This window comes from Flavobacterium micromati, assembly GCF_900129585.1.
In the GTDB taxonomy this organism is placed as follows: domain Bacteria; phylum Bacteroidota; class Bacteroidia; order Flavobacteriales; family Flavobacteriaceae; genus Flavobacterium; species Flavobacterium micromati.
This window is the reverse complement of record NZ_FQWF01000004.1, coordinates 57672-115342: the sequence shown is the minus strand read 5'-3', so window position 1 is coordinate 115342 and position 57671 is coordinate 57672. Positions and strand designations below refer to the sequence as shown.

Sequence of the window (57671 nt, the reverse complement as noted above, 5' to 3'; positions counted from 1 at the left end):
TTTTACTAGGGCTTGCGCCAAAAGCGATTATTTTCATAAAAGTTTGTTTTTCCTTAAATGTAATAAAAAATAAAATAGTAGTGATTTCTTTTTTACCCCAGATTGAAGTGGAAAGCATTTTTATAGAAGGCTTCCTTTTTTCTTGACCAAAAAGAGCGACTGGAAGAAGCTCCTTTATGGTCTTAGAAAAAAAAGCGTTCTAGGAAAATCTTGAAATGGAAAGCTGGATTTAGGTACAAAGAAAGTGTTCAGTGTTCAGTATTCAATGCGCAGTGTTCAATTTGTAAGTCACAAAAAAACCGCAACGAAACATTTGCGGTTTGATAGTAGAAACTTTTGTTTAAAATTATTTCAATAAAATTGTGCCATAAAGACCTAAAATCATAATCACTAATGTTATAAAAAATGCAAAAAACCACTTTATCATATCTGTTTTTACTTCCTTAACTTCTAATCTAATATCATTTACATCTTGTTTAGTGGCTAAAAATTTATCGGCGTTGAGTCGTTTCTCTTCACTTCTAGAATCAATAAACGCTAACAATTCTTTGGCTTCTATTTCTCCAAGTTTTACTTTTAATTTATTGTATAGATTAATTTCTAGAGTGCTCATCTTTTGGATTTTATTAATTTCTGCTAATCAAAGATATGATTATATTTTAAAATTTATTAAAATCTTTTTAAGTGAATAAATTACTTTTAAAAATCGCATTTTGAATCGTTAAGCGATACCTAAACGTTAAAACGGAAGTGCATTACATCACCGTCTTTAACTATATATTCTTTTCCTTCAACTTTGAATTTTCCCGCTTCTTTACATTTAGCTTCTGAACCATACTGTACATAATCCTCGTAAGCAATTACCTCCGCGCGGATAAATCCCTTTTCAAAATCAGTATGAATTACTCCTGCAGCTTGAGGCGCAGTTGCTCCAATATTGATTGTCCAAGCACGAACTTCCTTTACACCTGCAGTAAAATACGTTTGTTGTTTTAGTAATTTATAAGCGGCACGAATAAGAACTGATGCGCCTGGCTCTTTTAAGCCCATATCCTCTAGAAAAACTTGGCGTTCTTCATAACTTTCTAATTCGGTAATATCAGCTTCAGCACCAACAGAAAGAATAATAACTTCTGCGTCTTCGTCCTTAACCAACTCCCGAATTTGATCTACGTATTTATTTCCGCTTACAGCTGAATCTTCATCAACATTACAAACATACAGTACAGGTTTTGCTGTAATTAGTTGGAACGATTCCATCAAAAGTTCTTCATCATTACCTTTCGGGGTAATTGTTCTAGCTGATTTTGCTTGTAACAATGTTTCTCTGATTCGGTCTAAAAGCGCTTTTTCGGTTTGCGCTTCTTTGTTTCCTGTTTTTGCAGCCCGATTTACTTTTTCCAAACGCTTTTCAACATTCTCTAAATCTTTCAATTGCAATTCGATATCAATTGTTTCTTTATCGCGAATAGGATTTACGTTTCCGTCAACGTGAACTATATTATCATTATCAAAACAACGCAAAACGTGAATAATGGCATTACATTCTCTAATATTTCCAAGAAATTGATTTCCTAAACCTTCGCCTTTACTAGCTCCTTTTACTAATCCAGCAATATCTACAATATCTACTGTAGCCATTTGCACACGCTCCGGTTTTACAAGTTCCTCTAATTTTTCAATTCTAGAATCTGGTACATTGACAACTCCTATATTTGGTTCGATGGTACAAAACGGAAAATTAGCACTTTGCGCCTTTGCATTTGACAAACAATTAAATAATGTTGATTTTCCCACATTTGGTAACCCTACAATTCCTGCTTTCATACTATTTTAGATTACAAATAGCAGCTGCCTGCTAAAGGTTTTTAATAATTACTTTTAAAAGTTTGCAAAGGTAAGATTTTATAAATATTAACAGTAAATAAACTTTAAGATTGTGATTATTTAAATCATCACTAAATTATATTTATTGCTAATTTTATGTTAAAAAAAATATATCTTGCGAACTATTATGAACCAAACCCGATTAAAAAATTAATTTATTATGAAAAAGAATGTATTATTAGTACTATTTTTATTGGTCACTTCATTTGCGTTTGCACAAAATGAAGTATCAGGAATAGTGGAAGACAAAACAGGAAATGCCTTGCCAGGGGTAAATATTGTTGAAAAAGGGACACAAAATGGTGTCTCAACTGACATGAATGGATTGTACAAAATTAAAGTAAAAGAAGGCTCAACTTTAATTTTTAGTTATGTTGGATACTCCAAGTTAGAGAGAGTAGCTAATGGATCAGTGGTAAACGTTGTCTTATCAGAAGAAGGTGGCGAAAACCTAAGTGAGGTTGTGGTTACTGGATCGAGAACACAGCCACGAAGTAATACCACATCAGCCCTTCCAATAGATGTTATTTCGGCAAAAGACCTAACATCGACTGGACAAATTTCATTTGACAAGGCTTTACAGTACAAGATTCCGTCTTTTAATACGGTTCAAACTCCGGTAAATGATGCTACATCATTATTAGATCCGTACGAAATTAGAAATATGGGACCAAGTAGAACTTTGATATTGATCAATGGAAAGCGTAAAAACTTAAGTTCATTGGTTTATGTGCAAACATCTCCAGGACGAGGAGAAACAGGATCTGACATATCAGCTATTCCGACAGATGCCATAGAAAGAGTAGAAATACTGCGTGATGGAGCATCGGCACAATATGGTTCGGATGCTATTGCAGGAGTAATGAACATTATCCTAAAAAAGAGCACTAATGGCGGATCGGTAACTGCAAGAAGCGGCGTAACTTCAGAAGGTGATGGCGAAATGATTGGGGTAAGCTTAAATAATGGAAGTACTGTAGGAGATAAAGGATTTGTTAATTATACTATCGATTTTTCAAAAGTGAACTTGGCTAATAGACCAGGTAGAGTTGATGCATTTGGCGATGCTAAAGACTTTTTAGCTAATCCACCAACTAGACCAAATCCTACACCAGCAGAAGTTGCATTAGTTCAGTCATTCTTGGATCAAAAACCAGATGCAGGGAACATCAACGGTTCTCCTGAAACTTTGGCGGCTAAGTTTTTAGTAAATGGTGGATTAGAACTATCTGAAAACACTGAACTATATTACAATGCAGCGTATGTTTATAAAAAAGTAAACTCTTTTGCAAACTATAGAACCCCTTACTGGAGATCGTTAGATCCAGCTAATCCATATCTTGCTGATTTTTTTGGAGATGGAACTGCAGCTTCTTACAAAGGTTATGTGCCAACATTTACAGGAGATTTGAACGACTACAACGCCACTTTGGGCTATAAATTTGTTAAGAATGGATGGAATACCGATGCAAGTATTACTACTGGAGGAAATAAACAAGAGTACTCTGTAACAAATTCGGTGAATAGATCTGACCTTCAAGACGCTAATGGAGAAAATGTTTATTTAGAAAACAGCCCAATATCTTTTAAACCAGGAGGAACTTCTTTCAATCACATTGTTGGAAATTTAGATATGTCCAAAACATTATCTAATAAAATAAGTATTGGTTTTGGTTCTGAATTTAGAACTGAAAATTTCGAGGTAATTGAAGGAGATAAGGCATCTTGGGATGGAATTGGTGCAGATTCATTTGCAGGAAATAGACCAGAAAATTCAGGTAAATGGAATCGTTACAATTTAGGAGCTTATTTTGATATTGCGTATGATGTAACAGAAGATTTCTTGATAAATGGAACATTGCGTCATGAGGAGTACAGTGATTTTGGCGGAGCTACGATTTGGAAATTAAGCTCAAGATATAAATTTTTAGATGATAAAGTTACATTAAGAGGATCTATTTCTACAGGATTTAGAGCACCAACATTACACCAAATTTATACTCAAAAAGCACAATATTCATTTGTAGCTGGCCAAGGAATTCAAGTAAGTGGAATTATAAATAATGTTTCTCCACAAGCTCGTGTTTTAGGAATTCCTGAGCTAGACGCTGAAAAATCAACAAATGTTACAATAGGTTTTGGAGCGAAACCATCTAAAAACTTTAATTTTACGGTCGATTATTACAACATTAAGGTTGAGGATAGAATTGTCCTTGGAGATAGACAAGACACTCAGTTTGGTAACGTTGCATGGTTTTCAAATTCATTTGACTCCAGAACAGCGGGATTAGACTTTGTAGCGAATTACAATAATATTTTATTGGGAGAAGGAAAATTAGGATTTAATTTATCTGGAAATATTACATTACAAAATGAGAGAATCTCTCCTGTAACTAACAATTCATTTGGTCCTATTCTTGATGCATTAACGTTTACTTCAAGACCAGAAACAAAATGGATTTTAGGTGGTAATTATGAGATTGCAAAATTCGATTTTTCAATTAATAACACTTATTTTGGAAAAACAATTTTCAAACAAGATGGTCTAAATAACAATTTAAGAACAGAATTTACTCCTAAAATTGTTACTGATCTTGGAGTTACTTATTCAGCAACTGAAAAATTAACAATTGCTTTAAACGTGAATAATTTATTAAACGTTTTACCAGAATGGAAATTCAAAGCAGAAAATGCTGCAGGAACAGCTATTTTAAATGATCCTGCTCAAGTAAAAACACAGTCAAACTTAATTACTTTCAACCAACGTTATTCTCAAATGACTTATGATGGTTACCACTTTAGCCAATTAGGAACTATGTTTAATTTATCATTGAACTATAAATTTTAATTCTTTTTTTAAAAGTTTAAATAGGGCTGTCGCAATGACAGCCCTATTTTTTTATATCTATGTCTAAACTTTAATTCTTCACACTTATTATTAAAGACAAGCCCTATTGCGGCAAAATTGAGATAAACAAACCTTCACAATACTTTATACTGTTTAGGCAGACTGTTACTTTATCTTTAAAAAAAATGGAGTCGGTGATAGTGATACTCCACACCTTTATCCCTCGCGATCAATTATTCACCTATTAATACTTTAGAAATTATACGTTTTGCATTTTGAAAACTCTTCATTAACGCACCATCATAATTAAAGTAAAAACAATTAAAGATAATACCAGTCAATATTTAGCCATAATTATGTAACCTTTAAGTATAATTGCATAACAATAACTCTTACAAACCATTGTAGATTTGCTACTTATTAATTAGATAATTAGATATTATGAAAACGATAACCTTAAGCTTAATTGCTATTTTATTTTCAATGAGTACGCAAGCTCAAATCAAAAATACTAAATCCGAAGTAAAAAAAACAGTGACAACTGTAACAAACGCTGAGGGTGAAAAAAAATCGGTAAAAACAGAAGAAGTAAAAGAAAATCAAAAAATTGAGCTAAAAAACGCAGATTCAAACGATTTAAACAAAGAAATAAAAACATCTCCAGTAGAAGTGACTTCAACCACAACGGTTTCAGCAAATGGAGTAACCAACAGTGTGGACGTGGATCGGTCCTCTTACTATGATTTAAATGGTGAGAGATACCAAGTAAAATTATCAGAGAGTGGGTACAACATATACCAGCCCAACGCAAAAAAAGCAGCTGTCTTGAGAAAAACTTCCAATAACAATTATATCTATAGCGCTAAAAACAAAACTTCTTTTGGTTACTTCAATGCGGATGGTAATCTAATTCTAGAATCTTATGATCCCGTTACAGATAAAGTAACTGTTGAAACTTTTATGATTATCCAAAAATAAAAACAAAAAAAACAAAAAAATCCTGATAATTCAGGATTTTTTTTTGACTAAAAATTTAATTTTTAGCTCTATTCATTATGCAAGAAAGCTTGTCTGTTTAGCAAGGTTTCTTCACTTTCAACGTGATCATCATCTGGCACACAACAATCTACCGGACATACTGCAGCACATTGTGGTTCGTCATGAAACCCTTTACACTCTGTGCATTTGCTTGGAACAATATAATACACTTCATCAGAAATAGGTGTTTGAGCTTCGTCAGAATCAACTTCGGTACCATCTGGCAAAATTACTTTCCCTTTTAGCTTAGTTCCGTCCTTATATCTCCAGTCGTCTGCTCCTTCGTATATTGCTGTATTTGGGCACTCCGGTTCACAAGCGCCGCAATTTATACATTCATCTGTTATAATAATTGCCATTGTTCTTTTTTTTAAAGTAGAAAAAATAAGTTCTTGGGTTTGCTTTAAAACATCTGTTTTTATACTAAACGCTAATTACTTTATCCTTATTTTTGTGCAAAATTACAATCAAAACTATTCATAAGCAAACATTATGACATTAGAAACAAAAAAAAGTGTTTTTGTTGAATTAGGAAAATTTCTAGGTCAGTTTTCCGAAAAAAATACTTTAAAAGATCCCGCTGTTTTGCAAAATGATACATTCTTTGAAGCGTTCATAGATTTAATTAAATTGTCGCAATCTCATAACGGCTGGTACACTCCCGAACAAGTATATTTTTCTATTCAATCATGGGCAGAAGCTCTTACAGAAGAAAATTTAAATCAGTGGCTTTCCGCTTATGATTTAGAACAAAACAAAACTAAAAACGTTGCCTTGATCCTTGCAGGAAATATTCCGCTAGTAGGATTTCATGATTTTTTATCTGTTTTGATTACTGGCAATACTGTCTTAATCAAAACATCCTCAAGCGACCAGCATTTATTACCTTTTTTATCAAAATATATAATCGCTATTGAACCTAAATTTACGGATAAAATTAAGTTTATAGAAGGAAAATTAGAAAATTTTGATGCAGTTATTGCTACTGGAAGCAACAATACAGCACGTTATTTTGAATATTATTTTAAAGATAAACCATCTATTATTAGAAAAAGTAGAAATTCAATAGCAGTCTTAAATGGTAGTGAAACTAAGGAACAACTTGCCGCTTTAGGGGAAGATATATTTAGATATTTTGGTTTGGGATGCCGAAATGTCTCTAAACTTTTTGTGCCAAAAGATTATTCTTTCGTTCCTTTTTTTGAAGCTATTTTTGAGTACCAAGATGTTATACATTATGAAAAATATGCTAACAATTACGATTACAACAAAGCCGTTTTTTTAATGAGTAATTTTAAATTACTTGATAACGGATTTTTGACTTTGAAAGAGGATAAAAGTCATGCTTCTCCTATCTCTAGTGTTTTTTATGAGAACTATCAAAACATTAGCAAAGTCAAACTGCGATTACAAACTGAAGTTGACCAAATACAATGTGTAGTTAGTGCAAATTTGATTGAAGGAAGTATTGATTTTGGACAAACTCAAAAACCTGCATTATGGGATTATGCAGATAACGTGGACACTATTTCGTTTTTGTTAACAACATAGTGATAATATGTTTAATAATTACGAAATAATTACCGCTTTTTAAAGTCCTATTTCCGAAATTTGCCTCTTAATTTTTTGGACATAAACTACACCATGAAAAAACACAACTACAGCGCAGGACCTTGTATTTTACCGCAAGAAGTTTTTGACAAATCAGCACAAGCCATTTTAAATTTTAATGATTCGGGCTTATCCCTTTTAGAAATATCGCACAGAAGTAAAGATTTTGTCGCTGTTATGGATGAAGCAAGATCACTCGCACTGGAATTATTAGGACTAGAAGGAAAGGGCTATCAAGCACTTTTTTTATCTGGCGGAGCAAGTTTAGAATTCTTGATGGTTCCTTACAATTTGATGAAGGAAAACGGCAAAGCAGCTTACCTCGACACGGGAACATGGGCAAGTGGAGCCATAAAAGAAGCGAAACTTTTTGGAGAAACTGTGGTTGTTGCGTCGTCAAAAGAACAAAATTACAATCATATTCCAAAAGGATATACAGTGCCAACGGACGCTGATTATTTTCATTGCACTAGCAACAATACCATTTTTGGTACGCAAATGAAGGATTTTCCATCACTAGAAATGCCAATTGTTTGCGATATGAGTTCTGATATATTTTCCAGAGTTATAGACTTTTCAAAATTTGATATTATTTATGCTGGAGCACAAAAAAATATGGGTCCTGCAGGAACAACTTTAGTTGTTATCAAAGAAGAAATTTTGGGTAAAACCGCCAGAGTAATTCCTAGTATGTTGGATTATGCTAAACATATAAAAGCGGAAAGTATGTATAATACGCCACCTGTATTTCCTGTTTATGCCTCGTTATTAACCTTACAATGGTTAAAAAATCTTGGTGGAATTGCTGCAATTGAAAAAATAAATAATGCAAAGGCTGCTTTAATTTATGCTGAAATAGATAGAAATCCTTTGTTTAAAGGAGCATCCGCTATAGAGGATCGTTCAATAATGAATGCTACTTTCTTACTAAATGACGAAGCTCATGCCGCAACATTTGATGCCTTGTGGAAAGCTGCAGGGATTTCTGGATTACCAGGTCATCGTTCTGTAGGCGGATATAGAGCTTCAATGTACAATGCACTTCCATTGGAAAGCGTTCAGGTTTTAGTAGATATTATGAAAGAACTAGAATCTAAAGTATAAGCGCCCTAAACGTTGAACGGAACAAAGAGTGTTCAAAAATTAATATATTTCCGGGATTCCTAGCCCCGATAGCAGTGAAAATCCTTTTTATTCGCCTCAGCGAATAAAAAGATTGAAACGAATAGCGGGAAATAGCTCCTAAAAAATTGAAAAAAACAAGAGGATCACACGTTTTTATCCTCGAAATAATATAAATATGAAAATATTAGCCAATGACGGAATTTCAAAAAGTGGAATTCTAGCTTTAGAAAAAGGTGGATTTGAAGTAATAACAACAAAAGTAGCGCAGGAACAAGTAGCTAATTTTGTGAATGAGAACAATATAGCTGTAGTTTTAGTACGAAGCGCAACTAAAGTTCGCAAAGACATTATAGATGCTTGTCCAGGACTAAAAATTATAGGACGTGGTGGTGTAGGAATGGACAATATTGATGTAGATTATGCTAAAAGCAAAGGGATTCATGTTATTAATACGCCCGCTTCGTCATCAGAATCAGTGGCAGAACTAGTTTTTGCTCACTTATTTTCTGGTGTTCGTTTTTTACATGATTCAAATAGAAATATGCCTTTAGAAGGTGACACCAATTTTGATGGCTTGAAAAAAGCCTATGCAAACGGAATTGAATTAAGAGGGAAAACACTCGGAATTGTCGGAATTGGACGCATTGGTCAAGCTACTGCTAAGATGGCACTGGCTTTGGGAATGAAAGTTATTGCGGCGGATAGTTTTATCCCACAAGTAGATGTGAAAGTTGAGTTTTTTGACGGTCAATCTATAACAACTAATATCGTTTCACAATCATTAGAATCTTTATTTAAGGACGCTGACTTTATAACGTTGCACGTTCCTGCACAAGATGGTTATATCATCGGTGAAAAGGAATTAGCAATTATGAAAGATGGTGTAGGTATTGTAAACTGTGCTCGAGGTGGTGTGATTGATGAAGTGGCATTAGTGAAAGCACTTGATAGCGGAAAAGTACTTTTTGCAGGATTAGACGTTTTTGAAAACGAACCAACTCCCGAAATGGCTATCTTAATGAATCATAAAATTTCGTTGACACCGCATATTGGTGCGGCAACTGCAGAAGCACAAGATAGAATAGGTACAGAACTTGCATCTCAAATAATCAGCATATTGACTTAAAATTTTATACAATCAATTCAAAAGGGATTTATTAACAATTTGTAATAAATCCCTTTTTTATTAGTTTTGAAACCTAATCTAAAACTAAAATTCTATTTTTGAACAATCACCACAATTGGTGCAACAATTGGGAATTGAATCTATTGTAAGAAATAACACCATTCCAGTTAAGCAAAATGAACCAGTTATTAACGAGGTTAGCAATTCTGCTTAGTCTGGATTACAAAAAATGGTTGAAGAAGGTGGATTTGATCATCTTGCAGGATTGTTTCAAGGAAACAATACATCAAATCATACAAATCCGCTAGTTAAAAAAATTACCAACGAACTTACTGGGTAAATGCAAAATTTGGTGTCAACAATGAAACTGCATCAGGTTTAGCAGCAAGTCTAATTCCACAAAGTTTACACTTCTTTGTAAACAAAGCCAAATATTTTAATGATAGTAGTTTTCAAGTTTCATATTTAAATATGTGCTATTTCTGGAAATGGTATTTAAATTTGCATTCTATATATGCAATTTCGAAATATAAAGGTCTTTTACAATTTGGTAAACCACTTTTTTTTATAAATAGGCTGTATGCCAGCGTTTTAATTTTGTAAATTTATGCAATCAAAACCATCATTATGAAAAATAGTATTTATGTAGTCATTGTAATTATTGCTGTTATAGTTGGCTGCTCTACAACAAATTCAAAGCTTAATGCTAAAAAACAGCCAGTAGTCTCACAAAGTGACACAGTTAGAATTGCAAATGAAGAACTAGAATATGAAGTAATTATTATTGATATTGGTTTTAATCCTTGGTTAAATTCTATTGCGTTACCACGAAATTATTATACTCAAACTTTTCTGGAGAATAAAAATCAATTCTACATTACCGAATGGAATATAAGAGCAGCTCAACCCACACTATATAATCCTCTTTTATATGAAATGATAATCAATTATGATCGATCTATAAATTATGGTTACGAGGTAAACTACTTAATTTACAATTATATGATTTTTTTCCAAAATACATATAAACAAAATCTTTTTGGAATTGTGCCTATTAGATAATGTAACTACCTTTGCAGCTATTATATAAAAAAATGAAAAAGCTCAAAGAGCGTTGGAAAATTAAAAGCAATTATCAACTTACAATAATTTTTATTGTATTTGCAATAACCGGTTCGTCATCCGCTTGGCTCTCAAAGCCATTTTGTATATGGTTAGGAATTACAAAAGAAGATTTAGGTTTTTGGTTTACACTTATTCGACTTATTTTAATTTTTCCAATATACCAAATTCTTCTAGTGGTAATTGGATCATTGTTTGGCCAGTTTAAATTCTTCTGGAATTTCGAAAAAAAAATGCTTCGAGCAATGGGATTAGGATTTCTTTTTAAATCATAAAAAACGCCTCAGTTAAGAAGCGTTTTGTTTTTTTATCAGATACTTGTAAATCCATGTTAATGTAAAAGTAGGTATAAAATCAGAGAATGGTAAAATCTCTTCAATAAAAGTAATCACCCCTCCAACTTTACCTATTGTTCCTTTATACATCCAAGTCATTAAAAATCCAGCTAACGGAGCCCAAATAACATCTGAAAATTCGCCAAGAAATGGAATTGTAAAAGACAACATTCCTATGGCATCAAAAAGAATTCCTAAAAATAAATTCCTCGTTTTATTCCGTTCGATGCTAACTATTTGAATAATTTCTGCCATAGCGTTTTAGGTATTTTTTTCAAACTAAGACAAATTTAATGCCAATTAATTTTTAAGCTTCATTTGGTATAACTTTTTCAGTTTATCAATTTTGGGCGTAATCACATAACTGCAATATCCTTGCGATTTATTTTGATTGTAATAGTTTTGATGGTATTCCTCAGCTACATAAAATTTAGGTGCTTCAGAAATTTTTGTCACAATAGCTTTTCCAAAAGTATTTTCGCTTGTCATCAAAGCTATATAATCCTGTGACATCTGTTTTTGAGTTGGATTATGATAAAAAATTTCACTGCGATATTGTGTGCCTATATCAGCTCCTTGACGATTCAACGTTGTTGGATCATGCGTTGCAAAAAATATCTCTAATAATTCTCCAAAACTAATGACAGCAGGATCGAAAGTGATTTCAATTGCTTCAGCGTGTCCAGTTTCTCCTGTTCCAATTTCGCTGTAAGTTGGATTAATGGTTTTACCACCAATATATCCCGAAACCACGGTTTTCACTCCTTTTAATTCTAAAAAAACTGCTTCTGTACACCAAAAACATCCTCCAGCGAATGTCGCTTTTTCTACTCCATTTTCTACTTCCATATTTTTTGTTTCTACGCCTTTTGGTACCACAATATTCTTTTCCTTTGCACAAAATGAAAAAGGCAATAATGCTAAAAAAAGTCCGATTATTCGTTTCATGATTTTATTTTAACGACCAAAGTTATTCATTTAAGGATACCAAAAAAATTGCGTTAACTAAAGTTTATACTTTGTGAAAGTAAAATAAAAAGGTTTGCAATTCAAACTAATTAAAATCTTTGTTTCTTTGTAAAAATACTCAAAGGATGATATCTATCAAAAATTTACATAAATATTACGATCAATTACATGTCTTGAAAGGAGTTGATTTATATATTGAAAAAGGAGAAATTGTCTCTATAGTTGGTGCATCTGGCGCTGGAAAAACAACACTTTTACAAATATTAGGAACACTAGACCACCCTAGCCCGTTACCTCAGAATGGAGGAACAGAAAATCAAAAAACAGAAACTTCTTTATTGATAAATAATCAAGATGTTATGAAAATGAATGATAAAACTTTATCTAAATTTAGAAATTTGAATCTAGGTTTTATATTTCAATTTCATCAATTATTACCAGAATTTAGCGCTTTAGAAAATGTATGTATCCCTGCGTTCATAGCAAATAAATCCAAACAAGAAACAGAAATCGAAGCCAAAAAGTTATTGGATTACCTTGGACTTTCGCATCGAATCAATCATAAACCAAACGAACTTTCGGGAGGCGAACAACAACGTGTGGCTGTTGCAAGAGCATTAATCAACAAACCAGCAATTATATTTGCCGATGAGCCTTCTGGGAATTTAGACACGGCTTCTGCTGAAAATTTGCACCAGCTTTTTTTTAAATTAAGAGATGAATTAGGTCAGACTTTTGTAATTGTAACTCATAATGAAGATTTGGCCAATATGGCAGATCGAAAATTAATTATGATCGATGGACAAATTAGCAATTAAAAATTATATCAATTTTGCTAGTGGCAAACCTTCAGCAATTATCATAAATGGGCCGCGAATTTTTAAATTGTAATGCTACCATTTAAAATTTGTTCGCTCAAACATTTCTAAATTAAATTTACCAAACAAACTGTTTTCGACTATGACCAACTCAGAATTAAAAGATTTTCTGGACGAAAAAGTTCTTCAATACAACACACTCGAATTTATAGAAAGTGACCCAGTTCAGATTCCACATTTATTTACTCAGAAGGAAGATATTGAAATTGCAGGTTTTTTAAGCGCGACAATTGCTTGGGGAAATCGCAAAATGATAATCAAAAATTCTCATAATATGATGGAACTAATGGGAAATGCGCCTTATGATTTTGTGATGTCGCATTCTGAAAAAGATTTAGAAGCATTAGAATCCTTTGTTCATCGAACTTTTAATGGAACAGATTTTTCTAGTTTTATCCAAAGTTTGAAAAATATCTATCAAAATCACGGTGGATTAGAAGCTGTTTTCAGTAAAAATCAACAAGCTGATTCCATGCAAAAAAGTATTCATGAATTCAAAAAATTATTTTTTGAGATTCCGCATTTAAATAGAACCCAAAAACACGTTTCAGATCCATTGAACAACTCGGCAGCAAAGCGCATTAACATGTATTTGCGGTGGATGATTCGTCAAGATAACAAAGGTGTTGATTTAGGGATTTGGAAAAGTATTTCACCAGCTGCATTATCTTGCCCTCTTGATGTACATTCTGGAAATGTAGCCAGAAAACTGAGTTTATTAACTCGGAAACAAAATGATGGAAAAGCGGTTGCTGAACTAGATCTTCAACTCCGAAAATTAGATAGTAAAGATCCTGTAAAATACGATTTTGCTTTGTTTGGATTAGGCGTTTTTGAAGGATTTTAAAATTTTGGTATAGACTTAAAAACCACAAAATACTAAAATACTTTTTTTTAACGTACATTTGCACAAAATAGCAATTTATGAGCACTTTTGAGCAATTCAACCTTCCTAAATCAGTACAAAAATCAATTGATGATTTAGGATTTACAACACCAACACCCATTCAACAAAAAACTTTTTCGGTAATTATGTCGGGAAGAGATATGATGGGTATTGCTCAAACTGGTACTGGAAAAACATTTGCTTACTTACTACCATTATTAAAACTTTATAAATTTACTCCTGGGCACACTCCTAAAATAGTAATTCTAGTTCCTACTCGTGAATTAGTTGTTCAAGTAGTTGAAGAAGTTGAAAAATTGACAAAATACATGTCGGTTCGTACCGTTGGAATTTTCGGTGGGGTGAATATCAATACCCAAAAAACCATCGTTTATACAGGTTGTGATATACTTGTAGGAACTCCAGGTCGAATCATGGACTTAACACTAGATAATGTAATTCGATTTGAAGAAATGCAAAAACTGGTGATCGACGAATTTGACGAAATGTTAAACTTAGGTTTCCGAACGCAGTTAACCGCTATTCTGGCGATGATGCCTAAAAAACGTCAAAACATACTTTTCTCTGCTACGATGACTGATGAAGTAGATGCTATTTTGAATGATTATTTTGATTATCCTGAAGAAGTTACGCTTTCGGCATCAGGAACGCCATTGGAAAACATCAAACAAATTACATATCAAGCGCCTAACTTTAATACTAAAATAAATTTATTAAAACACTTGTTGCAAAATAACGAGGACATGAGTCGTGTTTTAGTGTTTGTCAATAATAAAAAAATAGCCGACTTAGTTCAAGAACGAATTGAGGAAGATTTTGAAGATCAATTTGGAGTTATTCACTCTAACAAATCGCAAAATTATCGATTGAGTACGATGGCTTCATTCCAAGAAGGCAATTTACGCGGGTTGATCACTACAGATATTATGGCTAGAGGTTTAGATATCTCGAATATTACTCATGTTGTAAATTTTGAAATGCCAGAATTACCTGAATTGTATATGCACAGAATAGGTAGAACGGGTCGTGCTGATGCCAAAGGAACTGCTATCAGTTTAATTGCACCGCGAGAAGAAGAGTACAAAGTTGAAATTGAAGTGCTGATGAATATGGAATTATCAATCGAAGAGTTCCCTGAAACAGTAGAAATTTCATCAAAACTAATCGAACCTGAAAAAGACAGACAACCAATAAAATTTTTGATGAAAAAACAAAAATTAGATGGTGATGGCGCATTTCAAGAAAAAAGCAAAAAGAATAAAAAAGTCAACTTAGGTGGTCCAGGCGTAACTAAGAAAAAAACGCACGGATCAGTTAACAGAAACATGTTAAAAACAAGAAATAAAAAACGAAAAGATAAGAATAAATAGTGGTCAGTGTTCAGTTTCTAGCGTTTAGTAATTAGTTGACAGTGCTTCTGTGCTCAGCGAGTAAACTGTTCACCGCTAATTCAATCTTTTACAAAAACCAAACAAACTGGTGAACATAAATTGATTTTCTTACCAGTATCAGTTAGTTTTCCAGTTTTTTTATTCCTTTTCAAAACCACAATTTCATTCGAATTTTGATTGGCAATTAATAAAAAATTACCGCTTGGATCGATTGCAAAATTTCTTGGTGTTTTTCCCAAAGTACTAGTTTGTCCTACAGATTCTAATTTTCCGCTTTTAAGAATTTTAAAAATCGAAATATCATTTGCCGTTCCGCGATTTGTTGCGTACAAAAATTTTCCATCGGGAGAAATATGAATATCAGCAGCGCCAATTGTTCCTATAAAATCTTTTGAAATAATTGTAGCCTCATAAATTTTATTAAGAGTACCGTCTAAATAACTGTAAATAGTTATATTGCCATCTAATTCTTGCAATAGATAAACAAATTTCCCGTCTTTACTGAAGGTTAAATGTCTTGGTCCGCCGCCAGCTTTTACAGAAATAGTATCTTTAATTTTTAAGATTTCGTTAGCTGCTTCTGCATTATACGTATATGAATACAAATTGTCATTTCCCAAATCAGTCACTAAAACGTATTTTTTATCGGGAGAGAAATAAACCATGTGTGCATGCGGACTTTTTTGTCGTTGCGCATTTATTCCTTTTCCAAAATGCTGCACTAACTGTTTTACTTCGGTTATGCTGCCATCATTATTTTTACCAAAAACGGAGATATTTCCACTCGAATAATTAGCAGTAATAATATTTTTGTCATCATTAATAATGTGACAAGGATCAGCTCCTCCAGCCTCTTGTTTGTTTAACAAATTCAGCTTAGCGTTAGTTACATCATATTTAAATGAACTTACTGTACTTTTGCCACCATATTCATTTACGGCATAAACTACTTTACTATCCTTTGAAAATGATAAATAGCTTGGATTAATCACATTTTCTGTTGCGTTTTTAAAGTTGAAATCCCCTGTTTTTATATCAAATTCGTAAACATAAATTCCTTTGCTATCACATTTGTTGCTATATGTCCCAATCAATAAATTAAATTTATTATTTTGCGACTGCACATTAATAAAAGTAAAGAGAGAAAAAATAAGTAAATGAGAATTTTTCATATTTTTAAATTTGTTACGAAGCTAAAATACACTTTATATTGTTAAACAAATTAAAAAAGTAGTTGCTTTCAGTCCGTTCGCTATTAAAAAAGATTAGACGTGGATTATAGAAATTTACAGGAGTAAAAATTTATTTTAATTACACAAATTCTAAATAATCGAGAATTTATGCACTCAAATTATAAAAGATTACAATTTGTGATAATTCAGGAAATTCGTGTCGAAAAACTTTAAACAAATTTGTATTTTTGACCAATAAAATTCAATGAACCTTATTAAAATTAAAAACCAACGAAGTAAATCTAATTGAGAATGCACTTTAGAAATCCCGAAATTTTATACTTTTTATTTGCATTAGTAGTTCCGATTTTGGTTCATTTATTCCAATTGCGACGTTTTAAAAAAGAATATTTTACGAACGTGCAGTTCTTAAAAGCAATTACAATTCAAACTAGAAAAAGTTCTAAAATTAAGAAATGGTTACTGCTGGCTTGTCGCATGTTATTGCTAAGTTGCATAATTATCGCTTTTGCGCAACCGTTTTTTGAATTACGGGACAATAAAAACGCAAATAACGAACTGTATATAATTCTTGACAATTCTTTTAGCATGCAAGCCAAAGGAAACAAAGGCGAATTGCTAAAACGAGCAGTTCAAGATTTGCTGCAAGAAACGCCAGAAAACGTAAATTTCTCATTGTTAACCAATACAGAAAATTACTGGAATACGGATATTAAAAGCATTCGTAGTGAGCTTCAAAATCTAAAATACAGTGCAACTTCTTTTAGGTTAGATAATATTATTTCCAAATTAAAAGTGCATAAAACCCCATTTAAAAAGGATATTGTAATTATTACAGATGGACTTGGAATTGATGAAAAGCAGCTTAAAAATCTTGATAAAGAAGAGTCTCCAATTTTTATAATCCCAAAAGCAGTACAAAAAAACAATGTTTCAATAGACAGCGTTTTTATTGAGAAAACATTAGATCAATTTTATGAAATAAATGTTCAATTATCAGGTTATGGGCAAAATTTTGATTCCACTCCAATATCACTTTATAACGATAAAAAACTCATTGCGAAAACTTCAGTAACATTGAATACCCTAAAAAAGAGTATTAATTTTACCATTCCAAAACAAGCTTTTCACGGATACGTATCTGTTGTTGACAAGGGTTTGAGTTATGATAATACTTTATATTTCAGCATTTCAAAAGTTCAAAAAACAAACGTAATTAGTATTGGTGACAATGCAAAAAACAATTTCCTTTCTCGAATTTACACTGCCGAAGAATTTAATTTCAATTCGTACACTTTAAACGAACTAGATTTTAATAAACTAGAAGATCAAGATGCAATTGTACTGAATGAATTAGATGAATTTCCACAAGCATTAAGCACTACTTTAAAATCTTTTGTAAACAAAGGCGGGAATTTGATAGTAATTCCATCAGCACTTGGTTCCATTTCAAATTTAAATTCTTTGGTTTCTAATTTTGGAAATATAAAATTCAGTTCACTTGAGGATAAAGAAAAATTGATTACTAAAATCAATTTTAACCATCCCATTTACAACAGCGTTTTTGAAAAAAAAATAATTAATTTTCAATTTCCAAAAGTTAAAAAATCATTCGCTTTATCGAGCTCGTATCCTGCTGTTTTGTCTTACGAAGATCAAACTTCTTTTTTGACATCTACTAATAATCCAATAGGTAAAGTGGCGGTTTTTGCAGCTCCTATTTCGGTAGAAAATTCTAATTTTCAGCAATCGCCGCTTATAGTTCCTACTTTTTATAAAATGGCAAAATACAATCAAAAAAATGGCGTCAACGCTCTCGTTATTGGTAAAAATGATACTTATTTTACCGAAGTGTCTCTGAATAAAGATGCCATTTTAACATTGAAAAATACCGATGAGCAATTCATTCCTTTACAACAAATTTTAAATAATAAAGTGAAAATGACTTTTGGTGATTATCCAAAACAAGCGGGTAACTTCACTATTTTCAATAAAAAAGAAGCTATAGAAAATATCAGTTTTAACTACGAAAGAACCGAAAGTGATTTGGCTATAGCCAATGAAAGTGTGCGCTCCAACTACAAAACAGTTGAATCGATAAAATCGCTTTTTGATAAACTACAAACTGAACGAACTGATAATCAAATCTGGAAATGGTTTGTTATCTTTGCGCTGTTATTTTTATTTACTGAAATGGCAATTATACGATATGTCAAGTAAATAACTAAGGCTAAATAATCAATAAAAATATGAAATTAATCATCAGAGAAGCCAAAATTATCGACGCTCAAAGTCCTTTTCACAATAAGACTGTAGATATTTTAATTGTTGATGGTTTGATAAAAGAAATAGGAAAATCACTTTCTAATACTGAAAATTTTGACGAATTAAAACTTGAGAATTTGCATGTTTCTCAAGGTTGGTTTGACAGTAGCGTATCGCTAGGTGAACCAGGTTTTGAAGACCGGGAAACTATTTCAAATGGTCTTAAAGTCGCATCTAAAAGTGGATTTACGGCTATCGCTTTGCAACCCAACTCCAACCCTATTATTGACAATCAATCACAAGTGAATTTTGTTTTAAATAAATCAACTGGATCTGCGACTGAATTATTTCCAATTGGTGCATTGAGTAAAGAAAGCGCTGGAAAAGATATGGCTGAGATGTTTGACATGAAAAAAGCGGGCGCAATCGCTTTTGGAGATTATAATAAAAGCTTAGCTAATGCTAATGTGCTAAAGATTGCATTGCAATATGTACAGGATTTTGATGGTCTCATTATTGCATTTTGCCAAGACGAAAATATAAAAGGAAACGGAGTGGCTAATGAAGGGATTGTTTCCACTAGATTAGGATTAAAAGGAAATCCCAATCTCGCCGAAGAATTACAAATAGCCAGAAATCTATTTTTATTGGAATATACAGGTGGAAAATTACATATCCCGACTATCTCGACCGCAAAATCAGTTGAATTAATCGCACAAGCCAAAGCCAGTGGACTAGATGTGAGTTGTAGCGTTGCCGTGCATCACTTAGTTTTAACTGATGAAAAACTAGAACAATTCGACACCAGATATAAAGTTTTACCACCGCTACGAACAGAAACCGATAGACAAGCTTTACTAAACGGCATAAAAAACGGAATTATCGATATGATTACCTCAGATCATAATCCAATTGATATTGAGCACAAAAAAATGGAATTTGACGGCGCAAAAGATGGGACAATTGGATTAGAAAGTGCTTTTGGAGCTTTGATGACTGTTCTACCATTAGAGACTATAATCGACAAATTGACAACTGGAAAAATGAGATTCGGTTTAGAAATGCAAGGTATTGATGCAGGTAAAAAAGCAAACTTGACGTTATTTAATCCCGAACCAAAAAGTGTTTTTACAAAAGCATCAATTTTGTCAAAATCAAAAAATTCAGCATTTATAGGAATAGAAATGCAAGGAAAAGTTCACGGAATTGTGAATAAAGGACAATTAATTTTATCATAGAATAATGAACAACAATATTGAATCAGGAAAAACGGCAGCAATAACTAGTTATATTTTAGGAATTGGTGTTTTTATAGCTATGTCTATGAACTCCGAGGACAAAAATGCGTTTGCTTCGTTCCACATCAGGCAGGGTTTAGGAATTACTTTAACTTTCATTTCGCTGGGATTAATAATTAGTCATTTTGATAGCTTGATGATTTCAGCTCCCATGTGGATTTTTATTTTAGTACTATGGTCTTACGGGATCACAAGCGCTATAAAAGGCGAAACAAAACCGGTTCCTTTGTTAGGAGCTTTCTATCAAAAATGGCTATCAGGTATCTCCTAATTTGTAATTTAAAGTCCAATACCCTTATTTCGAAATTTAAAAATTAATAAGCCGCACAAATCACGACATCAAAATGAATTTATCATTAGAATATAAAATAAGAGAGCCAAAAGTAAAGGCAGATAAAAACCCTCTTTTGCTTTTATTGCATGGTTACGGTAGCAATGAAGCGGATTTATTTTCGTTTGCGGAGGAGCTTCCAGAAGATTATTACATCATTTCGGCTCGTGCTCCTTATGACATGCAATACGGAAGTTATGCTTGGTACGCTATCAATTTTGATGCGGATCAAAACAAGTTTTCAGATAACGAACAAGCCAGAAGTTCAAGAGATTTAATAGCTAAATTTATAGATGAATTAGTTCAAAATTATGCTATTGATGCTGAGAATGTTTCCTTAATTGGCTTTAGCCAAGGATCTATTTTGAGTTATGCAGTTGCACTTTCTTATCCAGAAAAAGTCCAAAAAGTAGTAGCAATGAGTGGTTATTTGAATTTAGATATAGTTGCTGATGATTATCTTAAAAATTCCCTTTCCACTTTAAAAATATTTGCATCACATGGAACAGTAGATCAAGTAATTCCTGTAGCTTGGGCTAGAAAAACTCCCGCAATACTAGAAAATTTGGGAATAGCAGTAACCTACAAGGAATACCCAATAGGTCACGGTGTGGCTCCACAAAATTTCTATGATTTTAAGAATTGGTTATTAGACAATAATAAATAATTTGAATTGCAGTTTGATAAAACCAATTTTAGCAAACTGCAGTTCAAAGTAAGATCATGTACAACTATTTTTATTTTTGGTATAATAAAGATTGATTAACTTCAAAAGAGATGCTTTCATCGTCATTGACAAAGTATTTCAACAACACTTCGCCCCAATATTCGCCATCGCTAAAATCAGCAATAATCCATCTGTGGTTTAGAATTTTTACTTTGTTGATGATAAATTTATTAGCTCCTATTTGATCTTGTCCGGTGTAAGGATTCCCTTTAGGATTAGCATTCAAATCTAATAACTTCTCAGTTACCACAGGAATTAGTTTTTCGTATTGGATCGTTTTTTCAGCGCTTCCGCCATCAAAATAGTTTTGGGCATTTTCATTATTTTCCAGAGAAAAATAGTTAGCATCGACTAATTTAGTTTTTACAAGACTAATACTATCGCGCAACTTCGTAGTTGTTTTTTTGTATCTATCTTGTTCGTATTTTACCTGTTTACTTAAAAACATATAGGTAAAAACAGTAAAAAGAAAAGCAAGAACGAATAAAAGGAGTAAGAATGATTTTTTCATTTTTGAATGTAATTATAGTTCAATTTCTAGATTGTCGTACGCCAAAAAAACATTAGGAGGTAGCTTTTTTTGAACCTCTTCATGAAATCCCATTACATGACTAATATGTGTGAGATATGCTTTTTCGGGCTGCACCAAAGTTATAAAATCTAGCGCTTCTTTCAAATTGAAATGTGTATTATGAGCCTCTTCTCGTAACGCATTTATTACCAGAACTTTTAGATTTTTTAGCTTTGAAATTTCACCTTCGTCAATGGTTTTTACATCCGTTAAATAAGCAAAGTCATCTATTCGATAACCAAAAACTTGAAGATTTCCATGCATTACATTTACTGGAGTTACTGTTTTATCTCCTATGATAAAAGATTGACCAGCAATTACTTCATTTGTTTGAATAGATGGCGCTCCTGGATATTTATTTACCGTTTCAAATACATATTCAAATCGTTTAATAAGATTACTTATAACTCGCTCATGTGCATAAACTGGAATATCGCCTTGTTTAAAATTAAAAGGCCTTATATCATCAATTCCGGCGGTATGATCGGAGTGTTCATGAGTAAATAGTATTGCATCTACGCATTGACAATTAGACGCAAGCATTTGCTGTCTAAAATCAGGTCCGCAGTCAATGACAAAAGAGAAATTGTCCCAATGAATCCATACAGCGACCCGCAGTCTTTTGTCTTTAAAATCAGTGCTTTTGCATACGGGATGATTACTGCCAATGACAGGAATACCTTGTGACGTACCAGTTCCTAAAAAATATACCTTCAATTTTGTTGTTTTTATTTACAAAAATAGGGTTAATTATCTTTCATGAGAAACCTATTTCATTAACTTTGCGACAAATTAGCCATATTAAAAGAAAATGGATACAGAAATAAAATTAAAAGGTGATAGAATCATCGAACAAATCCCTTCAGTAAAAGATAAAGCACTACGTATCAACTTAAATGAAAACATATACGGTACTTTTGCAGAAATTGGAGCAGGACAAGAAACTGTAAGACATTTTTTTAGAGCTGGTGGCTCTTCAGGAACAATTGCAAAAGCAATGTCGGCATACGATAAAGATTTCAGTGATGCTGTTTATGGTATTGAAGAAGACGGAAGATATGTGACGGAAAGCCGACTCAAAAAAATGCTTTCCCATGAAGTAAATTTGATTGAACAACGATTAAGTCGGGAAAAACACCCCAACAAAATGTTTTTTAGTTATGCAAATACAGTCGCAACTATCGATTTTGCTAAGCAATTTAAAGGACACGGTTGGGTTGGAATTAGTTATCAAATTGAACCAGATGAAGATTACAATGAAATAATTCTTCATATTCGTTTTAAAGAAACTGATGTTCGTTTACAACAAGAAACGCTGGGAACTTTAGGTGTAAACTTAATTTACGGAGCATATTACAAATACAATGATCCTAAAAGGCTACTTCGCTATTTATACGACCATTTAGACAAAGATCAGCTAGAAATAGATACCATAAATTTTTCAGGACCTCGTTTTGCCGATGTAGATAATCGTTTAATGAGTTTACAACTTGTAAAAAACGGAATGACAGATGCAGTAATGTTTAATCCCGACGGAAAAAATATTTTGCCTGCATCCATCTTGTATAAGAAAAACATTCTAGCTTTTAGAGGAAGTTTTCGCCCTGTTACAAAGGTGAATATGGACATGTATGAGAAATCATTAAAAATGTTTTTGAATGAGAATAAAGTAGAAAAGGAAAATACACTTGTAGTTTTTGAAATTACTTTATCAAACCTTCGTTCTGATGGAGAAATTGACGAACGTGATTTCATGGATCGCGCTGAATTACTTTGTTCACTTGGGCAAACAGTTATGATTTCGAATTTCCAGGAATATTATAAAGTGGTTGAATATTTCTCTAATTATACTAAAGCACGCATGGGACTTGGAATGGGTGTCAATAATTTAGTAGATATTTTTGACGAGAAGTACTATCGCCATTTAAGTGGAGGAATATTAGAGGCTTTTGGAAAATTATTTTACCGCGATATGAAAGTTTTCTTATATCCAATGGTGGGGGAAAATGGAGAAATAATTACTTCTGATACTCTAAAAGTGCATCCTAGAATGAAAGAATTGTATAAATTCTTTAAATTCAATGGGAAAGTGGTCGATATAAATAATTTTGACCCTACGATCTTAGAAGTATTTTCAAGAGAGGTTTTAAATATGATTAATCACGGAAAACCAGGCTGGGAAACGATGCTTCCTTCTGGTATTGCAGAGATCATAAAAGAACATCAGCTTTTTGGTTTTGAACCAAATAAGGTTTTAAAAGAAACGATTTAAGCTTTACAAATTTTTTGATATAAAATCCTTGATTGTGAATACAGTCAGGGATTTTTTTTAGGTTGAATTAATGAAAGTTTTTCATAAAAAAAATATTGTAGTTAATATAATTGTCGCACTATAAGGGTCTCATCATTTGAGAGCAACATTATCGGGACGCTTCCAGCGTGACAAACTGCATCAAAAGGAATGGGAAAATTATTTAGTTAATCTGAATACAATTTATGTGGCGCTATTTCTAATGGTATTTTACCTAATCCAATTGTCACGCTGGAAGCGTCGCATTACGCGAGAGCAACCTTATTGGTAATCCTCCAGCGTGACAAACTGCATCACAAGAAATGGAAAAATTTTTTAGTTAATCTGAATACAATTTATGTTACGCTATTTCTAATGGTATTTTACCCAATCCAATTGTCACGCTGGAAGCGTTGCATTACGCGAGAGCAACATTATCGGGACGCTTCCAGCGTGACAAACTGCATCAAAAGGAATGGGAAAATTATTTAGTTAATCTGAATACAATTTATGTTACGCTATTTTTAATGGTATTTTACCTAATCCAATTGTCACGCTGGAAGCGTCTCACCGCGCGCGCGTAACATTATTAATACGCCTCCAGCGTGACAAACTGCATCAAAAGGAATAGTAAACTTTGTAGCTAAATACTAGAAATTCTTTTTAAGCTATTTGGAAGGGTATTTTACCTAGTCCAATTTTTACGCTGGAAGCGTCATTACGCGAGAGCAACATTATTGGGACGCTTCCAGCGTGACAAACTGCATCAAAAGGAATGGGAAAATTATTTAGTTAATCTGAATACAATTTAGGTAGCGCTATTTATAAAGGTATTTTAAGAAGTACAATTGTCACGCTGGAAGCGTCGCATTACGCGAGAGCAACATTATTAGGACGCCTCCAGCGTGATAAACTGCATCAAAAGGAATGGGAAAATTATTTAGTTAATCTGAATACAATTTATGTGCCGCTATTTGGAAGGGTATTTTACCCAATCAACTTGTCACACTGGAAGCGTCGCATTACGAGAGAGCAACCTTATTGGTAATCCTCCAGCGTGACAAACTGTATCAAAAGGAATGGGAAAATTATTTAGTTAATCTGAATACAATTTATGTTACGCTATTTCTAATGGTATTTTACCCAATCCAATTGTCACGCTGGAAGCGTCTCACCGCGCGCGAGTAACATTATTAATAAGCCTCCAGCGTGACAAACTGCATCAAAAGGAATGGAAAAATTTCTTAGTTAATCCCAATACGATTTAGGTGGCGCTATTTCTAAAGGTATTTTAAGAAGTCCAATTGTCACGCTGGAAGCGTCTCACCACTCGACAGCAACATTTGGGACTCCTCCAGCGTGACAAACTACATCAAAAGGAATGGAAAAATTATTTAGTTAATCTGAATACAATTTATGTGCCGCTATTTGGAAGGGTATTTTACCCAATCAACTTGTCACACTGGAAGCGTCGCATTACGAGAGAGCAACCTTATTGGTAATCCTCCAGCGTGACAAACTGCATCAAAAGGAATGGGAAAATTATTTAGTTAATCTGAATACAATTTATGTTACGCTATTTCTAATGGTATTTTACCCAATCCAATTGTCACGCTGGAAGCGTCTCACCGCGCGCGAGTAACATTATTAATAAGCCTCCAGCGTGACAAACTGCATCAAAAGGAATGGGAAAATTATTTAGTTAATCTGAATATGATTTAGGTAGCGCTATTTCTAAAGGTATTTTAAGAAGTCCAATTGTCACGCTGGAAGCGTCTCACCACGCGAGAGCAACATTATCGGGACGCCTCCAGCGTGACAAACTGCATCAAAAGGAATGGAAAATTTTAGTTAATCCCAATACAATTTAAGTTACGCTATTTCTAATGGTATTTTACCTAATCCAATTGTCACGCTGGAAGCGTCTCACCGCGCGCGCGTAACATTATTAATACGCCTCCAGCGTGACAAACTGCATCAAAAGGAATAGTAAACTTTGTAGCTAAATACTAGAAATTCTTTTTAAGCTATTTGGAAGGGTATTTTACCTAGTCCAATTTTTACGCTGGAAGCGTCATTACGCGAGAGCAACCTTATTGGGACGCTTCCAGCGTGACAAACTGCATCAAAAGGAATGGGAAAATTATTTAGTTAATCTGAATACAATTTATGTAGCGCTATTTGTAAAGGTAAAATTCTTTTTAATCTATTTCTAACGGTGTTCTACTTAATCCAATTGTCACGCTGGAAGCGTCGCATTACGCGAGAGCAACCTTATTGGTACGCCTCCAGCGTGACAAACTGCATCAAAAGGAATGGAAAATTTTAGTTAATCCCAATACAATTTAAGTAGCGCTATTTGTAAGGGTATTTTATACAGTCCAATTGTCACGCTGGAAGCGTCTCACTACGCGCGAGCAACATTATTGGGACGCCTCCAGCGTGACAAACTGCATCAAAAGGAATGGAAAACTTTAGTTAATCCCAATACAATTTAAGTAGCGCTATTTATAAAGGTATTTTAAGAAGTCCAATTGTCACGCTGGAAGCGTCACACCGCGCGAGAGCAACATTATTGGGACGCCCTCAGCGTGAAAAACTGCATCAAAAGGAAATTGGGACGCTTCCAGCGTGACAAACTGCTTGAAAAGGAATGGAAAAGTTTTTTAGTTAATCTGAATACAATTTAAGTCGCGCTATTTGTTAGGTTATTTTACATATTAAAATTGTCACGCTGGAAGCGTCTCACCACGCGAGAGCAACATTATTGGGACGCCCTCAGCGTGACAAACTGCATCAAAAGGAATGGAAAAACTTGATAGCGTTTAAAACTCTAAATAATTAACGCTACTACTATTTTAAAATCTGTGCAGCATGTTCTTTAGTTTTTACTTTATCGATTACCTCATCTATGATTCCGTTTTCGTCTATTATAAAAGTAGTTCTGTGGATTCCATCGTATTCTTTTCCCATAAATTTTTTAGGTCCCCAAACTCCGAAAGCTTGAATTACTGATTTATCTTCGTCTGCCAATAGCGGAAAAGGAAATTCATATTTTTCTTTGAATTTGGCTTGGGCTTTTGCTGAATCAGCACTTACGCCCAGCAATTCATAATTATTAGCTTGGAAACGCGCAAAGTTGTCTCGCAAATCGCAGGCTTCGGCGGTACATCCTGGCGTGCTTGCTTTTGGGTAGAAAAAAACAACTAGTTTTTTACCAGCATAATCAGCTAATTGATGTGATTTACCGTCTTGATCGACACCTGAAAAACTGGGTGCTTTATCGCCTTTTTTTAATGTTGTCATGTATTTATTATTTGATTAATTAGATAACTTTGAATGATAGCTCGGATTTATGCCCCAGATGGAAATGAAAAGCCCGGACTGAAAAAAAATATTTTTTCTTGTTTATAAAGAGCGACCGACAGGAAGCTCCTTTATGAACTTAGAAAAAAAGTTTTATGAAGGAGGACTTGCAATGAACAGCTGGATTAGGCACATAATGAAAATTAAACTATTTTTACAATTATAAAAATACAAAAATGAATAAGCAGGAACGGGTAACTTTTGTTATAAATACGTTAAAAGAATTGTATCCTACTATCCCAATTCCACTAGATCACAAAGATCCTTATACTTTGTTAATTGCGGTTTTATTATCAGCTCAGTGTACTGATGTTCGCGTAAATCAAATTACACCACTGCTTTTTGCGCGTGCTGACAACCCGTATGATATGATAAAGATGACAGTGGAGGAAATAAAAGATATTATTCGGCCTTGTGGCTTATCGCCTATGAAGTCAAAAGGAATTCATGGTTTATCGCATATTTTGATTAATAAACACGGCGGAAAAGTTCCTCAAAGTTTTGAATTTCTTGAAGAATTACCAGCTGTAGGGCACAAAACGGCAAGTGTTGTAATGTCGCAATCTTTTGGTGTGCCAGCTTTTCCGGTGGATACGCACATTCATAGATTGATGTATCGATGGAATTTGACTAATGGAAAAAATGTTGTTCAAACGGAAAAAGATGCAAAAAGAATTTTTCCTGAGGAAACTTGGAATGATTTACACTTGCAAATTATTTGGTACGGAAGGGAATATTCGCCCGCTCGCGCTTGGGATTTGGAGAAAGATATTATAACAAAAACTATAGGTCGGAAAACGGTTATTACCACCTATTTAAAAAATAAAAAAATCTGAATATTTTCAGCCGAAAACATTCAGATTTTTTTGTTTTTTTCTATTGAAAAATCACTTTTTCAATGCGGAGTTCTTAGTTCGAGATAATTTCAAAATTAACATTATTTATTTTTATAATGCTTAAAGCTTTTGAGTAGCTTATTAAAAAAGAAATTGTCTCAGCAGCTGGTTTCATTGAAGAGGACACCAGTTGTTTTTTTGAGTAAATTTTTGCCATGTAGTACTATAGTTTAGTTTTATATTACAACGCAGCTAATTTTAGTATATTGTTAATTGGTTAAAACAATTTGGTGTTTATCAATTACTTTTCTTAAATTCATCAATGCATAACGCATTCTTCCTAAAGCGGTATTGATACTGACACCCGTTGATTCAGAGATTTCTTTAAAACTCATATCTTGGTACATACGCATTACCAAAACCTCCTTTTGATCAGCAGGAAGTTCTTCAATTAGTCTTTTTAAATCCATTTCAACTTGATCTGCTATTATTTTATTTTCAATAGTCAAAGAGTCATCAGACATTATTGAGAAAATAGAGAACTCTTCTGTTTCTCTATACAATGGCATTTTCTTGGTTTTGCGATAATGATCGACAACTAAATTATGCGAAATACGCATGACCCAAGGCAAAAATTTGCCTTCTTCATTATAGGAATTTGATTTCAAAGTTTTGATTACCTTAATAAAAGTATCTTGAAAAACATCGTTAGTAATATCTTTATCTGGAATTTTAGAATAGATGAAGCCGTAAATTTTTGATTGATGTCTTTTTATTAAAGCAGACAATGCTTCTTCGTTACCTGCGACATATTCCTTAACTAATAACGCGTCTGGGAGGTTTGTAATAGCCATAATTTTACTTTTTAGTTATTAATTATAATGTATAGATTGCTCTAAAAAGTAGTTTTCAATTATAGGCTTAAATTGTTTAAGATTGTTACGGGGTCAAATTTAACAAAATTTTTTTGTTCTTTGCAAATAAACAAAATAAAATAACGTTTCAGGAATAAAAAAAAATAATATTTAAGATGTCAGTTCGTTTCCTTGTCGAAAGGTGTTTCGTCGATTTCTAATTTTTTATTTTATTTGAAAGGAAAAATATCTTTGGACTTTTTTTATATTGAATTAGCTCGTTTTTGCTTTTTGTAAAGCAGGTTTTATATTGTAAAGTGTTTTGCGTTTTTATAATGCAGTATTTGCGATTATTTATATGGGAGCTGCATTACAGAGATTTTTTTCTCATTGTTACGACTTTGAAGGCAGAGTAAATAAGAGCAAACTGTATTTTTAAAAACGTCAATTTTTTGAAAAACACTTCGAGGAGCTCAGGGTTGCAACAGAATTTTTTAGTTAAATAAAAAACAAAACATTGAAAAAATGGTGTTTTTATTTAAAAAAAAGTTAATTTTTTAGCAAAAATACAAACTATTTTCCTGGCTCGTAAATGATTTTAACGTATTTTTAAACTTTAGAATTATTTTCACAATGGCAAATATATTTACGCAACCTTACCCGCTCCCTAATAATAAGAAAACTGCTTTTTTGATCTGTTCTTTTGCAGGAATTATTATTTTTTCTATTTTTTATTTCTTTCAACCTTTTGGATTAAATAATGAAAATTCAAACTTAATACTCAAAATTGGTCTTTTATATGGATTAATAACTTTTATTACATCGTTGTTGATAGCAGTTGGTTTACCCGTTCTATTTCCTAAAACTTTTGATGAAAAAAAATGGACCGTAATTAAGGAAATTGTTTTTCTATTATTTATTGTCGGCTCTATTGCAATAGTCAATTTATTGGCCACGCAATTTTTTTATAAGTTGTCTTTTTCATTCAGTGGATTCTTTTCAATACTAAAATATACTTTTGGTTTTGCCCTTTTTCCAGTGCTGTTTTCAGTACTTTTTAAACAACAATTATTGGTTCAAAAATATAAGAGTGAAGCTAAGAATATTAATGAAAACAGAATAAAAAAAGATATTATTTCAGAAGAAATGACTCCTAGAATAGAAATTGTTCGATTCATTGGAGATAATATTTCCGAAGAATTAGAAATAGAAGCGGGTGATTTTTTATGCGCTGAAGCGGAAGAAAATTACATCACGATTTACTATTTAAATAATCATAATTTAAAAAAGGTAATATTTAGAATGAGCTTAAAAAAATTAGAAAATCAAAACAATCTACCTCATTATTTTTTTCGTTGCCACAAATCTTTTTATGTTAACTTAAATAATGTATCACAACTTTCTGGTAATGCGCAGGGTTATAAATTAAATATTAATCTTCTACCATTTTTAGTGCCGGTAAGTCGAAGTTTAAATGCGACTATTAAGCAAAAAATAACAATTTAATAGGTACTTCGGCGGTTAGTGGCTTCCCGTTTGTCCCTAAAAGACCCTCCTTTTTAACCCAAAACTTCCCATTTGTAACATATTAGCGCTTTTTGTTGTCACACAGCCCTAATTTATTTCTTGCACCTTTTTTTCTCGCAATTTTGTCTTGTTCAAATTCAACGAAACAATTTAAAACAGAAAGTTATGTATGCAACAATTTATACTTTAGTATTAATCATTCACATCATAAGCGGTTTCGCAGGTTTAGCATCAGGAACTGTCGCAATATCAAAAACCAATTCGATCAAAACACATAAAATTGCTGGAAAAGTATTTTTTTATGCTATGTTATTTATTTTCATCACAAGTACATTAATGTGTTTGATGAAAACGAATCATTTTTTATTGCTAATAGGTTTCTTTAGTTTTTATTTGACTTGTACGGGACTACGAATCCTGCAACTAAAAAGCATTACTAAAAATAAGTTAGAACCAACATTTGTTGATTATGTAATTTCAATAACCGGCATCTCAGTTGGGATATCGATACTTATTCTCGCCTTTTTTTTATTTCAATCTAATAATAATTTTGGTGTAGTATGCCTGTTTTTTGGTTCTATATCAATCTTTTTAGGCGTTTCAGATGGTAGAAAATTCAATAAAGCTTTCACTAATAAATTCTATTGGATTAATACACACGCAATGCGAATGGCAGGAGCTTATGTTGCAACAGTAACTGCTTTTATTGTGGTGAATGTGCAAATAAATCAAGGATGGATTCTATGGATTCTGCCCAGCTTAATTATCATTCCGATTGCAAAAAAATTAGTAAAAAACAAAGTAAATCAATTTCAAACTAAGATATAAATCAATTTTAAATTTAAAAACAAAACAAAATGAAGACACAATTCCACAAAATCGCATTAATTTTAGGCGCATTCTTAATGACATCTTGCGCGTTCAACAAAAACTTTTTAAACCCTACAAAATTTCAAGACAATTTAGAAAAATTAGTAGTAAACAAAACAGCTACTGATTCTATGATCATAACTTTTGCTGGGAAAAACCACCAACCAAGCTTTTTCGATAAAAATAACCAATCAGTAACATTAGTTTATACGATAGAAAGTATCAACTTTCCTTCTACAAATGGATATTTGTTACATGGCTGGATGTTAAAACCAAAAGACCTTAACCCGAAAGCAACTTTAATCCATTTTCACGGTAACGGGAGTAATTTGCTTTATCAAATGAAATTTATTTTGCCATTAGTGAAAAAGGGTTATCAGGTGTTTATTTTTGACTACAGCGGATTTGGCTTTTCAAAAGGAAAAGCGACTAGAAAGCAATTGTTAAAGGATGGAGAAGACGCCATAAATTATGTGAAAACAAGAAACGACATTTCCAGTTTACCGCTATTTATTCACGGCGTGTCTTACGGGGGAAACTTGGCCATTTGTGTAGCTGCAAAAATGCAAGATAAAGTGGATGGAATTGTTACGGAAGGTGCCTTTTCCAATCACAAAGATTTAGCAAGTGATGGAAATAGAAAAAAGATAATGACTCGCCTTTTTGTTAAAGAAATATATGCGTCTGAAAACTATGTTTCACAAATAAAAAAACCATTATTAATTGTCCACAGTGCAGACGATACTGTAATCCCGTTTATCAACGCTGAACGCATTTACACTAATGCGATTTCACCCAACAAACAATTTCTAAAAATTAACGGGAAACATTTAGAGGCTAATGCTTCAGATTTAGATAAAATAGATGGTACAATTATGGGTATGAAATAAATATTATTAATCAAAATGTGAAGACAGTGTGTGGGTGAGGTGTCGGGAATATTTGCACAACTTTTAACGCCGGTCATTATATTTACTATGTAAAGAACAATTCAGAGAGCTGGATAATAATACTGTGTGATTATCTAAAAGTATCAAATAATCGAAATAACGAATAAATAAAGCCTGATTATTTCTGAAATAATCAGGCTTTAATTTTTATTATAAAATTTAAAATTATTGATAAACTTTAATGTAATCAATAATAAAATCCTGAGGAAGAATTGTATCGTTAACTTCTGGACCGCCAAAGTTTCCTCCAATTGCCATATTAACAATCAAATAAAATGATTGATCGAAAGGCCAAACCGCCTCCGTTTTATTCTCAGGTTGGAACGTATATACTAATTGTTCATCTACAAAGAAATCCATTTTATCTTTTGTCCATTCCACAGCATAGATATGAAAACCTTGTTCTATAATATCAAATCTAGTTTTCTTGGTATTAATTGTATTTCCGTGACTGTCTTGTGTGTGCAATGAGGTAAAAACCATATTAGGCTCTTTACCAATATATTCTAAAATATCAATTTCACCACATTTAGGCCAGCCAACTTCTTTAATATTGGAACCTAACATCCAAAATGCCGGCCAAACTCCTTGACCAACAGGTAGTTTTGCTCTCGCTTCAAACCGGCCGTATTTAAACTCTTTTTTGCCTTTGGTAGTCAACCGAGTCGAAGTATATTTGTCGCCTTCTTTTTTTGCCGTAATAACTAGTTTATTTTCTGCTACTTTGTGATTTTCGTTGGTGTACAATTGCCTTTCGTTGTTTCCCCAACCACAATTAGGACAGCCATCGCCAAGCTCGAAGTTCCAACTTTTTTCATTTAAAAATTTACCGTCAAAATTCTCCTCCCAAACTAGTTTGCGCGTACTCTGTTGTGCAAAAGAAAATTGGACAACAAGTAATAGTACTATGATTTTTTTCATTTTAGTTTAATTAGAATATTGAAAATCACCTTCCAGTTTTGTTACTGAACTTCCTCCAATGTACACTTTAAAATCTCCGTTCTCAGCTTCCCATTTTCTATTGGCAGTAAAATATTCAATAGTTTTTTCATTGATTATAAATACTACTTTTTTGGTTTCGTTGGGTTGCAATTCAATCATTTCAAATCCTTTCAACTCTTTTACAGGACGCGTGGTACTTCCTATTAAATCTCTAATATACAATTGAACTACTTCTTTTCCTTTAACTTTTCCAGTATTTTTTACAGTTACAGAAACCTCTATTTTGCCATTTTTAGTAAATGAAGGAGATGATAATTGCAAATTAGCGTATTCAACTTTAGAATAACTGAGTCCGTGACCAAAGGCATAAAGAGGCGTATTTTTTTCATCGATATAATGCGACCAAAACACACTTTCTGGCTCATTCATAACTGGTCTTCCAGTATTTTTAAAATTGTAATAAATAGGAACCTGCCCCACATTTCGCGGAAATGTCATTGGCAATTTTCCACTTGGGTTATAATCTCCATATAGCACCTCAGCAATTGCATTTCCGCTTTGTGTTCCTAGCTGCCACGCTTCAACAATTGCAGGAATATTTTCATCTGCCCAAGGAATTGCTAACGGCCGACCATTATTTAAAACCAAAACTATATTAGCATTTACTTTATAAATAGCTTCTAGCAATTCTTGCTGAACTCCAGGCAGTCCAATGTCAGTTCTACTTCTTCCCTCACCTGATTGTAAACCGTGTTCTCCTAAAACCATAATAACAATATCGGCTTGTTTTGCAACCGCTAAGGCTTCGGTAAATCCACTTTTGTCAATCATGTTAATTTTAGTTTCCCAAATAAATTGTGTTCTTCCCTCTGTTACGTCAGCTCCTTTTGCGTAGGTCAACTGATTGCCAGTATACTTTTGTAAACCTTCCAAAACTGATACTGCCGAATTATCATCAGCAGCGATTCTCCAACTTCCCAACGGACTCGTTTTATCATTTGCCAAAGCGCCAATAACGGCAATTTTCTGACCTGATTTTTTTAAGGGTAATAATTCTTTGTCATTTTTTAAAAGCACGATTGACTTTCTAGCCATATCCAAAACCCCTTCTTGAAACTCTTGTTTTCCAACAGTCGTCAATTCTCTATTTTCATCACAGTATTTATAGGGATCCTCAAATAATCCCAACTCAAACTTTACTTTCAAGATTCGTCTTGCAGCATCATTAATTACACTTTCTTTTACTTTACCTTCTTTGACTAATTCTACTAAATGAGTAACATAAGCACTGGATTCCATATCCATGTCAGAACCTGCATTAATAGCTATCTCCGCAGCATGTTTGCTGTCTTTAGCATAACCATGCGCGATCATCTCGTTGATTGATCCCCAATCAGAGACCATTAATCCATCAAATTTCCATTCGCCCTTGAGTATTTCTCTTTGTAAATACGAACTTCCTGTTGCAGGAATTCCGTTTAACTCGTTGAAAGAGTTCATAAAAGTTCGCACACCTGCATCAACAGCCGCTTTGAAGGGAGGAAAAATAGTGTTCTGCAACACTGTTTCACTTATATCAACTGTGTTATAATCTCTTCCTGCTTCTGCAAATCCGTAGCCTGCAAAATGTTTGGCGCAAGCCAAAATAGTGTTGGTAGCCGATAAATCTTCCCCCTGAAAACCTTGAACTCTTGCTACTGCAATTTTACTTCCCAAAAACGGATCTTCACCCGCGCCCTCCATTACCCGACCCCAGCGTGCGTCTCTGGAAATATCAACCATGGGTGCAAAAGTCCAGTTTAGTCCCACAGCAGCCGCTTCTTCTGCAGCAATTGCAGCTGATTTTTTTATAGCTTCTAGATCCCAACTAGCTGCCTCTGCTAGCGGAATTGGACTAATAGTTTTATAGCCATGAATAACATCAAATCCAAATAGTAGTGGAATCCCTAACCGAGTTTGCTCGACCGCAATTTTTTGTAATGCTCGTACATCCTTCACTCCTCTTACGTTAAGCATTGATCCTACCAACCCTTTTTTTAAATCATCGTATTTCTTTGCGGCCTGACCTTCTTTTGGTGTTGGCCCCGTAATTTCCCAGAACCCATTGTATTGATTGAGCTGTCCTACTTTTTCTTCTAAAGTCATTAGTTGAAGCACCGAATCTACTTTGGTATCCAAAATACTTTCTTTAGAATAAGGAACTGGAGATTTTAAAATTTTGTTGCTGCAGCCTGTTGTTATTAGAACCGTTACGACTAATACCGCTATGATGGATCTATTTTTCATATTGATTCTTTTACAAAATAAAAGGTAGGTAAAAGAACCAACCTTTTGATAATTTACACTTATTAAAAATTTTATTGATAAACCCTTACATAATCAATTTCCATTGCTGATTGTGAGAAAGCTGGATCAATTGCCCCGCCAAATGAGCCACCCATTGCGACATTCAAAATCAAAAAGAAATCACTGTTAAAGGGCACTGTAGCACTATTTGTAAAAGAGTGAAAAAGTACATCGTCTACATAAAACTGGATCAAAGCCGGACTCCACACTGTTTTATAAATATGAAATTCAGATGATGCATTTGCAATTGTTGTTTTAGCGGTATTAGCGTTTCCGCCAAAATTTCCAGGATAATGCAGAGAACCATGAATTACATTAGGATCATTACCTCGATGTTCCATGAAATCAATTTCACCACATTTTGGCCAAGTATTAGTTGCATAATCTTGCCCGAGCGACCATATTGCTGGCCAAGTTCCTGCACCTGCAGGTAGTTTAGCTCTTACTTCTATTCGACCATAGGTAAATTCATATTTATTCTCAGTTTTTAGTCGGGCAGATGTATATCCTGTTCCTACTTTTTTAGCTGTGATTTTTAGATTTCCACCTTGAACAATTACATTATCAGCAGCACTTGTATAAGTTTGAGATTCATTATTTCCCCAACCTCCTGCTCCTAAGTCATAACCCCATTTTGCAGGATCGGGAGCACCGTCAGTATTAAATTCATCAGAAAATTTTAAAACAGTATAATTTGCTGTTAGTGGCGGCGTTACTGCAGCTCCGGGCGGCGATGTTGTAAAAGTGTGGTACCAAGCTAAAAATGGATTACCTGATTGAATTACTCGAACAACCATACGGTTATCAGTAATTGACAAAATTTCATAAGAACTGGTTCCCACAAAATAACCCATAAAACCGCCGTCAGCTATGTTTACTATGGTCCCTCTCGTTTGAGTGGCACTGTCAGGATTTTTAGTGATAAATGATTCCGATTTACTTAAAGTAACGATTTTAGAACCACTAGTATTTAGATCATAACAAGCATCATCGCCACCACCTTTAAATGCACCATTGTAAAAAGTTTGGCCTTTATTGTCTAGTTCAAATCGCATTTGCTGCGCAACTAAAGAGAACGTCATCACGCTGTTGTATAAACAAGTGGCCGATTTTTCATTGGCAACAGCCGCATAAAAATCTGGAAAATAATTTTTTGTTCCAAAAGTAGGATCAGACCATGCAACATTTGGCCCAACACCTAAATGTCCAGGTTCTCTTTGTGCCCAATACCATTTTCTGCTTGAACCACCGGTTAAAAATTGCACAGCACCTTCATCTTTAAAATCACTAAACACTGTAATTTCTAAAGTGACATTAGTAGCAATACCGCCAGCACCAGATGCAATAACAGTAACCGTATAAGTATTTACCCCAGGCGTTGCAAAAGAATTTTCTAAAACGCCACTTGGAGCATTTTTTGTAATGCCGTCGCTAAAAACATATTTAAAGGAGATAGCATTTTTTGCGGTACTTGAAAACCTGACTTTACCAGAACCATCGCCATTAGGCAAAGCAGCAGACTTGCCAATTATTTCAGCAGTAACTTTTAAATCAGTGGGAGTATCCAGTGATCCAAAAACTAGATTTTCATCCTGGCAATTGACCATCAAGAGAAGGACAAGTACAGATACGATATTTATAATTATTTTTTTCATTTTAATTGTTTTTGTATGTTGTTAGTGTTAACATGATTAAAACTATGATCTACTGAGATAGTTGCTTTTTAATTATGGAAATAAACATTATCGACATAGACAGTATTATTGCCCGAAGGAGCACCAACGTAAATTAATTGTGCAATGTGAGCACGAGTAGTCAGCCCTGTAAATGAACTTAATGGTATGTCTAAACTTACCCATGTCCCTTTGGCAGGCGCAGTGATAGTTATTTCATGTTCTTTGTCATCGCCTCCGCCAAATGCGCCGTTAGGTCCAAAATCTACCAACTTGATCTTAAATTCTGTAAAATCAGATGACCAAACATCAGTATGAAAATGAGTCATTGCGGTCGCGTTTATTGGTGTTGTAGTAGCTTCAATACCCACAAAGTCTAATGCACTATATTTTTTAGTTGCATTTCCACTGATAGTTAAGTCAGTTAAAGTAGCATTTGACCATGAAGTTCTCCAAGTATCAACTGCTACATTTGTATAGCTATCACTAAACATCGATATTACTTTAGCAGCTGCAAGGGTGGGAACTGGAGCTGCAGTAACAGATCCTACTGTGTTGTAAAAGAAAACATTATCTACATAAACTGTAGTATTTCCTGATGGCGAACCTACAAAAATTAGTTGCGCAATATGAGAACGAGTTGTTAACCCAGTAAAATCGCTCAAAGGAATATCCAAACTTACCCATTTTTCCTTTGCAGGATTAGCGATCGTGATTTCGTGTTCCCGATCATCACCTCCGCCAAAAGCGCCATTAGGTCCAAAATCGACCAATTTAATTTTAAATTCAGTAAAATCCGAAGACCAAATATCAACGTGAAAAAATGTCATTGCAGCTGCATTTATAGGTGTTGTAGTTGCTTCGATTCCAACGAAATTCAAAGCACTGTACTTTTTTGTTTTGTTGCCACTAATGTCAATATCTTCCAAATTTGCCTGAGACCAAGAAGTGCGCCAAGTATCAATAGCAACATTTGTGTAACTGTCGCTGAACATCGAAATAACATTTGCAGCTGGAATGGTAGGAATCGGGGCAGCAAATAAATTAGTTATTGTTACACTTTGGATTTTTTGAATAGTTGCAGCACCTCCGCTCAACGCAACAACTCGTACTTGAAATGTTCCAGGATTTTTATAGGTATGAGTGATTACTTCATCTTGCATAAAATTTACTGGAACTTCATTAGCGACATCGCCAAAATAAACCTGGAAGAAGGTCTCTAATTCCGCTTTGGCTGTTACGCTGATCGAAAGGTTACTTCCAATAGTTATAGTTGGTTCAAAATTTGTTGGTGCTAAAAAAGAAACAGTCACCTCTTGAATCGCTTCCGTTTTTTTTCCATTTATTGTAACACCAACAATTTTTGCTTGAAATTTTCCCTCTTTATATTTGTGTGTTGTAGTTCCACCTGGAGCAACAAAAATGGGAGTCGTTGTTGTATCGCCAAAATAAATTTCAAATTGCGTTACTCCTTCCCCTTTAGGCAAAAAGGTCACATTTACAGAATTATCTTGCGTAATTGTAGTAAGCGCGGAAATATTTGATGGTGCTAGAACGCCCTCTAAATCCACGAGACTATTTTCGTCTGTACAACCTAAAAAGAGTGCGACAGCAAAAAGACTTAGTGTTAATTTTAATTTTTTCATGTCTAAATAATATTAGTTTTTAATAGCCAGGATTTTGTTGCCAATTACCATTTGCAAATTGAATTTCTTCAATAGGTATTGGAAATAATTCATTTTTATTCGCTGTAAATCCGGGGATTTCTTGTGCCGCTTTTCCGGTGCGAACTAAATCAAAGAAACGGTGTCCTTCTCCAACTAACTCTAACCTTCTTTCTAAAAGAATAAAATCAGTCAAAGCAGCTCCAGAGGATGAAATATCATGGTTTAAATCTCCAAAAGCACGTCGGCGCACTTGATTTAAATACCCTCTTGCTTTCGTATCGTCAATACCGCCGCGACTATAAGCTTCAGCAGCCATTAATAAAACATCGGCATATCTAATTGCTCTATAATTATTTGGATTGGTAAGATTTAAATCTCCTTGTGATTCCGCTCTTCTTGTTCTAGGAATATATTTTCTATTAAAAAAACCAGTGTGCTCATATCCTTTTCCAAACGTCGCTCCTGTTGCAGTTGCCCAAGCTTCGATGTCTAAAATTGCCACTGCTTTTCTTAAATCACCGGCTTCAAATGCATTTACAACTTTTTGGGTTGGAACATTAAAGCTAAAACCCGAAGTAAAGAGAGTACCTGTGTAATTTCTGGGTCCATTGAAACCTACAGCTACATTTCCTTCGCTACATTGGAGACATCCAAAACCTGCTCCTTCGACATCAGTATACTGCACTTCAAATACCGATTCCAAACCATTTTCACCTGCATTTTCAAAAATAGTATTATAGTTTACTATCAATGCGTATGGCGAAGTGCTAATCAAACTCTCTAGCGTTGAAGCAGCTTGGGCAAATTTATTCTGGTATAGATAAGCCTTTCCTAATAAAGCTAATGCCGCGCCTCTGGTAACTCGTCCTTTTTGAACAGCCGTTGCTGATAAATTTGCTGAGGCAAAAATCAAATCAGATTCTATTGTTGCATAAACTGCTGAGGCTGGGGAACGAGGAATTAATTTCTCATCGCCTGGACTAAACCTTGCATCGCCTTTCATAGGAATTGCGCCAAACCATTTTACTAATTCGAAATGATAATATGCTCTAAGAAATCGAGCTTCAGCAATTACTTGCTTTTTTTCTGGAAAATCAGTTTTGTCTTTGAATTCCAAAATATAATTTGCACGTTGAACTCCAGCAAACATCCAATCCCACAAATTCTTTAAATTGCTATTGACTGGCGTATGAATCATATCATCAATTTGCTGAAATCCTGGCGTATCAGATTGGCTTTCACCTCCTGCTAAGGTATTATCTGAGGCTATCTCACCTAAAATTGAATTGAGATAAGTTGTTTGAAGCAAATCATAAGCTGCAATTAAAGCATTGTCATAATCAGATTTAGAATTAAAATAATTCTCAGAATCGATTGAATATTGTACGGGGCGATCCACAAAATCATCACTACAAGAAACGGTAATAGTAAAGAATATTGCGATCGATATGAGGCTAATAAATAGATATTTTTTCATTTTTGTACGAATTAAAAATTAATATTTAAACCTAGCAAATAGGTTCTTGGTATTGGATAAAAACCATAGTCAATTCCGCCGCCAATTGGAGCGCCATTCGAAGCACCAGGATCAAAACCTTTGTATTTGGTAAATGTGTATAAATTATTTACACCAGCATACAATCTTACTTTTGTAATCCCTGCTTTTTCGGAATATTTAGGATTTAACGAATATCCCAATTGCATGTTTTGAATTCTCAAATAGGAAGCATCTTCAACAAAATAACTTGAAAAAGTAGAATTTCCAGTTGCACTTGTAGTTACTCTGGGATTTGCATTCGTGCTACCTTCGCCTGTCCATCTATCCAAAACATAATTCAAGCGGTTTACATCGGTAAGATTTCTTTCGTAATTACGTACCATATCATTCCCTACAGAGGCAAAAGTGTACACAGCAAAATCAAAACTTTTATAATTCATTTGTAAATTAAAACCCATTGTGGCAGCAGGAATTGGATCTCCAATGTTCGTTCTATCGCTTGCATTCAAGATTCCATCTCCATTTGTATCAACAAAACGAAGATCGCCAGGACTAGCATCAGCACCAAGTGCTAATTGAGATGGATGTGCATCTATTTCTGCTTGATTTTGAAAAATCCCATCCGTTTTGTACCCATAGAAATAACCTATTGGTTTTCCCACTTCCATTCTTGAAGGAGGAAGTTGGCCTACGCCAAACGCACCACCTTCAATATATCCTATTCCGTTGTTTACTTCTAGTACTTCGTTTTTAAGAAAAGTAATATTGTAGCCCACGCCCATCGAAAAATTTTCTGAAAATTTATTTTTATAATCAATGGCAAATTCAAAACCTGAATTTCGCACTGTTCCAGCATTAATGGTAGGAGAGCCGGCTCCGGGAGCTGCAGTTCCATTGATTCCTGAAACCGGAATAAACGGAATTAACAAATCAGCGCGAGTATCAATAAAATAATCAGCAACAAAAGAAACTTTGTTTTGTGCTAATTTTAGATCTAAACCAACATCAAATTTTCTGGCTTCTTCCCATTTTAAATTTGCATTTGGAATTTGTCCCGTAGCTAAACCATTTACTAATGCATCATCAAAAACATAAGTAGCTTCGCCATTCAGTTGTGCTATGTAACCGTTATTTGGAATTTGGTCATTACCTAATGTACCGTAACTTCCTCTTAATTTCATGAAGTTTATAATTTTGTCTTCGCCAAAAAAACCTTCATCAGAGATTATCCAACCTGCTGTAAACGATGGAAAATAACCCACTTTATTACCAGGTCCAAATTTAGTAGAGGCATCACGGCGTATCATTGCTGAGAAAAGATACTTTCCTTTGTAATCATATTGTCCTCTAGCAAAATAAGAAAGCCTTCTTTCGTCATATATGTAAGAACTATTTGTCAGAACATCAGGAATTCCTCTTGTCAATCCAATATCAGCAAATTGCCAAGAATTGTAAGGAACATCAAATCCAGTTGCAAATAAACCATTACCGAATTGCTTAAAAATAGTGTTACCTATAGTTGCTGTCACATTGTGATCATTAGCAATTTTTTTTGTGTAGGTTCCAAATAAATCAAAGGAATAATCATTGTCATTAATTGCGTTTTGAGTTACTGAACTTCTAGGTACATCAAACACTTTTCCGCCATAACTAATTTGCTGGGCAAATGATTTAGACTCACTATTTGAAGTATTGAAACCAATAGAACTCGAAACCACAAAATCTTTAAAAAGTTTGTAATCAAACCCAAAATTACCATTGATTTTCTTAAAGTTGTAATCATTGTAAGTATTAGCAATTTGTGCTAATGGATTTATAATTTCAATACCTAAACCAGTAGTGCTTGGTATCAAACTAAAATTACCAGTGGCATCAAACGGTTTTAAGGTTGCTGGTGCATTTAATGCATTAAATAATATAGATCCCAAACCATTTTCATTTAACGACTTTCTATTAAAATAGGTATAGATTATATTTGTTTTTATTTTTAATTTCTCGGTAACATCAGCACCCAACGAAACTCTAGCTGTATTTCTTAAAAAACCCGATTTTGCTCCTCCAATAATTCCTTCTTGGTCTAAATGAGAACCACTCACTGAATACGTAATTTTATCAGATCCACCGGAGATATTAATATCGTGATTAATTATAGGAACACTAGTTCGTAAAACTTCATTTTGCCAATTTGTACCTTTTCCTAAACCAGAAACATTAGGAAATGGAATTGCATTGCCACCATTTGCATAACTTTCATTTAATAATAAAGCATATTCGGTTGCATTTAGCACGGGTAAAGTGCGAGAAGTTTCTTGAAAACCGGTGTATGTGTTATAACTAATTTTTGCTTTAGAATTCTTTTTACCAGATTTAGTGGTAATTAAAATAATTCCGTTGGCACCAATAGTTCCATATATAGCAGCTTGTGCATCTTTCAAAACCGTAATTGATTCTACATCATTAGGGTTTAATAATCCTAGGTCACCTACGTAACCATCAATTATAGTTGTTGGTCTGTTCTCTCCGTTAGTAGCAATTCCTCTGATGCGGATGTCTAATGCTGCACCAGGAGCACCCGAGGTTGTTGTTACATTAACTCCCGAAACGGTTCCTTGCAGTGCTTGTTCAATTCGCACTGGCTGTAATGCTTCTATAGTTTTACTATCCACAACTGAAACTGCTCCAGTTACTTCTCGTTTTTTCTGAGTTCCGTATCCAATGACTACTACTTCATCCAACAACTTAGAGTCCTCTTGCATTAAAATTGAAAGAGAATTAGCGGAAGCCAATACTTTATATTCATAATTTTTAAATCCCAGATAGGAAAAAACAATTGTTGATCCAGCTGCAATTCCTTTTAAAGAAAAACGACCGTCAAAATCAGTTGATGTACCTGTTTTGGCATTTTTTATTTGAACATTAACTCCTGGAATGGGTAAACTAGAACCAGCTTCTTTTACAACTCCCTCTATTTCAAATTTTTGGGCGAAGCCAAAAGAAGATAAAAATAGAAAAAGGATTAATAGATAGTTTGTCTTCATAATTTGTGTTTTTTGTGAATTATAAAATTAACAGTAAGAACTGATAATAAATCAAATAGAACCACAACAAAAAACATACAATGCAAAAAAAAGGCTATCTGATTGCTGATTTAAAAATTGGAAGCTGATAATTAAGAAGAAATTATGATTTTAAACGCCTTACAAAAACTTGCAAAACCGCAACGACAACGTTAATGTTGTGGTAATGTATAGTTTTTTGACCTAAAAAGTATGCACCTATACAGATAAAACATAATCAACTAATCCTTCTTCGTGCGTTAATTCCATCTTTTTTCGCAAACGATAACGTTTAATCTCAACACTGCGAACTGAAATATTTAATAAGGGAGCGACCTCCTTAGACGATAAATTTAGTCGTAAGTAAGCGCATAATCGTAAATCATTTGGGGTTAAGGTGGGGTGCGCGACTTTCATTTTTTTAAGAAAATCTTTGTCAGTACTGTCAAAAGCATCTTTGAAAACACTCCAGCTATCGCCTTCAGAAATATTTTTAGTGATGGTAGAAATCACTGACTTGATACTTCTATTTCCTCCTTCGGATGTTTTCTTTAAATCGTCTTTAATAAAGGTTAATAACTCATTTTTACTATTCAAACTCATAGTCGAAACTGCCAACTCTCTATTTTTAATATCAACGTCAATCGACAATTGCTCATTTCTAATTCTCATAACTTGCTGTTCATTTTCAAGCTCTTTTATCTCAAGTAACAAATTATTTTCTTCAATTAGCTTTTCCTTTTGCTTTTGGTAATAATTTTTATATGCCTTATGAATAAAACGACTCATTATTATTAGAAAAATAAAATAAAAGACTAAGGCAAGAGTAGACCAATACCACGGTTTCTCTACCGTAAACGAGTAAACAACAGCCTCGCTTGCAGTAGAATTTGCTAATTTAGATCGCACCTTAAAAATGTAATTACCCGGCGGCAAATTTTTAAAACTAACTGTTGTTTTTGAATTCCATTCACTCCACTCTTCTTGAAAACCTTCTAGTAAATATTGAAATTCAACATTTATATACTTATTAAAATCAGGTACTGTATAATTGATAATGATGTTATTGTCATCAAAATGAAAAACTCCTTTTGATAAAATAGATTGGTTGCTGTAATTTTCATTCTGTTTATTTGTTACAACTGATGTAATCGAAATTTTATAATTTTTAAAACTTAAATCATTAAGATTTAAAATATAGTACCCATTTGTAGTTCCGATCAAATAATCAGAATTTGAAATTTGAGTGATATTTTCGTAACCTAACATTGAATTAGTCAACGAGGCAGGAATAGGAATTATATTTTGTTTTAGTTGATTGCTCAATTTACTGACTGAGAAATAATGAATATAATTTTTTGAAAACAACCATATTTTATTTGAATTATCGACAATCAATTTCCCTGAAACGTATTGATCTTGCTCAAAAACCGAACTTAATAATGGATCTTTAACAAACTGCTTCGTTTTCTCGTTCAGCTTGAATATTCCTTTTTTGTTTGCATAATAAATAGCATTATTAAATTTTGTCAAACTGGCATTTTTGCCTTTACTAGGACTTGTATAGGTAGTAAAGCGTTTTGCTTTTAATAATTCACTGTCTAATTCTAATCTGTAAACACCTTTATATTCATGACTTATATAAACTTCTAAGTTCCGACTGATTTCAAAATACTTAGATGAGTAGTCAAATCCAATAATTTTATTTCTAAAAACCCACTCATTATCAATTTTAGAAAGCACTGAAATACCAAAATAATTTCCTTGCATTATGAAACCCTTCTGATTTGGCACCGTTTCAAACTTCCACGTTCCTGATCTCGAAAATATATTTTTTGCAATTCCATTGTCAACAACAAAAGTCCCAGAATCATGACCACAAAAAAGCGTTCCATCGTATTGAAATAAAGACCAAACTTGGCCTTTAGTTCCATTTATGAATTTAAATTCATCGTTAGTTTTATAATTTTTGAAAAATAAACCTTGATTGGTTCCTACATACAATTTACCGTTGTGCAACTTAGAGGTATATACTGTTCCCAAAATTCCAGTATCATCCACATAACTTTGTATTGGAGAATTGAGGTTGATGCAATTGATACCATTATCTAATCCCGCCCAAATATTTTTATCAGCATCTTCGTATATGGAGAGCACGGTATTATTGCTTAAACCTCTATTTTGAGTAATATGGTACTTTACTGTTCCGTCACTTTTTAAAATAAAAATTCCGTTGGAAACTGTACCTATTGCAAAACTTCCATCTGACAATAATTGACAACTGTAGACGCTACTTGCCGCTAAATCAGCATCGGCATCAGTATCAAACTTTGTCAAATTCCCTAAAATTAGTTTATAAAATCCTTTGCGTTGCGTTTGGATTAAAAGTCCTTCATCAATGTTGAAAATATTGACAATTTTATTACTTTTCAAAATTTCATTATCTGATAGCAATCGTTCTTTACCACTTTCAATTTCAAAAAGTCCCTCCTTTATAGTTTGAAAAAGAAGTGCGTTTTTTGTTTTAAAGGATTTGGTGATTTCACTTTTCGGGGATATGATCTTAAAAACTGCTGTTTTAGTGTCATAAATATAAATTCGGTTGAGGGATTGAAAAATTACCCATTGGTCATAATTTAAAATATTCCAAAACTGTTCATCATCAAGAATTTTATTTTGAATTTTTTTTGCAAGCGAAGTGTATTTTAGTTTACCATTTGCTTCTCGGACCCAGAAACCAAAATCCATGTAACAACCAGTATAAATTTTATCTCCAATCACTTTTACTGAGCGTAAAATAGTCTCGTTTGGTGAGGGATAAAGTTCCCACACCGAACCGTTAAACTCCAACAAACCCTCATTATTAGCAAAAAAAAGATAATTATTCTCGTCCTGTGAGATCATCCAGTTTTGATTTCCCGCTTCATAAAGTGTTGAGGGATATTTACTAATTGGTGGCAATTCTTGAGAGAACGCAGAAATTGACAGTAATAAAATATAAATATTTTGTAATGCTTTCAATGGTTGAGAGTTGTTAGTTTTTCAAAAATAAATATAAAAGTAGGATAAATTGAGCAGTCACTGTCCATAAAAACCATACAAGTTTTAAAAACGCCGATAACGCAGTATTTTAATCATTAATTGTGAGTTGTTCTATACTTTCAGTCCGTTTAAAATTGATTACTTTTGTGCAAATTAATGTTTTTATGCAAGTTGACCTTTCTCAATTAGATCCAAAGAAAAATATCATAATAAAAGGAGCGCAAGTCCATAACTTAAAAAATGTTGATGTTGCCATCCCACGTAATAAATTAGTAGTGATTACTGGTCTTTCCGGTTCTGGAAAATCAAGTTTAGCCTTTGATACTTTATATGCTGAAGGGCAGCGTCGTTATGTAGAAAGTTTGTCTTCCTACGCCCGACAATTTCTAGGCAGATTAGACAAACCAAAAGTAGAATACATTAAGGGAATTGCGCCCGCAATTGCAATTGAGCAAAAGGTAAACACAACCAACGCTAGATCTACTGTAGGAACATCGACAGAAATTTACGATTACATAAAATTACTTTTCGCCCGGATAGGAAGAACTTATTCTCCAGTCTCAGGTCACGAAGTTAAAAAAAATACGGTTACTGATGTTGTTTCTGATGTCAAAAATTTTGAATTAGATAGTAAATGGTTGCTTCTAGCTCCTATCCATTTAGAAGAAGGAAGAAAATTAGAAGACAAATTAAAAGTTCTTTTGCAGCAAGGTTTCGCCCGAATTTTAGTCAATAACGAAATGGTTCGTCTAGATGACTTACCAGATTCATTGGACAAAAATGAAATTCTGTTGATTGTTGACCGAATTGTCGTAAAGGAAGAAGAAGAGTTTTATAACCGTCTTGCTGATGCGGTACAAACTGCTTTTTTTGAAGGAAAAGGAATTTGCTTTTTGCAGGAATTGAATTCAGATAAAAAATACTCATATTCCAATAATTTTGAATTGGACGGCATCACATTCTTAGAGCCAAATGTTCATTTATTTAGTTTCAATAATCCTTATGGCGCTTGCCCCGTATGCGAAGGTTATGGAAATATTATAGGTATCGACGCTGAGTTAGTGGTGCCAAATACTACTTTGTCTGTTTTTGAAAATGCAATTTTTCCTTGGCGCGGAGAAAGCATGAGTTATTATAGAGATGAATTAGTTAATAAAGCATACAAGTTTGATTTTCCAATCCACAAACCGTTCTTCCAATTATCCGAAGAACAAAAAGAATTAATTTGGAACGGAAACGAATATTTTCAAGGACTGAATGCTTTTTTTAAAGAGCTAGATGCAAAAAATTACAAAATACAAAATCGTGTAATGCTATCTCGTTACCGAGGTAAAACGAAATGTTATTCTTGCAAAGGAAAACGTTTACGAATAGAGGCTTCTTACGTTAAAATTAATTCTAAAACAGTTTCAGATTTAGTCGATTTACCAATTAAACATTTGGTTACTTTCTTTCAGAATATTGAATTAGATGTTTATGAAAAGCAAATTGCCAAACGTTTATTGTTAGAAATCAATAACCGATTGTCTTTTTTAACAGAAGTTGGCTTAGATTATCTAACGTTAAATAGAAATTCTGCGACACTTTCTGGTGGCGAGTCACAACGTATTAATCTTGCCACTTCATTAGGGAGTAGTTTAGTGGGATCGATGTATATTTTAGACGAACCAAGCATTGGTTTACACCCAAAAGATACGGAGCGATTAATCAAAGTATTGCTTTCATTGCGGGATTTGGGTAATACTGTTATTGTGGTAGAGCACGACGAAGATATAATGAAAGCCGCTGATATGATTATTGACATAGGTCCTGAAGCGGGTACTTTAGGTGGAAATCTAGTTGCTCAAGGGTCATATGAAGAAATATTAAAAGCCACCTCACTCACAGCAAAATATTTAAATGGAGATTTAGAAATTTCGGTTCCAAAAAAACGAAGAACTTTCAAAAATCATATCGAAATTAAAGGTGCTAGAGAAAACAATCTTCAAAATATTGATGTCACATTTCCACTTGATGTTTTAACGGTGATTACAGGAGTTTCAGGAAGCGGAAAAAGTACGCTGGTGAAGAAAATCTTGTTTCCGGCGATGCAAAAAAAATTAGAAAATGTAGGCGAAAAAGCCGGTCAATTCACTGAAATGACAGGTTCATTTTCACAAATAAAACATATTGAATATGTTGATCAAAATCCTATAGGTAGAAGTTCGCGTTCGAATCCTGTAACGTATATCAAGGCTTATGATGACATTAGAGAATTATATGCCAGAGAAAAGCTTTCGAAAATAAGAGGATATCAAGCTAAACATTTTTCTTTTAATGTTGATGGAGGCCGTTGCGAAACGTGCAAGGGCGAAGGCTCCATAAATGTAGAAATGGTATTTATGGCTGATGTTCAATTGCCATGTGAAACTTGCAACGGTAAAAGATTTAAAAAAGAAGTATTGGAAGTAGCCTTTGAAGGGAAAAACATTCACGATATTCTAACAATGACTGTTGATGATGCTATAGCCTTTTTCTCGACTCATAAACAAGCAAAAATCATACAAAAAATACAGCCTTTACAAGATGTTGGATTAGGTTATGTACAATTAGGACAATCATCCTCGACGCTTTCTGGTGGCGAGGCGCAACGTATAAAACTAGCTTCGTTTTTAGTAAAAGGTGCTACAAAAGAAAAAGCACTTTTTGTATTTGATGAACCTACAACTGGACTTCATTTTCACGATATCAAGAAATTATTGAAATCTTTTGATGCGTTGATTGAGAAAGGACATTCTATAATTGTAATAGAACACAATCTTGACTTGATAAAATGTGCCGACTGGGTTATTGATTTAGGCCCTGAAGGTGGAGAAAATGGAGGAAAATTATTAGCAGTAGGAACCCCAGAGGAGATTATTAAAAATAAAAAATCAATTACAGGCACATATTTAAAAGCTGCTTTAAAAAAATAAAAAAAGCCGATAAATCAAACATGATTTATCGGCCTTTTTTATCTTTTATGTTGGGTTAGAATCTATATCCCAAACTGATTCCACTTCTAATTCCTCCCCATGGTCCGCTTATTTTTATAGTAGCACCATTTTGATTGGCTTTGGCTTCAATATCTCCAAAAGGAAGTTCAATCTCATCTAATTCACTTTGTAACTCCCTTTGTTCAAATGGGGTTAAATTTCTAGCGGTCCTGCCTACAAAATCTCCTTTAGAATTACCATAATGAGGCCCTACAATCCACCAGTCTAAAATAATGTGTTTTCCTAAATTAAATTGAGCTCCAAACTGTAGTCCAAAGGTATTAGCTGTGAGCTCACCTCCCATTTCAAGATTTTCTTCACCCGGTACGAAATCGCTGGAAAATTCAAAATTAACTTTTGAAATATCATATCGCAAATTTCTATAAAAAGGCGCGATGTAAAAACCTTTCCCATATCCTTCCCCTAAATAGAAACGAATTTCAGGAGTAAATGCTCTGTAACCTAGCTCCGCATTTTCAAAAATACCTTGAGTGTCCTCGCTATCAGAAGTTAAATCATTTATTTGAGATTGAAACGGTACACCTCCTTTAGGTATAAAGCTATATCCTACTACAACACCAATCCGTTTCGTAAGACTTCTTTCATATTGTAATTGAAAGTTACTAAAAATCAAACTGGTCAAACTGATTTTTACATTATTTTTTTTAATATCGTCAATCTGATTGCCAGAACGTGCTGAATAAGCAGAGGATTTAGATTGTGAATAAGCAATCGAAATAGTAAATAAAATCGCTACGAGGGATAGTAGTTTTCTTTTCATAAAAAATGATTTTTGTTAACAATTAATTAAAGTTATTAGAGCTAAGGTAGTTTAAAAACATTTATCTTCAAATGTATTTCCATCCTCGTCAATAGAAATCAATATTGTTTTTGATTTAGACAAAACTTGAGTGTTATAAATCCAAACAACTGACCAAACACCTAAAGTCAAACAGCAAATAAAAAAATTTGAAATATGATCTATTTTATTTCCTTCCTTTTTTAAAACGGCATAAGGCAACTTATCATTTTGTTCTACAATTACAAATCCGCTTTTCAGCTTGTTAGCTAGCATTATTGAAAATTTCTTAAAGTTATCAGTACTTACATTTTTCATTTCCATTATTATTGAACTTTTAATCAATTATAGCTTTATTAGCATTGACAAAAATAAAGGAAAACATAAGCAAGGACAATACCCACTTTTAGTGATATTTGAATTTTAACGTTTGATCATAAAGCATCTACCAGGTAAACTAAATCCTCTTGGCAAAGTTACCTATATCGCAAAAATTGAAATATTTACTTTCTAATTTTATTTAATACAAAATCAATAGCTTCATTAATTTCAGTAGAAATAACAAACTTGTAATTAATATAAACGTATATTAAGGTAATTAAAAGTGCTTTTAAAAATATAGAAAGCACTGGAGTAAAAGGAAATTCCCAGAAATAAAACAATATAAATAGTATAAAAGTAATTATTATCGAGTAGAGTGTTTGAGCCGTAAACGGATATAAGTGCAATCTTTTAACTACAAATAACAACTTTGCAACGCTATACAAAGTTATTGACAATAATGTCGCAAAAGCACATCCCATAATTCCGTAAAGAGGGATAAATAACATATTAAGTCCAATGGCTACAGCAACAAGAAGAACACCCAAGAATAATACTGCCCTATAATACTTTGTATTAAAAATAATGGCATTGTTGTTACCTAAAATCAAGTCAAAATATTTAGAAATACCAATCATAAACACAACTAGAAGTCCACCGCTGTATTCTTTTGGAATCATTGCATACAATTGATTAATATTAACAAAAATCCCCAACATTACGTAACCTCCAACTACTTGCAAATTAATAGAAGTTTTTTTGTACAAAACATTTAGCTCTTCAAACTTATTTTCGTGCATTAATTTAGCAGTGATGGGATACACAATTTGGTGCATGGCTCGACTTGGAACTGAAATTACTAATGCTATGAATGTGGCAATGGAATAGAAAGCAATATTATCAATAATCATATATTGATTCAACATTATTTTATCGCCATCAAGCAATAAATTAGCTACGCTTCCCGATAAGATAATGTAAAAGGTATAAGTTAATATCTCTTTAGAATTTGAAGGCATGGCAAATTGAAAAGTAGGTTTTTGAATTCCAAAAGCATAAAACATTGTTACTAAAAAAGCCAAAAAATATAATCCAGCAGTCGCGTAAACAAACCCTTCTACAGTAAGCCAGTCAAAATTGACAGCAATTAATAACAGTAATGAAAATAATCGTAGTCCCACTTCTTTTACGAAATTTCCAAAAACCGAATGCATGTGAACTCTTGCCCAAGCGTAAAAAATTTCGAAATAAGCCATGCATAAACCTATAAAAGGAATCAACCAGACGTAATATTTTACTATTTCATTTTTTTTCGAAAGAAAATATAAAATTTCATCATAAAAATAAAGTGAAATTAATAGCATTGGAATTATTAGTACCAGCGGAAACAAAACTGTAAAAGATAAAAATCGAGATTTTTCATCAATAGTTTTATACTGAGAATAAAACTTCACTAATGAATTTTGCATACCAATTGCAAAAAGCGGCATAATGACATTTGCGCAAGAGGTTATGTAATTTGTTAATCCATAAAAAGTAGCACCAAGAAGAACCGGATATAAATAAAGTGTATTTATGGCGCCAATACCAAAACCCAAATATGTAATAATTGTATTCTTTAAAGACTGATTTAATACTATTCCCATGAAAAGTTTAAAGTTATGTATTGAGCTTAGAAAGTAGAATTGAGCAATTGTGCCAATTCTTTGGTCAAACTTTTTCTGGAATATTTTTGCAAACCCACCCCACTTGATTGTAATTTCCCTTCTAAAAACTGATTGTAAAAGTCCAAAATTACACTTTTTAATTTCAATTTCTCTGAATATTTAAAAAACACTCCCGTGTTTGTATTCGTAATTATTTCAGCAAAATCAGAATCCTGAGGACCAATTGCAATAATTGGACGACCAGAAACCATATATTCAAATAGTTTTCCTGGAATAATACTTTTAGTATCTTCAGAATCAATTTCGATAAGAAGTAAAACCTGCGATTTCCTCTGGTGCGCAATGGCTTCGTTATGCGATACATAACCTAAATTATTCAGATAAGAATCTAGCTTATAATTTGTGACAGTTTCTAAAACTTCCTGACTCACAGCTCCTATTAATTTTATCTCTAAATGCGATTTAAAATCAGGAATTTCATTTATTAATTCAACCAAACTTTCCCATAAAATTAATGGATTTCGCTCCGAAAGAAAAGAACCAATGTGCGCTAAACTAAATTTAGAATCTATGGTTTGTTGCTCCACTTTTTCAGTATCATAACCATTTGTTATTACAGCAATAGGTTTATTAGTAATTGCTTGGAACTCAGTTTTAGTTGTTTTACTAGTTACGATAATTGTATCGGCAGTATTCAAAACTTGCTGTTCTAAGGCCCTGTGTTTTTTAGCTGCAAAACTAGACAACCGCAATGTTTTATGATAGCCGATAGTTGTCCACGGATCTCGAAAATCGGCAAACCATTTTACATTTAATTTCTCTTTAAGTTCTAATCCAATAAGATGCAAACTATGCGGCGGTCCAGAAGTAATTATAGTATCAATATTATTTTCTAAAATGTATTTCTCTAAAAAAGACACAGAAGGTTTTACCCAAAAAACACGTGCGTCAGGAATAAAAAGATTACCCCGAATCCAGAGTAATGTTTTATCTAAAAAAGATTGTTTTTTTTGATTAGGAATAATTCCTGAGCTAATTTTTTTTGTTTTATTCTTCGAAAGAAAAGAAGCTAATTGATAAGGTTCAAAAATATTTTGTTTTAAAATAATTGCTTTATCTGAAACTTCATTTACTAGTTTTTCATCAACAATAGGATAAGTTGGGTTCTCAGGAATATAAACTATTGGCTGAACGCCAAAGTCAGGTAAGTATTTAACAAACTTTAGCCAGCGTTGAACGCCAGGACCTCCAGCTGGTGGCCAATAGTAAGTAACTATTAAGATTTTTTTATTTAACAAAATAATTTATTTATCATTTTGTCATTCTGACGAAGGAAGAATCTCTGTAATTATTATTTAGATTGTTTCTTGGTCAAATGACAAATTAGTTGAGGAATTACTGATTTATAATTTATTTTAAATCCACAATAAATGAAGTGACATTTCTATACAATTCTCTGGAAATATAAAATAAAGCTGGAAGAGACGGAATTATAAAATAGATTTTAAATTTTCCAGTGAAAAGATAAGTACCAATTAAAATACCGATAGTAAAACCTAATAAAAATATTAATAGTACTATTTGCTGAAACGATTTTAAACTCAATAATTCTTTCATGATTTAATTTTTAAACTTTTTTTTCTTTCAAAATAAATTCCACCAATTAATAGAAATAAGATTCCAACACTAATTACTAGGTTAATCGCGCTGCCAGTTTGTATCACTTGAGGTTCAAACATAAATTCTACTTTATGTTTCCCAGCTGGAGATTGATGATTGATGATTAACGATTTTTGATTTCAGATTTAGAAAATTAGTAATCAGCATTCGTTTAAAAAAATCTTAAATCTTAATTCCTCTCTTTCTTTCAAAATAAATTCCACCAATTAAAAGAAGCAAAATTCCAACACCGCTTACTAGTGTAATCATGCTGCCGGTTTTTATCACTTGAGGTTCAAACATAAATTCTACTTTATGTTTCCCAGCTGGAGATTGATGATTGATGATTAACGATTTTTGATTTCAGATTTAGAAAATTAATAATCAGCATTCGTTTAAAAAAATCTTAAATCTTAATTCCTCTTTTTCTTTCAAAATAAATTCCACCAATCAAAAGAAGCAAAATTCCAACACCACTTACTAGTGTAATCATGCTGCCGGTTTTTATCACTTGAGGTTCAAACATAAATTCTACTTTACGTTTCCCAGCTGGAGATTGATGATTGATGATTAACGATTTTTGATTTCAGATTTATAAAATTAATAATCAGCATTCGTTAATCAAAATCTTAAATCTTAATTCCTCTCTTTCTTTCAAAATAAATTCCACCAATCAAAAGAAGCAAAATTCCAACACCACTTACTACTGTAATCATGCTGCCGGTTTTTATCACTTGAGGTTCAAACATAAATTCTACTTTATGTTTCCTAGCTGGAGATTGATGATTGATGATTAACGATTTTTGATTTCAGATTTATAAAATTAATAATCAGCATTCGTTTAAAAAAATCTTAAATCTTAATTCCTCTTTTTCTTTCAAAATAAATTCCACAAATCAAAAGAAGCAAAATTCCAACACCACTTACTAGTGTAATCATGCTGCCGGTTTTTATCACTTGAGGTTCAAACATAAATTCTACTTTACGTTTCCTAGCTGGAGACTGATGATTGATGATTAACGATTTTTGATTTCAGATTTATAAAATTAATAATCAGCATTCGTTTATCAAAATCTTAAATCTTAATTCCTCTCTTTCTTTCAAAATAAATTCCAGCAATCAAAAGAAGCAAAATTCCAACACCGCTTACTAGTGTAATCATGCTGCCGGTTTTTATCACTTGAGGTTCAAACATAAATTTTACTTTATGTTTACCAGCTGGAGATTGATGATTGATGATTGATGATTAACGATTTTTGATTTCAGATTTAGAAAATTAATAATCAGCATTCGTTTAAAAAAATCTTAAATCTTAATTCCTCTCTTTCTTTCAAAATAAATTCCAGCAATCAAAAGAAGCAAAATTCCAACACCGCTAACGATAGTAAATGTACTCCCGGTTTTTATCACTTGAGGTTCAAATTTGAATTCAATTGTATGTTTCCCAGCTGGAATTTCTAATCCTCTTAACACATAATTTACTCTAATATGATCCACACTTTTCCCGTCAATGTAAGCATTCCAGCCTTTTCCATAATACATCTCGGAAAAAACAGCTAAACCAGCATCAGCGTTATTTGATGAATAAATTAAATGATTTGGTTTGTAAGAATCTAATGTTATTTGCGCTGCAACGTCTTTGGCGAAAGCTTTTTTACTAATTTTAAATTCTTTAGCATTTATAATTGCTATATTTTTAGAATCTAATCCATTTAAAATCTTCATTTCTTCATCGGAGGAATTAACCAATTTCACTTGACTTACAAACCAAGCATTTCCGTTAGCATTTGGGTTTGAAGTTGGAAACTCATTACCTTCTTTATCCGTTTGAATTATATACTTTACATCTAACATATTTAAGATTTCCATATTGTTATTCGCAATTTGGTAATCAAATAATTGTTGCATTCTTCTTGGTTTCACAGCACTGTAACCACCGATAGATTTATGAAAATAAGAAGCTCTAGCACTTGATAAATTTCCAGAAACCTCAAAGACTCTATAATTAGAAGTATCTTTTAAAATTTCAGTATCTGACGGAGATTCTTGAAAAGGCATTTCAACTTCTCTGCCACTGACAAAATCTTTTCCAGAGACATAATTTTTTGCAACAAAAAATAAATCGGAAATCATCAAAAGCCCAACAATTATGATTGCTGTATTTTGAGCAAATCGCTCCTTTATAGCAAGCCATAAAACTGCGGCCGTTACCAATATAAAAAACGCAGAACGCAATAAATCACTACTAAACAAATTCATTCTATCTTGCTTTAAAGCATCCACAAATTCAGGACCGTAACTTTCTTGAAAATAAGCGTCGCTACCTCCAGAAAAACTGAACAAACTCTTGCTTAAAAACAAAATAACTAAAATTCCTAAAACTAAAATTACAGTTTCATAAAGCCCTTTCCATTGTAGTTTTTTGTCTAATTTAAAGAACGATTGTAGTCCCATAATTGCCAGTACTGGAAAACACAGTTCCAGAATTACTTGTATCGAGGAAACCGCTCTGAATTTATTATACATTGGAATATAATCGATAAAAAAGTCAGTCAGCAATGGAAAATTCTTTCCCCAAGATAAGATCAAAGCCACAACTGCACCCGACAAAAACACATATTTTATTTTGCGTTGATCAATAAATAGAGCCAAAATTGCAAGAAAAAAAACAACTGCACCTATATAAGCTGGAGCTGCAACAATGGGTTGATCGCCCCAATAAGTTGGCATTCCAGAGACAAAATCAGTAGCTTGAGATTCCGGAACTCCTTTGCCAATCATGAATTCATACATGTGACTGTCTTTGCCCACAGCTTCATTATTTGAACCTCCAAATAATCTTGGTGCAATCAAATTAAAACTTTCCATAATTCCGTAACTATATTCAGTTATATAATCATGAGTTAGCGCGCTGCTACTAGTGTTTTTAGAACCATCAGGATTGTAAGTTAGCTCGCTTTTGCCGCGAGTACTAAAATCGGCGTATTCCGCTGTAGCTAATAGATTTGTAGCATTTGCACCAATAGCGAAAATTCCAGCTATAGCTAGTGTTCCAAATGAATATAGCATGGCTTTGTACTCCTTCTCTTTTATTTGCTGAAAAATAAAATACCCAGAAAGTATCAATAAAAAAATCAGTAAGTAATAGGTCATTTGGAAGTGGTTTGCACTGATTTCTAATGCTGTCGCAAAAAGTGTGAGCAAACCTCCAATAATATATTTTTTTTGGAAAACCAAAATAAAGCCTGCAACAACGAGCGGCATATAAGCAATAGCGTGCGCTTTGGCATTATGGCCTACGCCAAGAATAATAATTAAATAGGTGGATAAACCAAAAGCAAGCGCGCCAAAAAAAGCTTTTAAAGGATCTACTTTTAAAACCAGCATTAAGCCATAAAACCCTAAAAAGTATAGGAATAAATAATCCGCAGGACGTGGCAAAAAACGTAATGCATCATCAATCGCGCCAATGTAATCATTTGGATATTTTGCACCTAATTGATACGTTGGCATTCCGCCAAAAGCAGAATTTGTCCAATAAGGTTCCGTATTATTTATAGCTCTAAAGTCGTTTTGCTCTTTAGCCATTCCAGTATATTGCACAATATCTGATTGAAAAATCTGTTTTCCTTGTAAAACAGGATAGAAATAAATTAAAGAAATCAATACAAA

Annotated in this window: 44 protein-coding genes (2 of these 44 cut by a window edge); 20 read left to right on the top strand and 24 right to left on the bottom strand. The window is 33.2% G+C overall.

Translation table 11 applies throughout. The features are described from left to right. From BUB42_RS05560 to ychF, 3 genes are all read right to left on the bottom strand, one after another. A protein-coding gene (locus BUB42_RS05560; RefSeq protein ID WP_073018231.1) for an NADPH-dependent FMN reductase crosses the window boundary here: on the bottom strand, positions 1-37 show its 5' portion. The gene continues 485 nt to the left of window position 1, outside the view; 37 of the gene's 522 nt are visible here — the first part of the coding sequence; it begins with the start codon at positions 35-37; its stop codon lies beyond the left edge, outside the window. A gap of 309 nt (positions 38-346) precedes the next feature. Next, positions 347-613 (bottom strand): hypothetical protein, encoded by a 267-nt coding sequence (locus BUB42_RS05555; RefSeq protein ID WP_073018032.1) that lies wholly within the window; start codon positions 611-613, stop codon positions 347-349. A 119-nt stretch (positions 614-732) separates the two neighbouring features. Next, positions 733-1827 carry a redox-regulated ATPase YchF gene (gene ychF, locus BUB42_RS05550; RefSeq protein ID WP_073018030.1) on the bottom strand — a complete coding sequence of 365 codons (1095 nt, stop codon included), beginning with the start codon at positions 1825-1827 and terminating at the stop codon, positions 733-735. A gap of 220 nt (positions 1828-2047) precedes the next feature. Here ychF and BUB42_RS05545 point away from each other — a divergent pair, with 220 nt between their 5' ends. Next, on the top strand, positions 2048-4735 hold the full coding sequence (locus tag BUB42_RS05545; RefSeq protein WP_073018028.1) for a TonB-dependent receptor: 2688 nt from the start codon (positions 2048-2050) through the stop codon (positions 4733-4735). A gap of 441 nt (positions 4736-5176) precedes the next feature. Further along, positions 5177-5713: a hypothetical protein gene (locus BUB42_RS05540; RefSeq protein ID WP_073018026.1), complete on the top strand. Its 537-nt coding sequence runs from the start codon at positions 5177-5179 to the stop codon at positions 5711-5713. 68 nt (positions 5714-5781) lie between these two features. Here BUB42_RS05540 and BUB42_RS05535 read toward each other — a convergent pair whose 3' ends face one another. After that, on the bottom strand, positions 5782-6132 hold the full coding sequence (locus BUB42_RS05535; protein WP_073018025.1) for a 4Fe-4S dicluster domain-containing protein: 351 nt from the start codon (positions 6130-6132) through the stop codon (positions 5782-5784). A gap of 133 nt (positions 6133-6265) precedes the next feature. Here BUB42_RS05535 and BUB42_RS05530 point away from each other — a divergent pair, with 133 nt between their 5' ends. From BUB42_RS05530 to BUB42_RS05510, 5 genes are all read left to right on the top strand, one after another. After that, positions 6266-7324, top strand: coding sequence for an acyl-CoA reductase (locus BUB42_RS05530; RefSeq protein WP_073018023.1), 1059 nt, complete (start codon positions 6266-6268; stop codon positions 7322-7324). A gap of 93 nt (positions 7325-7417) precedes the next feature. Beyond that, positions 7418-8488 carry a 3-phosphoserine/phosphohydroxythreonine transaminase gene (gene serC, locus BUB42_RS05525; protein WP_073018021.1) on the top strand — a complete coding sequence of 357 codons (1071 nt, stop codon included), beginning with the start codon at positions 7418-7420 and terminating at the stop codon, positions 8486-8488. 196 nt (positions 8489-8684) lie between these two features. Continuing rightward, complete coding sequence (locus tag BUB42_RS05520; RefSeq protein WP_073018019.1) at positions 8685-9635, top strand: D-2-hydroxyacid dehydrogenase; 951 nt, start codon at positions 8685-8687, stop codon at positions 9633-9635. A gap of 627 nt (positions 9636-10262) precedes the next feature. Next, positions 10263-10697, top strand: coding sequence for a DUF6146 family protein (locus BUB42_RS05515; RefSeq protein WP_073018017.1), 435 nt, complete (start codon positions 10263-10265; stop codon positions 10695-10697). Between the two features lie 32 nt (positions 10698-10729). Further along, entirely contained in the window at positions 10730-11032 is a 303-nt protein-coding gene (locus BUB42_RS05510) for a DUF6787 family protein (RefSeq protein WP_073018015.1), read from the top strand. A 12-nt stretch (positions 11033-11044) separates the two neighbouring features. Here the strand turns inward: BUB42_RS05510 and BUB42_RS05505 are convergent, their stop codons facing one another. Together BUB42_RS05505 and msrA are read right to left on the bottom strand one after the other, a co-directional pair. Beyond that, positions 11045-11347, bottom strand: a complete 303-nt coding sequence (locus BUB42_RS05505) for a hypothetical protein (RefSeq protein WP_073018013.1) — start codon at positions 11345-11347, stop codon at positions 11045-11047. A gap of 45 nt (positions 11348-11392) precedes the next feature. Beyond that, positions 11393-12040 carry a peptide-methionine (S)-S-oxide reductase MsrA gene (gene msrA / locus BUB42_RS05500; RefSeq protein WP_170857189.1) on the bottom strand — a complete coding sequence of 216 codons (648 nt, stop codon included), beginning with the start codon at positions 12038-12040 and terminating at the stop codon, positions 11393-11395. Positions 12041-12186: 146 nt separating this feature from the next. Here msrA and BUB42_RS05495 point away from each other — a divergent pair, with 146 nt between their 5' ends. The 3 genes from BUB42_RS05495 (at position 12187) to BUB42_RS05485 (ending at position 15216) form a co-directional block, all read left to right on the top strand. Then, complete coding sequence (locus BUB42_RS05495; protein WP_073018011.1) at positions 12187-12879, top strand: ABC transporter ATP-binding protein; 693 nt, start codon at positions 12187-12189, stop codon at positions 12877-12879. Between the two features lie 142 nt (positions 12880-13021). Then, positions 13022-13786, top strand: coding sequence for a TIGR02757 family protein (locus tag BUB42_RS05490; protein WP_073018009.1), 765 nt, complete (start codon positions 13022-13024; stop codon positions 13784-13786). A 77-nt stretch (positions 13787-13863) separates the two neighbouring features. After that, positions 13864-15216: a DEAD/DEAH box helicase gene (locus BUB42_RS05485; protein WP_073018007.1), complete on the top strand. Its 1353-nt coding sequence runs from the start codon at positions 13864-13866 to the stop codon at positions 15214-15216. An 80-nt stretch (positions 15217-15296) separates the two neighbouring features. On the opposite strand, the gene BUB42_RS05480 is transcribed toward BUB42_RS05485, so the two are convergent. Further along, positions 15297-16409, bottom strand: a complete 1113-nt coding sequence (locus BUB42_RS05480; protein ID WP_073018006.1) for a lactonase family protein — start codon at positions 16407-16409, stop codon at positions 15297-15299. 312 nt (positions 16410-16721) lie between these two features. Between BUB42_RS05480 and BUB42_RS05475 the strand changes: the two genes are divergently transcribed. From BUB42_RS05475 to BUB42_RS05460, 4 genes are all read left to right on the top strand, one after another. Continuing rightward, positions 16722-18650, top strand: a complete 1929-nt coding sequence (locus BUB42_RS05475) for a BatA domain-containing protein (RefSeq protein WP_073018004.1) — start codon at positions 16722-16724, stop codon at positions 18648-18650. Between the two features lie 29 nt (positions 18651-18679). Beyond that, a complete protein-coding gene (locus BUB42_RS05470; protein ID WP_073018002.1) occupies positions 18680-19933 on the top strand; it encodes a dihydroorotase in 1254 nt (417 codons plus the stop codon). A 4-nt stretch (positions 19934-19937) separates the two neighbouring features. Next, the gene (locus BUB42_RS05465) at positions 19938-20264 is read left to right on the top strand and encodes a hypothetical protein (RefSeq protein WP_073018000.1); all 327 of its coding nucleotides are present in this window, start codon (positions 19938-19940) and stop codon (positions 20262-20264) included. 73 nt (positions 20265-20337) lie between these two features. Beyond that, positions 20338-20991, top strand: coding sequence for an alpha/beta hydrolase (locus tag BUB42_RS05460; RefSeq protein WP_073017998.1), 654 nt, complete (start codon positions 20338-20340; stop codon positions 20989-20991). 70 nt (positions 20992-21061) lie between these two features. Here the strand turns inward: BUB42_RS05460 and BUB42_RS05455 are convergent, their stop codons facing one another. Together BUB42_RS05455 and BUB42_RS05450 are read right to left on the bottom strand one after the other, a co-directional pair. Further along, positions 21062-21562 carry a hypothetical protein gene (locus BUB42_RS05455; RefSeq protein ID WP_073017996.1) on the bottom strand — a complete coding sequence of 167 codons (501 nt, stop codon included), beginning with the start codon at positions 21560-21562 and terminating at the stop codon, positions 21062-21064. Between the two features lie 12 nt (positions 21563-21574). Next, complete coding sequence (locus BUB42_RS05450; protein WP_073017994.1) at positions 21575-22339, bottom strand: MBL fold metallo-hydrolase; 765 nt, start codon at positions 22337-22339, stop codon at positions 21575-21577. Between the two features lie 94 nt (positions 22340-22433). Between BUB42_RS05450 and BUB42_RS05445 the strand changes: the two genes are divergently transcribed. Continuing rightward, complete coding sequence (locus BUB42_RS05445; RefSeq protein ID WP_073017992.1) at positions 22434-23894, top strand: nicotinate-nucleotide adenylyltransferase; 1461 nt, start codon at positions 22434-22436, stop codon at positions 23892-23894. 2871 nt (positions 23895-26765) lie between these two features. On the opposite strand, the gene bcp is transcribed toward BUB42_RS05445, so the two are convergent. Then, positions 26766-27218, bottom strand: a complete 453-nt coding sequence (gene bcp, locus BUB42_RS05440) for a thioredoxin-dependent thiol peroxidase (RefSeq protein WP_073017990.1) — start codon at positions 27216-27218, stop codon at positions 26766-26768. 236 nt (positions 27219-27454) lie between these two features. On the opposite strand from bcp, the gene BUB42_RS05435 reads away from it, so the two are divergent. Further along, positions 27455-28114, top strand: coding sequence for an endonuclease III domain-containing protein (locus tag BUB42_RS05435; RefSeq protein WP_073017988.1), 660 nt, complete (start codon positions 27455-27457; stop codon positions 28112-28114). Positions 28115-28383: 269 nt separating this feature from the next. Here BUB42_RS05435 and BUB42_RS05430 read toward each other — a convergent pair whose 3' ends face one another. Continuing rightward, positions 28384-28968 carry an RNA polymerase sigma factor gene (locus BUB42_RS05430; RefSeq protein WP_073017987.1) on the bottom strand — a complete coding sequence of 195 codons (585 nt, stop codon included), beginning with the start codon at positions 28966-28968 and terminating at the stop codon, positions 28384-28386. Positions 28969-29601: 633 nt separating this feature from the next. Between BUB42_RS05430 and BUB42_RS05425 the strand changes: the two genes are divergently transcribed. The 3 genes from BUB42_RS05425 (at position 29602) to BUB42_RS05415 (ending at position 32255) form a co-directional block, all read left to right on the top strand. Then, the gene (locus BUB42_RS05425; protein ID WP_073017985.1) at positions 29602-30474 is read left to right on the top strand and encodes a LytTR family DNA-binding domain-containing protein; all 873 of its coding nucleotides are present in this window, start codon (positions 29602-29604) and stop codon (positions 30472-30474) included. 186 nt (positions 30475-30660) lie between these two features. Then, on the top strand, positions 30661-31323 hold the full coding sequence (locus BUB42_RS05420; RefSeq protein ID WP_073017983.1) for a DUF2306 domain-containing protein: 663 nt from the start codon (positions 30661-30663) through the stop codon (positions 31321-31323). Positions 31324-31352: 29 nt separating this feature from the next. Beyond that, the gene (locus BUB42_RS05415) at positions 31353-32255 is read left to right on the top strand and encodes an alpha/beta hydrolase (protein WP_073017981.1); all 903 of its coding nucleotides are present in this window, start codon (positions 31353-31355) and stop codon (positions 32253-32255) included. 225 nt (positions 32256-32480) lie between these two features. Here BUB42_RS05415 and BUB42_RS05410 read toward each other — a convergent pair whose 3' ends face one another. The 7 genes from BUB42_RS05410 to BUB42_RS05380 form a co-directional block, all read right to left on the bottom strand. After that, positions 32481-33236, bottom strand: a complete 756-nt coding sequence (locus tag BUB42_RS05410; RefSeq protein WP_073017979.1) for a glycoside hydrolase family 16 protein — start codon at positions 33234-33236, stop codon at positions 32481-32483. 6 nt (positions 33237-33242) lie between these two features. Next, positions 33243-35543 carry a beta-glucosidase BglX gene (gene bglX, locus BUB42_RS05405; protein WP_073017977.1) on the bottom strand — a complete coding sequence of 767 codons (2301 nt, stop codon included), beginning with the start codon at positions 35541-35543 and terminating at the stop codon, positions 33243-33245. Positions 35544-35614: 71 nt separating this feature from the next. Further along, positions 35615-37258 (bottom strand): glycoside hydrolase family 16 protein, encoded by a 1644-nt coding sequence (locus BUB42_RS05400; protein ID WP_073017975.1) that lies wholly within the window; start codon positions 37256-37258, stop codon positions 35615-35617. Between the two features lie 68 nt (positions 37259-37326). Beyond that, positions 37327-38922 (bottom strand): hypothetical protein, encoded by a 1596-nt coding sequence (locus tag BUB42_RS05395; RefSeq protein ID WP_073017974.1) that lies wholly within the window; start codon positions 38920-38922, stop codon positions 37327-37329. A gap of 19 nt (positions 38923-38941) precedes the next feature. After that, positions 38942-40420 carry a RagB/SusD family nutrient uptake outer membrane protein gene (locus BUB42_RS05390; protein ID WP_073017972.1) on the bottom strand — a complete coding sequence of 493 codons (1479 nt, stop codon included), beginning with the start codon at positions 40418-40420 and terminating at the stop codon, positions 38942-38944. Positions 40421-40431: 11 nt separating this feature from the next. Beyond that, a complete protein-coding gene (locus tag BUB42_RS05385; protein ID WP_073017971.1) occupies positions 40432-43479 on the bottom strand; it encodes a SusC/RagA family TonB-linked outer membrane protein in 3048 nt (1015 codons plus the stop codon). 237 nt (positions 43480-43716) lie between these two features. Continuing rightward, positions 43717-46518 (bottom strand): triple tyrosine motif-containing protein, encoded by a 2802-nt coding sequence (locus tag BUB42_RS05380; protein ID WP_073017969.1) that lies wholly within the window; start codon positions 46516-46518, stop codon positions 43717-43719. Positions 46519-46703: 185 nt separating this feature from the next. On the opposite strand from BUB42_RS05380, the gene uvrA reads away from it, so the two are divergent. Then, the gene (uvrA, locus tag BUB42_RS05375) at positions 46704-49493 is read left to right on the top strand and encodes an excinuclease ABC subunit UvrA (RefSeq protein WP_073017968.1); all 2790 of its coding nucleotides are present in this window, start codon (positions 46704-46706) and stop codon (positions 49491-49493) included. Between the two features lie 55 nt (positions 49494-49548). Here the strand turns inward: uvrA and BUB42_RS05370 are convergent, their stop codons facing one another. The 6 genes from BUB42_RS05370 to BUB42_RS05345 form a co-directional block, all read right to left on the bottom strand. Then, positions 49549-50334, bottom strand: a complete 786-nt coding sequence (locus BUB42_RS05370) for a hypothetical protein (protein ID WP_084118293.1) — start codon at positions 50332-50334, stop codon at positions 49549-49551. A 51-nt stretch (positions 50335-50385) separates the two neighbouring features. Beyond that, positions 50386-50670 (bottom strand): hypothetical protein, encoded by a 285-nt coding sequence (locus tag BUB42_RS05365; protein WP_073018228.1) that lies wholly within the window; start codon positions 50668-50670, stop codon positions 50386-50388. Between the two features lie 185 nt (positions 50671-50855). Continuing rightward, a complete protein-coding gene (locus tag BUB42_RS05360) occupies positions 50856-52319 on the bottom strand; it encodes a lipopolysaccharide biosynthesis protein (RefSeq protein WP_073017966.1) in 1464 nt (487 codons plus the stop codon). Positions 52320-52345: 26 nt separating this feature from the next. Beyond that, positions 52346-53638 carry a glycosyltransferase family 4 protein gene (locus tag BUB42_RS05355; protein ID WP_073017964.1) on the bottom strand — a complete coding sequence of 431 codons (1293 nt, stop codon included), beginning with the start codon at positions 53636-53638 and terminating at the stop codon, positions 52346-52348. A 112-nt stretch (positions 53639-53750) separates the two neighbouring features. Further along, positions 53751-53957, bottom strand: coding sequence for a hypothetical protein (locus BUB42_RS05350; protein ID WP_073017962.1), 207 nt, complete (start codon positions 53955-53957; stop codon positions 53751-53753). Positions 53958-55304: 1347 nt separating this feature from the next. Continuing rightward, a protein-coding gene (locus BUB42_RS05345) for a YfhO family protein (protein ID WP_073017960.1) crosses the window boundary here: on the bottom strand, positions 55305-57671 show its 3' portion. 48 nt of this gene lie beyond the right edge of the window; the window shows 2367 of its 2415 coding nt (coding positions 49-2415); its start codon lies off the right edge, out of view — the gene reads right to left on this strand; the stop codon is at positions 55305-55307.

Coding starts and splice junctions, on each gene's coding strand:
- BUB42_RS05555 (WP_073018032.1), bottom strand. CDS start 613: ATGAGCACTCTAGAAATTAATCTATACAATAAATTAAAAGTAAAACTT.
- ychF (WP_073018030.1), bottom strand. CDS start 1,827: ATGAAAGCAGGAATTGTAGGGTTACCAAATGTGGGAAAATCAACATTA.
- BUB42_RS05545 (WP_073018028.1), top strand. CDS start 2,048: ATGAAAAAGAATGTATTATTAGTACTATTTTTATTGGTCACTTCATTT.
- BUB42_RS05540 (WP_073018026.1), top strand. CDS start 5,177: ATGAAAACGATAACCTTAAGCTTAATTGCTATTTTATTTTCAATGAGT.
- BUB42_RS05535 (WP_073018025.1), bottom strand. CDS start 6,132: ATGGCAATTATTATAACAGATGAATGTATAAATTGCGGCGCTTGTGAA.
- BUB42_RS05530 (WP_073018023.1), top strand. CDS start 6,266: ATGACATTAGAAACAAAAAAAAGTGTTTTTGTTGAATTAGGAAAATTT.
- serC (WP_073018021.1), top strand. CDS start 7,418: ATGAAAAAACACAACTACAGCGCAGGACCTTGTATTTTACCGCAAGAA.
- BUB42_RS05520 (WP_073018019.1), top strand. CDS start 8,685: ATGAAAATATTAGCCAATGACGGAATTTCAAAAAGTGGAATTCTAGCT.
- BUB42_RS05515 (WP_073018017.1), top strand. CDS start 10,263: ATGAAAAATAGTATTTATGTAGTCATTGTAATTATTGCTGTTATAGTT.
- BUB42_RS05510 (WP_073018015.1), top strand. CDS start 10,730: ATGAAAAAGCTCAAAGAGCGTTGGAAAATTAAAAGCAATTATCAACTT.
- BUB42_RS05505 (WP_073018013.1), bottom strand. CDS start 11,347: ATGGCAGAAATTATTCAAATAGTTAGCATCGAACGGAATAAAACGAGG.
- msrA (WP_170857189.1), bottom strand. CDS start 12,040: ATGAAACGAATAATCGGACTTTTTTTAGCATTATTGCCTTTTTCATTT.
- BUB42_RS05495 (WP_073018011.1), top strand. CDS start 12,187: ATGATATCTATCAAAAATTTACATAAATATTACGATCAATTACATGTC.
- BUB42_RS05490 (WP_073018009.1), top strand. CDS start 13,022: ATGACCAACTCAGAATTAAAAGATTTTCTGGACGAAAAAGTTCTTCAA.
- BUB42_RS05485 (WP_073018007.1), top strand. CDS start 13,864: ATGAGCACTTTTGAGCAATTCAACCTTCCTAAATCAGTACAAAAATCA.
- BUB42_RS05480 (WP_073018006.1), bottom strand. CDS start 16,409: ATGAAAAATTCTCATTTACTTATTTTTTCTCTCTTTACTTTTATTAAT.
- BUB42_RS05475 (WP_073018004.1), top strand. CDS start 16,722: ATGCACTTTAGAAATCCCGAAATTTTATACTTTTTATTTGCATTAGTA.
- BUB42_RS05470 (WP_073018002.1), top strand. CDS start 18,680: ATGAAATTAATCATCAGAGAAGCCAAAATTATCGACGCTCAAAGTCCT.
- BUB42_RS05465 (WP_073018000.1), top strand. CDS start 19,938: ATGAACAACAATATTGAATCAGGAAAAACGGCAGCAATAACTAGTTAT.
- BUB42_RS05460 (WP_073017998.1), top strand. CDS start 20,338: ATGAATTTATCATTAGAATATAAAATAAGAGAGCCAAAAGTAAAGGCA.
- BUB42_RS05455 (WP_073017996.1), bottom strand. CDS start 21,562: ATGAAAAAATCATTCTTACTCCTTTTATTCGTTCTTGCTTTTCTTTTT.
- BUB42_RS05445 (WP_073017992.1), top strand. CDS start 22,434: ATGGATACAGAAATAAAATTAAAAGGTGATAGAATCATCGAACAAATC.
- bcp (WP_073017990.1), bottom strand. CDS start 27,218: ATGACAACATTAAAAAAAGGCGATAAAGCACCCAGTTTTTCAGGTGTC.
- BUB42_RS05435 (WP_073017988.1), top strand. CDS start 27,455: ATGAATAAGCAGGAACGGGTAACTTTTGTTATAAATACGTTAAAAGAA.
- BUB42_RS05430 (WP_073017987.1), bottom strand. CDS start 28,968: ATGGCTATTACAAACCTCCCAGACGCGTTATTAGTTAAGGAATATGTC.
- BUB42_RS05425 (WP_073017985.1), top strand. CDS start 29,602: ATGGCAAATATATTTACGCAACCTTACCCGCTCCCTAATAATAAGAAA.
- BUB42_RS05420 (WP_073017983.1), top strand. CDS start 30,661: ATGTATGCAACAATTTATACTTTAGTATTAATCATTCACATCATAAGC.
- BUB42_RS05415 (WP_073017981.1), top strand. CDS start 31,353: ATGAAGACACAATTCCACAAAATCGCATTAATTTTAGGCGCATTCTTA.
- BUB42_RS05410 (WP_073017979.1), bottom strand. CDS start 33,236: ATGAAAAAAATCATAGTACTATTACTTGTTGTCCAATTTTCTTTTGCA.
- bglX (WP_073017977.1), bottom strand. CDS start 35,543: ATGAAAAATAGATCCATCATAGCGGTATTAGTCGTAACGGTTCTAATA.
- BUB42_RS05400 (WP_073017975.1), bottom strand. CDS start 37,258: ATGAAAAAAATAATTATAAATATCGTATCTGTACTTGTCCTTCTCTTG.
- BUB42_RS05395 (WP_073017974.1), bottom strand. CDS start 38,922: ATGAAAAAATTAAAATTAACACTAAGTCTTTTTGCTGTCGCACTCTTT.
- BUB42_RS05390 (WP_073017972.1), bottom strand. CDS start 40,420: ATGAAAAAATATCTATTTATTAGCCTCATATCGATCGCAATATTCTTT.
- BUB42_RS05385 (WP_073017971.1), bottom strand. CDS start 43,479: ATGAAGACAAACTATCTATTAATCCTTTTTCTATTTTTATCTTCTTTT.
- uvrA (WP_073017968.1), top strand. CDS start 46,704: ATGCAAGTTGACCTTTCTCAATTAGATCCAAAGAAAAATATCATAATA.
- BUB42_RS05370 (WP_084118293.1), bottom strand. CDS start 50,334: ATGAAAAGAAAACTACTATCCCTCGTAGCGATTTTATTTACTATTTCG.
- BUB42_RS05365 (WP_073018228.1), bottom strand. CDS start 50,670: ATGAAAAATGTAAGTACTGATAACTTTAAGAAATTTTCAATAATGCTA.
- BUB42_RS05360 (WP_073017966.1), bottom strand. CDS start 52,319: ATGGGAATAGTATTAAATCAGTCTTTAAAGAATACAATTATTACATAT.
- BUB42_RS05350 (WP_073017962.1), bottom strand. CDS start 53,957: ATGAAAGAATTATTGAGTTTAAAATCGTTTCAGCAAATAGTACTATTA.